The organism is Mycobacterium sp. E2327, assembly GCF_001672675.1.
Lineage (GTDB): Bacteria > Actinomycetota > Actinomycetes > Mycobacteriales > Mycobacteriaceae > Mycobacterium.
The window spans coordinates 1-54,474 of sequence record NZ_LZKE01000141.1 but is presented as its reverse complement, the minus strand read 5'-3'; the positions used below and the strand labels follow the sequence as shown (position 1 = coordinate 54,474).

The following is a 54,474-nucleotide window of genomic DNA, read 5'->3' as shown; positions in this document are numbered from 1 at the left end:
TCATCCAGGCCGGCGACCAGGTCTACATCGCCGCTATCTCCGGCCGCGCCGCCGAGGCGGTGGCCATTGCGGCGCTGCCGCCCAGTGAGGACCTCGAGGCGGGAGCCGTCAAGTGAAAGTAGCCGTCGCCGGGGCGGGCGCGGTCGGCCGGTCGGTCACTCGCGAGCTGGTCGAGAACGACCACGACGTCACCCTGATCGAACGCAACCCCGACCACGTCGACGTCGACGCCATCCCGGCCGCGCACTGGCGCCTGGGCGACACCTGCGAGCTGAGCCTGCTGCAGTCGATACACCTGGAGGATTTCGACGTCGTCGTCGCCGCGACCGGGGACGACAAGGTCAACGTGGTGCTCAGCCTGTTGGCCAAGACGGAATTCGCCGTGCCGCGGGTGGTGGCCCGGGTCAACGATCCGCGCAACGAATGGCTGTTCACCGACGCGTGGGGCGTGGACGTGGCGGTGTCCACGCCGCGGATGCTGGCCTCGCTGATCGAGGAGGCCGTTGCCGTCGGTGATCTGGTGCGGCTCATGGAATTCCGCCGCGGGCAGGCCAACCTGGTCGAGATCACCCTCCCCGACGACACGCCCTGGGGCGGCAAGCCGGTGCGCCGGCTGCAGCTGCCGCGGGACGTCGCGCTGGTGACGATCCTGCGCGGTCCGCGGGTGATCGTGCCGGAGGCCGACGAGCCGCTCGAGGGCGGCGACGAACTGCTTTTCGTCGCGGTCACCGAGGCCGAGGAGGAGCTGCAGAAGCTCCTGCTGCCGGAGGCGGAGCCCGCAGGCTAGTCGGCCGCGGTCTCTGCGGCGCCGGCTTCGTCGGGGGCCGGCAGGGCGCGCTGCACGGCCCTGATCGCCGCGTACGTCGCCACCGCGGCCAGCACGGTCAGCGGCCAACCCATCGCGATCCGCGCCACCCCGAGCCACCCGGTCTGATCGGCGTCGTAGAGCAGCCGCTGGACCACGAATCGCGCGGCGAAGACCACGGTCCAGCACAGCGTGGCGATGTCGAACGCGTACACGGCCCGCGACACGGCGCGCCAGCCGCGGTCACGGCCGGTGGCCCAGCTCCAGGCGTAGCCGACCAGCGGCCGACGGATCAGCACCGAGACCGCGAAGACCACCGCCCACAACAGCGACATCCAGATCCCAAGCAGGAAATAGCCCTTCGACTGCCCCACGACGTAGGCGATCAGCGCGCAGACGGCGACGCCGATGAAACCCGAAAACGCCGGCTGGGTGGATTCGCGGCGAACGAGCCGCCATACCAACACCAGTGCCGCCACGCCGAGCGCGGACGCGATGGCGGCCACCAAACCGGACAGGCTGGACACCGCGACGAAGACGACCACCGGCAGCGACGAGTAGATCAGGCCGCTCACCCCGCCCACCTGGGTCAGCAGCCGCTCCGGGGCAACACGATTAGTAGTCACGGTTCCCCGATCGCCGGGGACGGTCACCGTTGAATTTCGTAGTGCGGGTTGTAGATCGCCTTGGTCCCGTTCTCGAGCTTGCCGAGCCGCCCCCGCACCCGAAGCGTGCGGCCGGAGTCGATGCCGGGGATTCGGCGCTGACCCAGCCACACCAGCGCGACCGTGTCGGTGCCGTCGAACAGTTCCGCGCGGACCCCGCCGGAACAACCCTTGCCGTTCGTTTCCACGCTGCGCAGGGTGCCGATCATGGTGACCTCCTGGCCACGCTCACAATCGATCGCACGCTGCGCGCCGGCGCTGTCGACTTCGTCCGACAGCTCTTCGGAATCGCGTTGCTCCGGGTCCTCCGTCAATCGACGGGTGAGCCGGCGCAGATACCCTTGGGCCCCCATGGCCCCTCCTGACACTGGTGATAAAGCTTCGGCGCTTTCTCTATGCCAACGGACACCGTAGACCTCTTGGTTCCCCGGTGCCAACAGAACGAAACGTGATGTTGGACGCTCCGCAAGGGCCGGGCAATATCAAAGGGTGACTGTCGATCTGCGCGGTGTCGCGACGGTGTTATTGGCCGGAACCGGCTCCGACGACGACTACGTCCACCGGGCGTTTTCTCGCCCGTTGCGCGATGTCGGCGCCACGTTGGTCGCCCCGTCGCCGCGGCCGGATCGGTTGATCGACGGGTACCTGTCGGCGTTGGACGACGCGGCGCGCGACGGGCCGATCGGCGTCGGCGGGGTGTCGATCGGCGCGGCCGTGGCGGCCGCGTGGGCGCTGGCCCATCCCGAGCGCACGGTCGCCGTCCTGGCCGCGCTGCCCGCGTGGGCCGGCGCCCCGCACGACGCGCCGGCCGCACTGGCGGCGCGACACTCGGCCGCGCAGCTGCGCGCCGACGGGTTGGCGGCCACGACGACGCAGATGCGGGCGTCCAGCCCGCCGTGGTTGGCCGACGAGCTGACCCGGTCCTGGCGCGCCCAATGGCCGCTGTTGCCCGACGCGATGGACGAGGCGGCGGCCTACGTCGCGCCCAGTTGCGCCGACCTGGCCCGGCTGGCCGCGCCGCTGGCGGTGGCCGCGGCGGTCGACGACCCCATCCACCCGCTGCAGGTGGCCGTCGACTGGGTCGCCGCCGCCCCGCGGGCGGCGCTGCGGACCGTGACACTGGATCAGATGGGCACCGACACCGCCGCGCTGGGCGCCGCCTGTCTGGCCGCGCTGGCCGAGCTGTAGCCGGGACTACCCGCCCGTCGTCGTGCGCAGCTGCTGCATCGCCGATCCCTCGGCGCTGCGGCGGGCCGCCGGCTCGTCGGGCGGCTGCTCCTGGGCCTGCTGCTGCTGGGCGGCCGCGGCCGCCCGCAATTGTTCGGCCATCGGCTCGGGCAGCTGCACGGGCAACGGCGTGCGCACGGGCAGCGGTGTGTCGCCACGGCGAACCACGGTGTCCGCCAACGCCGTTCGCGCCTCACGCTCCAGCGCTTCCATGGTCTCGTGCGACCCGTTGACGACGCAGCGGATCATCCAGCGGTAGCCGTCGACCCCGATGAAGCGCACCACGCCCTGGGCGGTCCCGACCACCTCCCGGCCCCACGGGCCGTCCTTGATGCTGACCTTCGCCGAGTCCTTGCGCAGCGACTCGGCGAGTTCCCCGGCCACCTCGCGCCACAGGCCGCCCGTCTTGGGGGCCGCGTAGGCGGCGATGGTGAACCGGCCGTTGGCCGTGACCACCCACACCGCGCTGGGCACGCCGGTCTCGGTCAGCTCGACCTGCAGCTGGCCGGCCTCCGGCATGGGGATGAGCACCGAACCCAGGTCGAGGCGGGCCAGTTCGGCGACCGCCGGGTCGTCGAAGTCGTCGATGTCGAACGGGCCCTCGAGCTCGTCCTCGAACTCTTCGTCGACCGGATCCGCGGGGGCTTCCGTCTCGACCGCGTCGTCGCTGTCGTCTTTGCCTGATCTACCAAGTGCCATCACAAACTCGCATGTCCGCCGGAGGAACCGTGACCACCGTCGCCACGGGATGTTTCGGCCAGCCCGGCCTCGTCGAACGACGACACCTCGACCAGCTCGACCAATTCGACCCGCTGCACCAGCAATTGGGCGATCCGGTCACCGCGGTGCACCACGATCGGCTCCGCCGGGTCGAGGTTGATCAGCGAGACCTTGATTTCGCCGCGATACCCGGCGTCGATGGTGCCCGGGCTGTTGACGATCGAAAGCCCTACCCGCGCAGCCAATCCCGAGCGGGGATGCACCAACCCCACCATCCCGAACGGAATGGCGACCGCGACGCCCGTTCGCACCAGAGCCCGCTGCCCCGGATCTAGCTTGACGTCTTCCGCGCTGTACAGGTCGACCCCGGCGTCGCCGTGGTGGGCGCGACTGGGCAGCGGAAGCTCGGGGTCGAGGCGCACAACTTTCATTTCAAAGCCAGACTGGTCGACACGGGGCCACAGACTACCCTTGACCGCGTGTCTGCTACCCGCGTCGCGCCGCACAATGTGCGATATCGCGAACGCCTTTGGGTGCCGTGGTGGTGGTGGCCATTGGCTTTCGGGCTGGCGGCGCTGATCGCGTTCGAAGTCAACCTCGGTGTTCGTTCCCTGCCCGACTGGCTGCCGTACGCAACGCTGTTCGTGGTGGCCGCCGGGACGCTGCTGTGGCTGGGCCGCGTCGAGATCCGCGTCACCGCGGACCCGGCCGCCCCGGGCGGGGTGGAACTGTGGGCCGGCGAGGCACACCTGCCGGTCACTGTCATCGCCCGTTCCGCCGAGATCGCCCCCACCGCGAAGTCGGCGGCACTCGGCCGGCAGCTCGACCCGGCCGCCTACGTCCTGCACCGGGCATGGGTCGGCCCAATGGTTCTGGTAGTCCTCGATGACCCAGACGACCCCACGCCGTACTGGCTGGTGAGCTGCCGCCACCCGGAGCGGGTGCTGTCGGCATTGCGCAGCTGACCGTTCAGGCTGCGCAGTCGGTACAGATCATCACGCCGTTCTTCTCGCTGGCGAGACGACTGCGGTGTTGAACCAGAAAGCAGCTCGAGCAGGTGAACTCGTCAGCCTGCTTCGGGATGACGCGAACGGACAGCTCCTCGCCGGACAGGTCGGCGCCAGGCAGTTCGAAATTCTCGGCGGATTCAGATTCGTCCACGTCGACCACGGCCGAGGCCGCCTCGTTCCGCCGTGCTTTGAGCTCCTCCAGCGAGTCTTCCGAGACGTCGTCCGTCTCGGTGCGCCTCGGAGCGTCATAGTCGGTAGGCATATCAATCCCGCCCTATCCCCTCAACAGGCCTCGTTAACCTCAAGCAACGCTTTGTACCAGCGTCGAACGCATCCACCAAATGATTCGTGCCCGTATCCCCCACCATTAAGGTGTGATTTACGTCACATCCCCGAATTGACCCTTGTCTTGAGTCTCAAACGGTGCAGTTAGAGTTCCCCTGTGGTCGCGCAAATCACCGAGGGTACCGCTTTTGACAAGCATGGACGCCCCTTTAGGCGCCGCAACCCCCGGCCCGCCATCGTCGTCGTGGCGCTGCTGGTGGTGGCGACCGCGGTGGTGTGGACGGTGGCGCTGACGCGTCCGGCGAAGGTGCACGAGGCCGTGGTGTGCAACCCGCCGCCGCAGCCGCCCGGCTCGGCCGCGCCGCAACTCGGTGAGCAGGTGTCCCGCAGCGCCATGGCCGACGTCAACCCGGCCAAACTCGCCGACACCAAGGTCCGCGTCCTCAACGCCAGCGGCCGCGGCGGGCAGGCCGGCGACGTCGCCGGCGCGATGAAGGACCTGGGCTTCGCCCAGCCGACCGCCGCCAACGACCCCCTCTACGCCGGCACCCGGCTGAACTGCGTGGGCCAGATCCGCTTCGGCACCGCCGGGCAGGCGACCGCGGCGTCGGTATGGCTCGTGGCGCCGTGCGCGGAGCTGTACAACGACAACCGCGCCGACGACTCCGTCGACCTGTCCCTCGGCACGGAGTTCGGCTCCTTGGCCCACAACGACAACATCGACGCGGTGCTGGCCAGCCTGCGACCCGGTGCCACCGAAGCGTCGGATCCCGCACTGCTGCAAAAGATTCACGCCAGCAGCTGCTGACCCCTCATTCCGGCAGCGGCCCCAGGCCGTCGAACCGTTGCAGGGCGGCCAGCAGCTCGTCGGCGATTCCGGGGGCGGCGGCCACCACCAACCCTTCGCTGCCCACCGGGCCGTTCGGCTCGGGCACCAGGACGCGGGCGCCCGCCTCTGCCGCGATCAGCGCGCCGGCCGCGCGGTCCCACACCTGCAGCCCGTGCTCGTAGAAGGCGTCCAACCGGCCCGCCGCGACCATGCACAGGTCCAGCGCCGCGGAACCGATGCGGCGCACGTCGCGCACCGCCGGCAGGATGTGCGCCAACAGCGCCGCCTGACTCGCCCGGCGCCGCCGTGAATACCCAAACCCGGTGCCCAGCAACGCCATCGACAAATCGTCGACGGCGGCGCAGCGCAGCGGCCGCGTCCCGCGATCGTCGGTGACGTGCGCGCCGAGGCCCGTCGCCGCCGAGTAGACGCGCCCGGCGACGACGTCGGCGACCGCCCCCGCCACCGACAGGCCGTCGATCTGCGCGCCCACCGACACCGCGTAGGCGGGGATGCCGTAGACGAAATTCACTGTGCCGTCGATGGGATCGAGCACCCAGGTGATCGCGCCGGACTGCGCGTCGGCGGGCCCGCCGCCCTCCTCTCCGAGAATCGGGTCGCCGGGCCGCAGTTGGGCCAACCGGTCCCGCAACAGCCGCTCGGTCTCGGTGTCGACGACGGTCACCGGGTCGGTCGGGGTGGTCTTCGACCGCACCGCGCCATCGGCCGCGACCGACGCCGTCGGGCCGAACACCTCGGCGCGCCGGCGAAGCACGAACTCGGCGGCCTCGGCGGCCAAGCTTTCGGCCACCGAACGCAGTTGCGCGGGCTCGTTATCAGGTCGCGTCACCGGTCCATCGCATCACAGACGCCACGGCCGCGCAGACCCCCAGCCGGGGTACCGGTGGAGCTAAGGTGATCGGACAGGCCAAGTCTCGCCGAGGAGTTTCGATGACCAGCACCGACTCGATCACGGGCGCGCCGCCCGACGCGGCCACCGGCAAGCCGCAGCGCCGGGGGTTCGGCGTCGACGTCGGCGGCAGCGGCATCAAGGGCGGCATCGTCGACATGGACACCGGGCTGCTGATCGGCGAGCGCATCAAGGTGCTGACCCCACAACCGGCCACGCCGAAGGCGGTCGCCAAGGCCATCGCCGAGGTCGTCAATGGGTTCGGGTGGACCGGGCCCCTGGGGGTGACCTACCCCGGCGTCGTCACCCACGGCGTCGTGCAGACGGCGGCCAACGTCGACAAGGCGTGGATCGGAACCAACGCGCGGGACGTGATCAGCGCCGAACTCAACGGCCAGGACGTCACGATCCTGAACGACGCCGACGCGGCCGGGCTCGCCGAGGAGCGCTACGGCGCGGGCCGCGAACAATCGGGCCTGGTCGTGCTGCTCACGTTCGGCACCGGGATCGGGTCCGCGGTCATCCACAACGGGACCCTGATTCCCAACACCGAATTCGGCCACCTCGAGGTCGGCGGCAAGGAGGCCGAGCAGCGCGCGGCGTCGTCGGTCAAAGAACGCAACGGCTGGAGCTACGAAAAGTGGACCCAGCAGGTCACACGGGTGCTGGTGGCCATCGAAAACGCGATCTGGCCGGATTTGTTCATCGCGGGCGGCGGCATCAGCCGCAAGGCCGACAAATGGCTGCCGCTGCTGGAAAATCGCACCCCGGTGGTGGCCGCCGCCCTGCAAAACACCGCCGGCATCGTCGGCGCGGCGATGGCCGCCACCTCGGACGTGACGCACTGAATTTTGCCCGGTAGGCCGGTAGGAGCGCGCGCTGTCGTTACAATGGTCCTCGGCGACCGCCCGACTGAAAGCGTGCGAGCACTCACGCTGATCTCCAACGCCGACATTCGACATAGCAGACACTTTCGGTTAACCATGCCCAAACCCACCGAAAGTGCGTCCGACCGAAGGGGTGTAAGTGGCAGCGACCAAGGCAAGCCCGGCGACCGATGAGCCGGTGAAACGCACCGCCACGAAGTCTCCATCGTCCCCCGCCAAGCGCTCGCCGGCGAAGGCCGCCAATGGCGCCGCCGCCCCGGCGAAACGGGCCGCCAAGGCCGCGCCGCGGGCCGCCAAGTCCGCCCGGGGACCCGAGGCCGCAGCGCCCGACGAGGCCCCGAAGAAAGCCCGCTCCGCGGCCAAGGGCGCCAAGGCGCCGTCCGGCCGCGGCACGAAGGCGGCCAAAGGCGCGAAGGACGGCGAGGCCGACCTCGAGCTCGAAGCCGACGCCCAGGTCGAGGTCGAGGATCTCGACGCCGAGCCGGACCTCGAGGTCGAGCCCGTCGAGGACCTGGACATCGACGCCGACGACCTCAACCTCGACGACCTCGAAGTCGACGTGGCCGCCGACGGCGAAGAGGCCGACCTCGAGGCGGACGACGCCGAGGACGGCGAGGAGGAGGCTGCGGCCGCGCCCGCCGCGAAGACCAAGACCGCCGCCGCCGCCGAGGAAGAGGAAATCGCGGAGCCCTCCGAAAAGGACAAGGCTTCCGGCGATTTCGTCTGGGACGAAGACGAATCCGAGGCGCTGCGCCAGGCCCGCAAGGACGCCGAACTCACCGCGTCCGCGGACTCGGTTCGCGCCTACCTCAAGCAGATCGGCAAGGTGGCGCTGCTCAACGCCGAGGAAGAGGTCGAGCTCGCCAAGCGCATCGAGGCCGGCCTGTACGCCACGCAGCTGATGGCCGAGCACGCCGAGCGCGGCGACAAACTGCCCGCCGCCCAGCGCCGCGACATGATGTGGATCTGCCGCGACGGCGACCGCGCGAAAAACCATCTGCTGGAAGCGAACCTGCGCCTCGTGGTGTCGCTGGCCAAGCGCTACACCGGCCGCGGGATGGCCTTCCTCGACCTCATCCAGGAAGGCAACCTGGGCCTCATCCGCGCGGTCGAAAAGTTCGACTACACAAAGGGATACAAGTTCTCCACCTACGCCACGTGGTGGATCCGCCAGGCCATCACCCGGGCGATGGCCGACCAGGCGCGCACCATCCGCATCCCGGTCCACATGGTCGAGGTGATCAACAAGCTGGGCCGCATCCAGCGCGAGCTGCTTCAGGATTTGGGCCGCGAGCCCACGCCCGAAGAGCTGGCCAAGGAGATGGACATCACGCCCGAGAAGGTGCTCGAGATCCAGCAATACGCGCGCGAGCCGATCTCGCTGGACCAGACCATCGGCGACGAGGGCGACAGCCAGCTCGGCGACTTCATCGAGGACAGCGAGGCCGTGGTGGCCGTCGACGCGGTGTCGTTCACGCTGCTGCAGGACCAATTGCAGTCGGTGCTGGAGACGCTGTCCGAGCGCGAAGCCGGCGTAGTACGGCTGCGCTTCGGCCTCACCGACGGCCAGCCGCGCACCCTGGACGAGATCGGGCAGGTTTACGGCGTGACCCGCGAGCGCATCCGCCAGATCGAGTCCAAGACCATGTCAAAGTTGCGCCACCCCAGCCGTTCTCAGGTTCTGCGCGACTACCTCGACTAGTTCACCGCACCCCGGGTCACCGACGGCCCGGGGGCCGCGCGATGCCGCGACAGCAGGCGCGCCGCTTGACCCGGCGCACCGAGCTGCAGCATCGCCGCCAACGCCGTTTCGAGAATTACTTCTTGCTGCACGCGGCTGCCGCCGATGGATCCGAGCCCGGGCAGCGATTCGATGAGATAGTCGAGCGCGGCGCGCGGCTCGCCCTCGGTCAACGCGATCAGGCCCTCGCCGATGAGGCGCAACGTCGACGCCTGCGCGTCGGTGGCGCCGGGAACATCGATCGCGCGGATCGCGGCCGGGTCGTTCGCGGCGGCCAGCACCAACAGCGCGTGAAACGCGATGAACGGCGTCTGCGGCGTGTACGCGAGCGAGCCGGCCTCGACGAGCACCGCCATCGGGTCGGGCGGGGTGACCCAGTCGGGATGTAGTCGCGCGCGCCATGCCAGCGACCCGGCGTCGACCAGACAACGAACGTCCTTCGAGTGCGGCGGCGCGAGGAACGCGGCGTACCGGCGCGCCGCGGCGGCCGCGTCGCCCATCGCGAGCTCGTGCAGCGCGGCGTGCCACTGAAAGTGCGGGACGTAGCGCTGGGTGCTGCCGTCGCCCGCGATCCAGTCCGTCAGCCACTTCAGCCCCGCGCCGTGCGCATCGGTCTCGTAGTGCACGTGCGCCAGCGCGTGCGCGGCATTGCCGTTGCCCGGATCGAGTTCGAGCGCGGCGTCGGCCAGGTCGGCCGCGTCGTACCACAGGCCCTGCTCCGTGCGGCCGTAGGCGCGCAAGCCGAGATACCACGGCGCCTCGCCGTGCACGCCGGTGAACCGCTCGACGTACTGCCACGCGTCCGGCAACGCGTCACCGGCCCCCGCGAACGCGATCGACGGCGCCAGCACCAGCAACGCGACCGCGTCGTCCGGCACGCGCTCGAGGTGGTCGATGAGCGCGTCGGTGCCCGCCGCGTTTCCCTTCTCGCACCACGTCGCGATGGCCTCGACGTGGCTGCGGTCCTCGTCGCTCCCCCGGGCAAGCGCCGCCCGCGCCCGCGCGAGGTGGCCGGTGACGGCGTCGGGGCCGCCGGCGCGGTCGGGCCGTTCCGTGGCGATCATGGCGAGCGCGACGTGCGCCCGCGCGTGGTGCGGATCGTCGGCGACCGCCTCTGCGAAGGCGACCGACGCGCCGTCCTGAACCGCGAGCAGGCGACGCACGCCCTCGGCGTACGCCGCGGCCGCACCCGTGGATCGCGGCCCGGTCGCGACCAGACGGGGCACCCGTGCCGGGCGTTCGCGCGTGTCGGTGGCGAGCAGCTCGGCGATCGCGGCCGCCTGCGCGCGGATCTCCGGGATCGCGGTGGTCTCCCACTCCTCGCCCTGGCGGATCGAGCCCAGACACACGACGCCGGGGACCGTGCCGCCGGTCGCGTCGATGAGATAGCCGTCCGTATCGAGCCGCACCCCCACGCCGCACCGGTGCAGCGACGCGACGCCCGTGTCGAGCAGGTTCGCCCAGAGCTTGGAGCGTTGCAGGGACCGCCGATCCCACACGGCGCCGGTGGCGACGACGACGGCGTCCGCGCGCCGGCGCATGGATCGCCAGCTCGTCGTGACCACCAGCTCGACGCCGTCGCCGCGCAGCGACACGTCGGCGACCTCACCCGCCTCGATGCTCAGCTGGCCACCGTTGATCGCGTGATAGACCGCATCGGCGATCGTGGGCGGCATGCGGTGCCGAAGCACCTCCCACTGCCGCAGGTCTTCGCGCAGAAACCGGCGTTGGTCTTCCCACCCCATCGACCGCCACAGCCGCGGGGTGCGCGGGCGGAGCGCGTCGATGACTTGTCGCCAGTCCCAACCGTTTTCGCGCGCGTGCGCGAGGTCCGCGGTGAGCGCGGTGCGTAATGCGTCGAGCGAGACGTCGTCGGCGAGGGCGTCGACGTTGGGCAATTCGGCCGGTGCGCCGGTGGCGCGGAACCGGCGCGGGAGCGTGCCGTGCCGCGAAAGCAGGGTGACCGCGGCGCCGCGCGCCATGAGATGCAGCGCGACGTCGACGCCCGTGAGTCCCGAGCCGATCACCAGGACGCTGCCGGGCCGGCGCGCGGCCAGGGCGGCAAGCGCGCCCGGCGCCCAGGGGTCCACCACGACCTTGCCGTCGGTGGCCGAGTCCGCGTTCAAGGCCAACACCGGGGCGAAGGCGCGCTCCAGCGATTCGGGCATGCCGCCCGCGGGCCGCCCGGACGCGAGCACGACGGCGTCCGCCGACAGCGAACGTCCGTCGTTCAGGGTCAGGCGCGCCGGCGCGCCGGGCACCAACGCGACGACCTCCGCCCGCTCGATCCGCACGTCGGCGGTGGCGAGTTGTTCCCGCAGGTAGCGGCCGTATGCGAGGCGCGGCGCGAAGCTCTCGACCGGGGTGACGGCCCGCTCGTCGAGCCAGCGGCAAAAGTGATCGGGGTCGTCGGGCCACGCGGACATGCGCGCGGCGGGAACGTTCAACAGGTGGGTCGGGTCGTCGGTTCCGTAGGCCGCGCCGGTGCCGGGACGTCCGGACGCGTCGATCAGCGTGATCTGCGCCTGCGGTTGGCGCCGGCGCAGCTGGACCGCGGCCAGCAGGCCCGCGGCACCGCCGCCCACGATCGCGACGCGCATCATGGCGGAATGCTATATCGGCCGTCGCCGGTTAATTCCGGTTCGACGGATCGAGTTGCTCCAGCGCTCCGCTGGGGTCGTAGTACAGCTCCTGGCGGGCGATCCGGCCGTCGCGGTAGCGGTAGACCACCACGTACGTCGAGCGCAGGCGTTGGCCGCCCTGGTCCCAGTCGAATTCCACGCGCACGAACGCCGTGTCGGCGCCGGGCGTGATGGCGTAATCGACTGCCTCGTAGCGGATCTCCGCGCAGCCGCGGATGGTCAGCGCGATGAACTCGAGCGTGCGCTCGACGCCCTCGATCGGAGACGGCCAGTCGAAGAGGCGCACCGTCGGGCTCACGTACACCACGTCGGGCTGATAGAGGTCCCGCACGGTCGACACGTCGCCCGCCGCGAACGCCCGCGCGAAAAGCGCCTCCTGCGCGGCGAGCGCGTCGGCCGAGATGCCGGGCGTCATCGCGCCACCCCGACGAGCACGAAAACGCCTTGGGCCGTGCGGATTCCGAGGTTCGGTGTGCCGATGTTGACCCGCGTCACGGCCAACGCGGCTGCTTTACCCACACAGCACTCCTACCACCGGTGGCCGCGCGCGTAAAGCCTTTGGTGGCCAAGCCAATCGCGCGTACCGTGACCGCATGTCAACCAACCGCACACTGGTGTCGTCCGGCTCCGACTTCGAATCGGCGGTGGGCTATTCGCGGGCGGTGCGGGTCGGCCCGCACGTGGCGGTGGCCGGGACGACCGGCGCCGGACCCGCCGGTGACGTCGCCGCCCAGGCCCGAGAGGCGTTGCGCCGCATCGCTTTTTCGCTCGAGCAGGCGGGTGCCGGGCTCACCGACGTGGTGCGCACCCGCATTTACGTGACCGACATTTCGCGCTGGCGTGAGGTCGCCGCGGTGCACGCCGAGTTCTTCGGCGAGATCCGTCCGGTCGCGACCATGGTCGAGGTGTCGGCACTGATCGCTCCCGAGCTGCTGGTGGAGATCGAGGCCGACGCCTACGTCGGCTCCTGAGGCGCGGCCGGCGGGAAGGTGCCGTCCGCCGCAGGCGGGTAAGCGGTGACCCCGATCACAGCGCCCACCGGCAGCGGGCCGTACAGATGCGGGAACCGCATGGACTGCGGGTCCGTTGCCACCCCGGGCTCCCAGCGCACTGGCGAGTCCAGCAGTGCCGGGTCGATGTGCAGCAAGACCAGGTCGTCGCGGCCGCGGTAGAGGCGGTTGGCGGGCAGATGCACCTGCTCGGGCGTCGACAGGTGAATGAACCGGGAGCCGTCGGGCCCCGGCGCGTCGGGCGAAATCCCGCCCCGATCGCGGGCGCGGGACCACTCCTCGCGCCCGCACAGGTGCACCAGAACCGTCACGGTCGCTCAGCCTAAAACCCGTGAGAAACGACACACCCGATAACGATCGGGGAACAAGGCGAAAACGCCACACGTCTGAGACAGTGAATGAACGAGAACGGAGAAGCCATGCACGCAACTCTGACCAGTCCCGAGCTCACCAGAGCGGACCGCTGCGATCGCTGCGGTGCCGCCGCTCGAGTCCGCGCCAAGCTGCCTTCCGGACTTGAGCTTCTCTTCTGCCAGCACCACGCGAACCAGCACCAGTCGAAGCTGACCGAGCAGGACGCCGTGCTGGAGGTCAGCGAAAGCTAGTCCAGCCGAACTCACCCCTGGCCAATGTGGGCTGCGCGGGCGGTCATCGGCAATGCTGGACGGGTATGAGCGTCCAAGCCGCGCGGCCGTCCCGCCACCACATCCGGCGAATCAGTCTTCGGACCCTTGCCAAGAGCTGGGACGACTCCATTTTCTCCGAGTCGGCCCAGGCGGGATTCTGGTCGGCGCTTTCCACCCCGCCGCTGCTGTTGGGAATGCTGGGCAGCTTGGCCTACGTGGCGCCGCTGTTCGGCAAGGACACGCTGTCCTCGATCGAGAAGAGCATCATCTCGACCGCGCACAGCTTCTTCTCGCCGAGCGTCGTCAACGAGATCATCGAGCCCACCATCCGCGACATCACCGCCAACGCGCGCGGTGAAGTCGTCTCGCTCGGTTTCTTGATCTCGCTGTGGGCGGGATCGTCGGCGATCTCGTCGTTCGTCGACGCCGTGGTCGAGGCCCACGACCAGAGCCCGCTGCGACACCCGGTGCGACAGCGGTTCTTCTCGCTGTTCCTGTACGTGGTGATGCTGGTCTTCGTGGTGATCGCCGCGCCGGTGATGGTGGTGGGACCGCGCAAGGTGAGCGAACACATCCCGGTCGGACTGGCCAACGTGCTGCGCTACGGCTACTACCCGGCGCTGATCCTCGGGCTGATGATCGGGATCATGCTGCTGTACCGGGTGGCGCTGCCGGTGCCGCTGCCCAGCCACCGGCTGGTGCTGGGCGCCATCCTGGCCACGGCGGTGTTCCTGATCGCCACGCTGGGCCTGCGCTTCTACCTGCGGTGGATCACCAGCACCGGTTACACGTACGGCGCGCTGTCGACGCCGATCGCGTTCCTGTTGTTCGCGTTCTTCGGCGGCTTCGCGATCATGCTCGGCGCCGAGCTGAACGCCTCCATCCAGGAGGAATTCCCCGCGCCGAGGACACATGCCCACCGGCTGCGCAACTGGCTGCTGACGCGCCGGACCGCCCCCAAGCGGGTAGTCGACTTGCCCGCGGCGCCGTCCGACGTCGCGACGGCCGAGCCGCCGGCCTGATCAGCCCTTCTTGAGCCGCTCGTAGATCCGCTTGCACTCCGGGCAGACCGGGGAGCCGGGCTTGGCCGCCCGGGTGACGGGAAACACCTCGCCGCACAGCGCGACGACGTGGTTGCCCATCACGGCGCTCTCGGCGATCTTGTCCTTCTTGACGTAGTGGAAGTATTTCGGGGTATCGCTGCCGGTCCCGTCGTCGACGCGTTCGTCGGCCTCGGTGCGTTCGATCGTCTGGGTCTGCATGCCTCACATTGTGCCCCCTGACTCGCCGGTACCGGAATCGTTTGGTTGTGGGACAGTGGAGGTATGAAGCGCGGCGAAGAGCCAGGGTTCGACGGCTTCGACGACACCGGCCGTCCCGTCCTGATCACCTCCGCCGCGCCCTCTTACGAGGAGGAGCATCGCGCCCGGGTGCGGAAGTACCTGACGCTGATGGCGTTTCGGATCCCGGCGCTCATCCTGGCCGCCGTCGCCTACGGCGCCTGGCACAACGGCCTGATCTCACTGCTCATCGTGGCGGCCTCGGTGCCGTTGCCGTGGATGGCCGTGCTGATCGCCAACGACCGGCCACCGCGCCGCTCCGACGAGCCCAGGCGGTTCGACCAGACGCGGCGGCGCACTCCCCTGTTCCCCACCGCCGAGCGCCCGGCGCTCGAACCGCGGCGACCGCACCAGGACGGTTCCGGCTAGCCGCCACGGGCCGCACTTCTCAGGACATTCTCAGGTCGTCGGCACATCTGTGCACGTCAAGGCGTGTGAGATCACGCGCGGGCGGGAACTCCCAGGGCGGATCCATCGTTAGACGTGTTGACAGTGCAAAGCCGAACGGGAGGTCGCTATGGCGAACGCCAGCACAAGCAGGATCGACGGCGATCTGGATGCTCAAAGCCCCGCCGCGGACCTGGTGCGCGTTTATCTCAACGGCATCGGCAAGACGGCGTTGCTCAACGCGGCGGGTGAGGTAGAGCTGGCCAAGCGGATCGAAGCCGGCCTGTACGCCGAGCATCTGCTGGAAACGCGTAAGCGCCTCGGAGAGAACCGCAAACGCGACCTGGAGGCCGTCGCGCGCGATGGCCAGGCGGCGCGCCGCCACCTGCTGGAAGCGAACCTGCGGCTGGTGGTTTCGCTGGCGAAGCGCTACACGGGTCGGGGCATGCCGCTGCTGGACCTCATCCAGGAGGGCAACCTCGGTCTGATCCGCGCGATGGAGAAGTTCGACTACACAAAGGGATTCAAGTTCTCCACCTACGCGACCTGGTGGATCCGCCAGGCTATCACCCGCGGCATGGCCGACCAGAGCCGCACCATCCGGCTGCCGGTCCACCTCGTCGAGCAGGTCAACAAGCTGGCACGGATCAAGCGGGAGATGCACCAGAACCTCGGGCGCGAAGCCACCGACGAGGAACTCGCCGCCGAATCCGGCATCCCGGTCGAGAAGATCAACGACCTGTTGGAGCACAGCCGCGACCCGGTGAGCCTGGACATGCCCGTCGGCTCCGAGGAGGAGGCGCCGCTCGGTGACTTCATCGAGGACGCCGAGGCGATGTCGGCCGAGAACGCCGTGATCGCCGAGCTGCTGCACACCGACATCCGCAGTGTGCTGGCCACTCTCGACGAGCGCGAGCACCAGGTCATCCGGTTGCGCTTCGGCCTGGACGACGGCCAGCCGCGCACGCTCGATCAGATCGGCAAGCTGTTCGGGCTGTCCCGCGAGCGAGTCCGTCAGATAGAGCGCGACGTGATGTCCAAGCTGCGCAACGGCGAGCGGGCCGATCGGTTGCGCTCCTACGCCAGCTGATCGCTTCAGAGCCTGTAGCAAGTCGGTATGCCCGTCGCGCGAGCGGCGGGCATACTGCTTGCCGGGGACATCCGCAAGAGGCGTTGGGCCCATTCTTGCAGCTGGCCAAGTAGACTCAGCGTCAATGGAGGGTGCTGGATGAACGAGCTGGTTGATACCACCGAGATGTACCTGCGGACCATCTACGACCTCGAAGAAGAGGGCGTGACGCCGCTGCGTGCCCGGATCGCCGAACGCCTCGAACAGAGCGGGCCGACCGTCAGCCAGACCGTGTCCCGCATGGAGCGGGACGGCCTGCTCCACGTCGCCGGGGACCGCCATCTGGAGCTCACCGACAAGGGCCGCGCGCTGGCCATCTCCGTGATGCGCAAGCACCGCCTGGCGGAACGACTGCTCGTCGACGTCATCGGGGTGCCGTGGGAGGAAGTGCACGCCGAGGCATGTCGGTGGGAGCACGTGATGAGCGAGGAAGTCGAACGCCGGCTGGTGAAGGTGCTCAACAACCCGACCACCTCCCCGTTCGGCAACCCCATCCCGGGCCTGTTGGACCTCGGTGTGGGTCCCGATTCCGGCGCCGACGGCATCAACCTCGTCCGGTTGACCGAGCTGCCCGCCGGATCGCCGGTCGCCGTGGTCGTGCGCCAGCTCACCGAACACGTCCAGGGCGACATCGATCTGATCACCCGCCTCAAGGACGCCGGCGTCGTTCCCAATGCCCGGGTCACCGTCGAGACCAGCCCGTCCGGCGGCGGGGTCACGATCCTCATTCCCGGCCACGAAAACGTGACGCTGCCGCACGAGATGGCGCACGCCGTCAAAGTCGAGAAGGTCTGAGCGACCAGCACCGATCGCCACCGCTATCCCGCCCGGCGCCCGAACGCCCGCCGCGGCGGCAGCCGCACCCCCAGCCGCTTGGCCAGCCGGTAGCCGGTGGCCGCCAGCTTCCGGATGTCATCGGGCTTCATGCCGGACTGCAACGCCTGATCCAGCATTCCCGCCATCCGGTGGTCGGGGTCACCACGCAGCGCGGCGTCCAGCGACACCCCGGCGAGCGGGCCGTCGCCACGGGCGTACGCGCTGAACGCGAGCAGCACCAGCGCCTCGACCCGCCAGGGCGGCGGCAGGCGGCGCGCCAGCAGCGCCCACAGCGACTCGGCCTCCCCCGCCCGGTCGCCGACCGCCAGGGCGTACAGCGTGTCGCGCACCTCGACGTCGCTCAGCGCGCAGCCCAACCCGGCAAGCTCGGCCGCGGACAGCGTTTCGCCGCCGGCGACGCGGGAAGCGGCGGCCATCGCGTCTTGCACGTCGCGGCGCGCGCACCCGGTGGGATCGGCGCGATGGGCCACGTCGCGCCGCGCCGCCTGGCGCCGGACCGCGTCGGCCAACTCGGCGGCGCCCGCCGGGTCGTCGACCGCGATGACGGCCTGCAGGTCGGCGCGCCGGCGGTAGAGCCGCCGGCCGTCGAGCACCGCCGCCGCGGCCAACGGCGACGCCGACGGGTCGTCGACGAAGCCGCCGGAGCCGCAGCCGTCCACGCAATGCCAGCGCCCGCCGCGGGCCACCCGATCCACCACGTGCGCCGCATAGAGTTGAATTCCCCGCTGCGACAACGCCTCTGCCAGCTCGTCGCACAGCAGCCGGTACTCCTCGTTGCACCCCGGGCAGTGCGCGCAGTTCGCGTCGACGATCACCGCGATCGCCGCTTCCGGCCGGGCGGCGGCGGCGACTTCGGCCAGATGCCCGACGCGGTCGACGAGTTGCTCGGAGAGGTCGACCCGCATCACGGCCCCCAGTTCGCCGTGTTCCAGGGACACCAGGACCAATGAATTCTCCGGAACGAAGCCGAGAACGGCCGGTAGCGCCGCGATCAGCGCGCCGGGGCGATTGAGCTTGAAATCAGGTTGATGCGTCGTCATGGGCACCAACGCTGACGGGCGGCACCGTCGGGCCGTGCCCCCGCGACGCGATCGGGCCGCTCGTCTGTGGAGAAAGTCTGGACTGTGGGCCTTATCGTCTATGCATGGGTTCGATGCAGGAGTACGACATCGTCGTGATCGGTTCGGGACCGGGCGGCCAGAAGGCCGCCATCGCCTCGGCCAAACTAGGCAAATCCGTCGCCATCATCGAACGGGGCCGAATGCTTGGCGGTGTCTGCGTAAACACGGGCACGATCCCGTCAAAGACGTTGCGCGAGGCGGTGCTTTACCTCACCGGGATGAACCAGCGCGAGCTCTACGGGGCCAGCTACCGCGTCAAGGACCGGATCACCCCGGCCGACCTGCTGGCGCGGACCCAGCACGTGATCGGCAAGGAAGTCGACGTGGTGCGCAACCAGCTGATGCGCAATCGGATCGACCTGCTGATCGGTCACGGCCGCTTCGTCGACCCGCACACCGTCGTCGTGGAAGACCCGGGCCGCCGCGAAATGACCACTGTCAGCGGCGAATACATCGTCATCGCCACCGGCACCCGGCCGGCGCGGCCGTCCGGCGTCGAGTTCGACGAGGAGCGGGTGCTCGATTCCGACGGCATCCTCGACCTCAAGACGCTGCCGGGCTCGATGGTCGTCGTCGGCGCCGGCGTGATCGGCATCGAGTACGCGTCCATGTTCGCCGCCCTGGGCACCAAGGTCACCGTCGTCGAAAAGCGCGACGACATGCTGGATTTCTGCGACCCCGAGGTGGTCGAGGCGCTCAAATTCCACCTGCGCGACCTGGCGGTGACGTTCCGGTTCGGCGAGGAGGTCACCGCCGTCGACGTCGGGGCCGCGGGCACCGTCACCACGCTGGCCAGCGGCAAGCAGATTCCCGCCGAGACCGTCATGTACTCCGCCGGCCGCCAGGGCCAGACCGATCACCTCGACCTGCAAAACGCCGGCCTCGAGGTAGAGGGCCGCGGGCGGATCTGGGTCGACGACAAGTTCCGGACCAAGGTCGAGCACATCTACGCCGTCGGCGACGTCATCGGGTTCCCCGCCCTGGCCGCGACCTCGATGGAACAGGGCCGGCTGGCCGCCTACCACGCGTTCGGGGAAGCGTGCGACGGCATCACCGACCTGCAGCCGATCGGCATCTATTCGATTCCCGAGATCTCCTACGTCGGGTCCACCGAGGTGGAGCTGACCAAGAACGCGATCCCCTACGAGGTCGGGGTGGCGCGGTACAAGGAGCTGGCCCGCGGCCAGATCGCCGGCGACTCCTACGGCATGCTCAAGCTGCTGGTGTCGACCGACGACCGCAAGTTGCTCGGGGTGCACATCTTCGGGACCAGCGCCACCGAGATGGTGCACATCGGTCAGGCCGTGATGGGCTGCGGCGGGACGGTCGACTACCTGGTCGACGCGGTGTTCAACTATCCGACGTTCTCGGAGGCCTACAAGGTGGCCGCGCTGGACGTGACCAACAAGATGCGGGCGCTGTCGCAGTTCCGCCGCTGAGCTAGCAGCTGTCGTCGAGGTCGCCCAGCACCCGGTCGCCGGGGCCGCCGGCCTCGGCGCGGGCCAGCAGCTGCGCGGTTTGGGCGTCGAAGGGCGCCGAGTAGGACACGTTCGCGGCGCACCCGCCGCGCTCGAAACCGCCGATCAGACCGGTGAGCGTGGTGCCGCTCACCCACGGCGCCCCGCTGGTGCCGTCCACCAGGCCCTCGCAGGCCAGCGAGGGAAACCCGCTGTCGTTGACCGAGGTGCTGGCCTGGCAGCCGATCGGCGAGCCGCCCACCCCGGCCGCATACCCCAGCACGGTGACGTGGCTGCCCGGGGGCGGCGCGACGCCCAGCGTCAGCGCCAGGCCGACGTACGACTCGACCGACCCGCCGGCGTCGTTGCTGACCCGGGCGATCGCGTAGTCCGCGTGCGGATCCTTGCCCGAGATCCAGCGCGGATCCAGGTAGACGGCGTCGGCCTTCCACACGTCGGCGGGCGCGGGCGCGGCGTCACCGGCCAGACCGGGGACGAAGGTCATCTTGGCCGCACCGGCCAGGCAGTGCGCCGCGGTGATCATGAGATTCCCGGTCGCCGAATGGATTACGGAACCCGTGCAGACGTGCAGCGGGCCGTCGTTGATGAAGATCGCGCCGACGCGCCGGTCCGGGTCCACCGGGCCCGCGACCGCCTTCTGCTGGGGCTGGCTGAGCCGCTGCACGAGCGGCCCCGTCGCCACGGGGACGGACACCACCGGGCGCGCCGCAGGCTCGGCCGGCCGGGTGCACGACGTCAACAACGTCAGCAGGCCGACCCCCGAGCACAGCAGCAGCGTCCGTATGCGCATTTCGTGTCCCATCATGCCTGACCACGGCGTGTCGGGCAGACCACATCCCCTCCCCGCGCGCCGCCGCGTTTGCTGGCCGACATGCGGATTACGTTCGCGGGTTGGGGCGTTTCGACGGTGAAGACTGCAGGGTGTTAGCTGTTCCATTGTTGGTGCCCGCTGGTTCGGGGGACACTGGTCAAGGCACCCTGGAGCAACCCCCGAAAGGAGGAGACCCGATGGCCCACGATCAAAACCAAGGCGACGAGTACGACCAGCCAGGACAGTCCGGCATGTACGAGCTGGAGTTCCCGGCGCCCCAGTTGTCGACGGCCGACGGCCGCGGCCCGGTTTTGGTGCACGCCTTGGAGGGCTTCTCCGACGCCGGCCACGCGATACGGCTGGCCGCCACCCACCTGAAGGCCGCGCTGGACACCGAGCTGGTCGCGTCGTTCGCGATCGACGAATTGCTGGATTACCGCTCGCGGCGGCCGCTGATGACGTTCAAGACCGACCACTTCACCAACTACGACGATCCGGAGCTGAGCCTGTACGCCCTGCGCGACAGCGTCGGCACGCCGTTTCTGCTGCTGGCCGGCATGGAACCCGACCTGAAGTGGGAGCGTTTCATCACCGCGGTGCGCCTGCTGGCCGAGCGGCTGGGTGTGCGGCGCACGATCGGCCTGGGCACCGTCCCGATGGCGGTCCCGCACACCCGCCCGATCACGCTGACCGCCCATTCCAACGACAAGGAACTGATCGCCGACTTCCAGCCCTGGATCTCGGAGATCCAGGTCCCCGGCAGCGCGTCCAACCTGCTGGAATACCGGATGGCCCAGCACGGTCACGAGGTCGTCGGGTTCACCGTGCACGTCCCGCACTACCTGACCCAGACCGACTACCCGGCGGCCGCGCAGGCGCTGCTGGAGCAGGTGGCCAAGAGCGGATCGCTGGAGCTGCCGCTGTCGGCGCTGACCGAAGCCGCGGCGGAGATTCGCGCCAAGATCGACGAGCAGGTGCAGGCGAGCGCGGAGGTGGCTCAAGTGGTGGCCGCGCTCGAGCGCCAGTACGATGCGTTCATCGACGCTCAGGAGAACAGGTCGTTACTAACTCACGACGAGGATCTCCCCAGCGGCGACGAGCTTGGCGCAGAGTTCGAGCGATTCCTTGCCCAACAGGCAGAGAAGAAGAAGAACGACGACGACCAGGCGTGAGGACTCAAAACGCCCATAGCCCGGGCCGACACCAAGGTTGGCGGAGATGACCGAGCGGAAGCGCAAGAGCAACCTTCGCCCAGTGCGTGAAGTCACGGCGCCCACGCTCGAGTACCGCACCATTCACGGCTACCGGCGGGCCTACCGCATCGCCGGTTCCGGGCCGGCGATTCTGCTGCTCCACGGCATCGGCGACAACTCCACCACCTGGAATGCCGTGCAGGCCAAGCTCGCCCAGCGGTTCACCGTCATCGCCCCCGACCTGCTGGGCCACGGGAAATCCGACAAGCCGCGCGCCGACTACTCCGCGGCCGCCTACGCGAACGGCATGCGCGACCTGCTGTCCGTCCTCGACATCGAGCGCGTGACAATTATCGGCCACTCGTTGGGCGGCGGCGTGGCCATGCAATTCGCCTACCAGTTCCCGCATTTGGTCGACCGGCTCATCCTGGTCGCCGCGGGCGGCGTCACCAAGGACGTCAACGTCGTGTTCCGGCTGGCCTCGTTGCCGTTGGGCAGCGAGGCGCTGGCGCTGCTGCGGCTGCCCCTCGTGCTGCCGGCGGTTCAGCTGGCGGGCAAGCTGGCCGGGCTGGCGATCGGGTCGACCGCGCTGGGCCACGACCTGCCCAACGTGCTGCGCATCCTTGACGACCTGCCGGAGCCGACGGCGTCGGCGGCGTTCAGCCGCACGCTGCGGGCGGTCGTGGACTGGCGGGGGCAGATCGTGACGATGCTGGACCGATGTTATTTGACCGAGGCCATCCCCGTGCAGATCGTCTGGGGCACCAAGGATGTGGTGGTTCCGGTCCGGCACGCCTGGATGGCGCACGCCGCGATGCCCGGCTCGCGTCTCGAGATCTTCGAGGGTTCGGGCCACTTCCCCTTCCACGACGACCCGGCCCGCTTCATCGACGTCGTCCAGCGCTTCATCGACAGCACCGCGCCCGCCGAATACGACCAGGCCGCCCTCCGGGCGCTGCTGCGCAGCGGGGGCGGCGAGAAGACGGTCACGGGCCCGGCCGACACCCGCGTCGCCGTCCTGAACGCCATGGGCTCCGACGAGCGCAGCGCCACCTGATAAACCCGTTGACCCGCGCCGTACAGTCGGGTCATGGGCATCGACGTCACGGTGTTGCGGGTTTTCACCGACGCGGACGGCAATTTCGGTAATCGCCTCGGTGTGGTTGACGCCGCCGCGGTACCGCCCCCGGACCGGCAGCGGCTGGCGGCCCAATTGGGCTACGCCGAAACGGTTTTCATCGATATTCCGGCCGCCGGCTCGGCCACCGCGCACGCGCGGATTTACACCCCCCGCGTCGAACTTCCGTTCGCCGGGCACCCGACCGTCGGCGCGTCGTGGTGGCTGCGCGACAACGGTACGCCGATCAAGACGCTGCACGTGGCGGCCGGCCTCGTGCAGGTGAGCTATCAGGGCGACCTGACCGGCGTCAGCGCCCGCTCGGAGTGGGCACCGGAGGTGGCCATCCACGAATTCGATTCGGCCGACGACGTTCTCGCCGCCGACCCGGCCGACTTCCCGGACGACACCGCGCACTACCTGTGGGCCTGGATCGACCGGGACGCCGGGACTCTGCGCACCCGCGGGTTTTTCGCGAACCTCGGGGTGCCGGAGGACGAGGCAACCGGCTCGGCGGCGATGCGGCTCACCGACTACCTCGGCCGCGACCTGCGCATCACCCAGGGCAAGGGCTCGTTCATCGAAACCGCGTGGAACGCCGAGGGCTGGGTCGGGGTGGCCGGGCGCGTCGTCAACGACGGTGTCCGACGGGTCGACTGAGGTCAGCCCTGCCGGTGCAGGACGGCCACGAGGTGGTCCTGCAGGGGTTGCCCCACGCCGCCCATGCGCAGCGTGTAGGACAGCTCGTCGCCGTGGATGCGCAGCGAACGGCCAAGGGCGGTAACCTCTTTGGCGCTCGGCGCCAGCCCGATCGCCGTGCTCGACAGCGCTATCTCGATGAGGCCGTCGGTCACGGCGTAGGTCCCGGTTTCGATCTCGGTGATGCCGTTCGGGTGGGCGACGATCAGCTCGACGCTGCCCGGGCTGGGCACGCGAAAATACCCCGTTTCGCCGTGTAGGGGCCTGCCGTCGGCCACCGCCTTGGTCTTTTGCCCGTAGGTCAGGAACGGCTTGCCGACGTGGGAGAAGACGACTTCCTCGAGATACTCGAACGGCTGGATCGTCGGGTAGAAGCCCGAGCCGCGCCCGGCCCACGTCCCCAGCAGGGGTGCCAGCGCCTCCAGATCGGGATGCAGGTCGGGCGGCATGGACGCCAGCCTAGCGAGTGGCCGGCTCCGGATCCGTCGGCGCGTTGCGGTGCGCGCGCAGCGCCTCGATCTCGCGCTCGAAGTCCTCGGCGGACGAAAACGACCGGTACACCGAGGCGAACCGCAGGTAAGCCACCTCGTCGAGGTCGCGCAGCGGCCCGAGGATGGCCAGGCCGACCTCGTGGCTGGGCACCTCCGGCGACCCGGCGGCGCGAACGGTGTCTTCGACTTGCTGGGCAAGCAGATTCAGCGCGTCGTCGTCGACCTGGCGGCCCTGGCAGGCCCGCCGGACGCCGCTGATGACCTTCTCCCTGCTGAAGGGCTCGGTGACGCCGCTGCGTTTGACCACCGCCAGCACCGCGGTTTCGACGGTGGTGAAGCGCCGCCCGCATTCGGGGCAGGAGCGTCGGCGCCGAATCGCCTGGCCTTCATCGGTCTCCCGCGAGTCGATCACCCGGGAATCCGGATGGCGGCAGAACGGACAGTGCATGACCGCTCCTTCGCCGTGCTCACCTGCGGGGCCGCAGAACACCCCGAGCGTACCGCGACGCTGGTGTCAGCCGACCGGCGCGATCAGCGTCTGGCCGGCGGCCAGCGCCGGCGAGTTCAGGTCGTTGAGCTCGCGGATCCGATCGGCGACCTGGCGGGCCGGCGCTTCCGGCGCCACCCGGTGGGCGACGTCCTGCAGGGACTCGCCGGGCTCAACCCGCACGACGGCCAGCCGATCCGGCACGGCGGCGGCCGATCCCCCGGAGTCGCCGTTGACCGCCTGCCCGAAGTTGGCGACCAGCCCCAGCCACAGGGTGATGACCCCGGCGACCAGCGCCAGCCCCAGCGTCGTGGCCAGCGTGACGGGACGCCTGCGATGCGGGGCGACGGACATCGCGACGCCGGTGCCGTGGTAGCGCAGCGGCGTGCCGGCCGGCCTGGACGGGCCGGGCCGGCGCGAGCCGGTCAGCCCGTCCCGCCCTGGGTAGAGCCCCGGCACCGGCCCGTTGACCGGGCGGCGAACGCTGCTGGTACGCGGCGAGACGGTGTAGGTGATTGTCATCTTGCGTTCCTCCGGTCAGTTGTTCTCGCTCGTGTGTTCGACTATATCGCTCGTATGTTCGATGACCGAACATTTGAGCGAAGCGTGTCGAGCAAGCAAAACGCTAGACCGCACCACCGACAGATCCGGAAGCGCGACCTCTGACATGCAGCACAGGTACCCGATCCCCGCAAAAGTTACACACATGTGATTCAGCAGCTATAGGGTCTTGACGCCCCGGCCCAAGGGCCTTTGGGCCCCGGCGACACGCCAGTCGAACACATGTTTGATTCTTGGCCGCCCTCCCGCTACATTCAACCCATGAGCGACAGCAACGACACTCCCTCGATCAGCTCATCCGTCGATTCATCGCTGACCGAACGGCAGCGCACCATCCTGAACGTCATCCGCGAGTCGGTCACCACCCGCGGCTATCCCCCGAGCATCAGGGAAATCGGCGACGCCGTCGGCCTGACGTCGACGTCGTCGGTGGCCCACCAGCTACGCACGCTGGAGCGCAAGGGCTACCTGCGCCGCGACCCGAACCGGCCGCGGGCCGTGGACGTCCGCGGCAGCGAGGAAACCACCGAGGCGGCGCCCGTCACCGACGTCGCCGGCTCGGACGCGCTGCCGGAACCCAGCTACGTGCCGGTGCTCGGGCGCATCGCCGCCGGCGGACCGATCCTCGCCGAGGAGGCCGTCGAGGACGTCTTCCCGCTGCCTCGCGAGCTGGTCGGCGAGGGCACCCTGTTCCTGCTCAAGGTCGTGGGCGACTCGATGGTCGAGGCGGCGATCTGCGACGGCGACTGGGTGGTGGTGCGCCAGCAGCACGTCGCCGACAACGGCGACATCGTCGCCGCCATGATCGACGGCGAGGCCACCGTCAAAACCTTCAAGCGCGCCGGCGGTCAGGTGTGGCTGATGCCGCACAACCCGGCATTCGACCCCATACCGGGCAACGACGCGACCGTGCTCGGCAAGGTCGTCACCGTGATCCGCAAGGTGTAGCGGCCGGCTCAGTCGGCTTTGATGAAGCCGTTGGCCTGCGCGACTTCCTCACTGGCCAACCAGATTTCGGCCAGCGTGTCGTGGTAGAGCTCGCTGCCCGGGGTGTAGTACAGCCCGAAGCGGGCGCTGGCCTTGATCGGGTAGCCGTCGGGCGCCTGGTAGGGATCCTCCAGTGGCAGGTGGATCGTCGGGCGCCCACCGGCGGCCGGGGCGGCGTTGGTCGCAGCGGCCGCCGATTCCGGCACGTCTTCCTCGTCCGTGGCCGCGTGGCGCCCGGTTCGGGGCTCCGTCGCCCCTAGCGCCCCCGCGGCGGCCGCGGCGTCGGCGACGGCGTCGGTGGCGCCGTCCGGGGGTTCCGGCTCGGGATAGTCGGCGTCCGGTTCCTCGGCAACCGGCACCTCACCCACGTAGGCGGCTTCCGGCGGGGTGCGGGGAACCGCGACGTCCGGGTAGCCGGGATCGGCGTACTCGTCGTCTTCGTAGCCGGGCAGGTATTCGGTGCCCGTGTAGTCGACGTCCTCGGCGGCGACCTCGGGGTATCCGGCCTCCGCCTCGGGGACGTCGTCGTAGCCGGCCTCCGCCAGCGTCGCCCCAGAGGCGAGCGGGATGGAATCGGTGTCCACCGCGTCGGGGTCTTCGTCCGCGTCGGCGGCCCCGGCGTCGGCCCCGCGGGTCCAACTGACTCGCGGCGCCGGCCCGGCATCGTCCGGAAGCTGATGCTCCGGCTGCTCCAGGCCGAACGGGGCGTAGTCGGTGGCCGCCTCCGCGTCGTCGTGGCCCCAGTGGCCGTTGCCCGGAGCGTCGTAGCCGGCGGCGGCCAGGTCGCGCTCGGGCTCGTAGGCCCCGGTGTCGCCGGCGCCGCGCCGACGCCGGCGGCGGCGCCAGGTGAACGCCAGCAGCACCGCGAGCAGGATCAGCAGCAGAATCGGGATCGCGGCCAGCAGCCACCACCATTGCCAGGTGAACTTCTTGGCGTGCGAGGGCATCGCCGCGGTGCTCGGCTGGTTCTGCCCGGACACCTGCAGGCCCGACAGCAACGGAGCCAGGTTGGACGGGTCGGTGCTGAACGAGTTCTTCGCCCGGTTCCAGGAGATCTTGCCGCCGGTGAACTGCTGCGACACCACGTCGCCGTCCACGGCCTGGTCGCCAACCGGGGCGCCCAGCTTGCCGCTCGGACCGCGCAGCTTGTCCCACGCGGCCTTCATCGCGCCGCGCACGACGAACGCGCCGTGGTCGGAGGTCCAGAAGATGACCGGCTTGTCGGCCGCGGCGAACGTGGCGATCCGGCTGGCCGGGCCGATGCCGCCGTCGGCCTCGTTGGCGGTGGGGAAACCCAGGTCGCTGCCGGCCGGGCCGCCCAGCGACTCGTACTTGGCGAGGATGTCGGTCTCGAGGGCGTTGGCCCCGGTGGCCGGGCTGAAGAACACCTTCCCGTTGGCGAAGTTCTGCGCGACCCCGTCGCCGCCGATGGGATACGACCCGCCCTGCTTGGCGCCCAACGGGCCGCCGGCGCCGCCGGCCGCGCGCCAGGCCATGTTGATGGCCGCGTTCGGATCGATGGCTACCTGCAGGCCCTTGAGCTGGTCGGCCAGCGTCGCCGGGTTGGTGGTGAACTCCTTGGTTTTCCTGTTCCAGGAGATCTCGCCGCCGCTGAACTTCTGGGAGGTGACTTCACCGGCGTAGGTCTCGTCGCCGACCGGCGCGCCGAGCACGCCACCCGAGCTGCCGAGTTTGTCCCAGGCGGCGTTCAACGCGCCGCGCACCACGAACGCGCCGTGGTCGGACGTCCAGAAGATCACCGGCTTGTCGCCGGCGGAGAAGGTGGCCACGCGGCTGTCGGGTCCGGCCAGGCCGGGCACCTCGTTGATGGTGGGGAAGCCGAGATCGCTGCCGGCCGGGCCGCCGAGCGACTCGTATTTGTCCAGGATCGGCCCGTAGACGAACTTGGCGCCGGTGTCGGTGGTGTAGAACATCTTGCCGCCGTCGAAGTCCAGCGCGAACCCGTCGCCGGCGGGGTACACGTCGCCCTTGCGGGCGCCGAGCGGTGAGGTGTCGCCGCCGGCCTTCTCCCAGGCGGCCATCATGGCGGCCTCCGCATCGCCGATCGGGGACGCCGAGGCGGCGGGGGCCAGCAGCGCGGCCGCCATCGCCGCGGTCGCCATGCAGACCAGCGCGCGCCCGATCAGCCTGTGCATTCGACCTCTCTGCCCGTTCACCAAGCCGCCCAGGCCCGTATACCTGGCCATGCCGCACCCGCAGACCCGTTACGAACCGTGATATCGCCGGGCTCGCATAACTTTGCCCTTGCCGGGGAGAAATGCGAAGTCAAATCACGAAAATTGCGAAAACGGAGACCGCGCCGATGTCGAAATGATGCCGGAGCATGCCCGAACCGCGACCAACCACGGCTTCCGGCGCCCCGATCGCCCGTTTGCCGAAGTGCCACTCTGCACTCGGTATACGAGAAACGCATGTGCCGACGGTACGTGAAGCCATTAGCTGGCCGTCAATCTAGGGGGCCAATAGACCAATTGGGCCTTTCATCATCGGGGCCCGTCGAACGGCCGCGCCTGGTGTCCTTGCGCGGCAACCACATTGCTCAGACGCCCAGGCTGCGGCCGATGATCTCCTTCATGATCTCGGTCGTGCCGCCGTAGATCGTCTGCACCCGCGCGTCCAGATAGGCTCGGGCGACGGGGTATTCGCGCATGTAGCCGTAGCCGCCGTGCAGCTGCAGGCAGCGGTCGATCAGGTGCACCTGCTTCTCGGTGGCATACCACTTGGCCATCGCGGCCTGCTCCGCCGTCAGCTTCCCGTCCAGGTGCAAGCGGACGAACTCGTCGACCATGATGCGCACCACGGTGGCCTCGGTCGCCAGCTCGGCGAGCAGGAATCGGCTGTTCTGGAAGCTGCCGATGGGCTTGCCAAAGGCCTTGCGCTCCTTGGTGTATTGCAGCGTCTGCTCCAGCACGCCTTCCATCGCCGCGGCCGCCATGACCGCGATGTTGATCCGCTCCTGCGGCAGGTTCTGCATGAGGTAGATGAACCCCATGCCCTCCTCACCGAGCAGGTTTTCGGCCGGCACCTTGACGTCGCTGAACGACAGCTCGGCGGTGTCCTGGGCGTCCAGGCCGATCTTGTCCAGGTGGCGGCCCCGTTCGAAGCCCTCCATGCCGCGCTCGACGACCAGCAGACTGAAGCCCTGCGCGCCCTTTTCGGGGTCGGTCTGGGCGACCACGATCACCAGGTCGGAGTTGATTCCGTTGGTAATGAACGTCTTTGACCCGTTCAGCACGTAGTGGTCGCCCTGCTTGACCGCGCGGGTCTTGATGCCCTGCAGGTCGCTGCCGGTTCCGGGCTCGGTCATCGCGATCGCGGTGATCATCTCCCCGGTGCAGAACTTGGGCAGCCAGCGCTGCTTCTGTTCCTCGTTGGCCAGTTTCAGCAGGTACGGCGCGATGATGTCGTTGTGCAACCCGAAGCCGATGCCGCTGTAGCGCCCGAGGGTCGTCTCCTCGGTGATGATCGTGTTGTAGCGGAAGTCGGGGTTGCCTCCCCCGCCGTACTCCTCGGGCACCGCCATGCCCAGGAAGCCCTGCTTGCCGGCCTCCAGCCACACGCCGCGGTCGACGATCTTCGCCTTCTCCCATTCGTCGTGGTAGGGCGCCACGTGGCGATCGAGGAAGCCGCGGTAGGACTCGCGGAACAAATCGTGCTCGGGCTCGAAAAGGGTGCGCTCGTACTTGATGGCACTGCCCATGGATGACCTCCGCTGACCTCCGGGCGAATGGGACTCTGCCGCCAAGATATACCAACCAGCCGGTTGGTCGGCGGCCGGCGGGGTCGCGGCGCCGCCGAGAACCGCTAGGGCGCGGCGAACTCGCGCAGGCTGGCGGCCAGCGCGACGGGAACGCGGGCGCGGATGCGGGTGCCGTCGGCGTTGTGCTCCTCCTGCTGCACGCGCCCGCCGGCGTGCAGCCGCGCCACCAGGTCGCCGCGGTCGTAGGGGATCACGACGTCGACGGCAGTGTCGGTGGGGGCGGCGAGCTCGGTCATCCGCCGCCGCAACGCGTCGATGCCCTCGCCGGTGTGGGCGGACACGAACACCGCTCCGGGCAGCCCGTGCCGAAGCTTGGCCAGCGCGAGGTCGCTCGCGGCGTCCACCTTGTTGACCACCAGCAGCTCGGGCGGCGCGTCGCCGTGATGGTCGGCAACGACCTCAGCAATCACCTGGCGGACCGCGTTGATCTGGGCGATCGGGTTGACGTCGGACCCGTCGACCACGTGCACCAGCAGGTCGGCGTCGACGACCTCCTCCAGGGTGGAGCGGAACGCCTCGACCAGCTGGGTGGGCAGGTGGCGCACGAAGCCGACGGTGTCGGTGAGCACGGCGGGGCGCCCGTCGGCCAACTCCGCGCGCCGGGTGGTGGGCTCGAGGGTGGCGAACAGCGCGTCCTGCACCAGCACCCCGGCCCCGGTCAGCGCGTTGAGCAGGCTGGATTTGCCGGCGTTGGTGTAGCCGACGATCGCGATGGACGGGACGTCGCTCGCCAGCCGGCGGCTGCGCTGGGTGTCGCGGGCCTGCTTCATGTCCTTGATCTCGCGGCGCAGCTTGCTCATCCGTTCGCGGATGCGGCGCCGGTCGGTCTCGATCTTGGTCTCACCGGGACCGCGCAGCCCCACGCCGCCGCCGCTGCCGCCGGCGCGGCCGCCGGCCTGCCGGGACATCGACTCGCCCCAGCCGCGCAGCCGCGGCAGCATGTACTCCATCTGGGCCAGCGACACCTGGGCCTTGCCCTCCCGACTGGTGGCGTGCTGGGCGAAGATGTCCAGGATCAGCGCGGTGCGGTCGATGACCTTGACCTTGACCGCCTTTTCCAGCGCGGTCAGCTGCGCCGGGGACAGCTCGCCGTCGCAGATGACGGTGTCGGCGCCGGTGGCCAGGACCACCTCGCGCAGCTCGGCGGCCTTGCCGGAGCCGATGTAGGTCGACGGGTCGGGCCGGTCGCGGCGCTGGATGAGGCCCTCGAGCACCTGCGAGCCGGCGGTTTCGGCCAGGGCCGCCAGCTCGGCCATGCTGGCCTGGTTGTCGGCGGCGCTGCCCTCGGTCCACACGCCCACCAACACCACGCGCTCGAGGCGCAGCTGGCGGTACTCGACCTCGGAGACGTCGGCGAGTTCGGTGGACAGCCCCGCGACCCGGCGCAGCGCCGATCGGTCCTCGAGGGCGAGTTCGCCCGCACTGGGCTCTAGATCCGGTTGATCGGGAAAGGGAGTTTCAGGATTCGTCATAGGCAATTAGCAATAGTGCACGCTAAATCGGTGCAGCGCACCTGATTTAACGCTCCTGGGCGCGCCACCATTCCTCGCTGATCTCGCCGCGTGCCACCAGCACCGACGGTCCGCGCAAGTAGCTGGTGGCGTCGGTGACGGTGACGACGACGTCGCCGCCGGGCACCCGCACGGTGAGCGTCCCGGTGTCCGCGCCCCCGTCGGCCAGCGCGGCGACGGCGGCCGCGACCGTCCCGGTGCCGCACGAGCGGGTCTCGCCCACCCCGCGCTCGTGCACGCGCATCCGCACCATCCCGTCGACCGGCGACGTGAGCACCTCGACGTTGACCCCCTCGGGGAACTGGTCGTGGTCGAACTGCACCGGCGCGCCGACGTCGAGGGCCGCCAGCCCGTCGGCGTCGAGCTGCGGGTCCACGCAGGCCAGGTGCGGGTTGCCGACGTCGACCGCCAGCCCGGCAAACCGCCTGCCGCCGACTACCGCCTCCCCCGCCCCGAGCCGGTTCGCCTTGCCCATGTCGACGGTGACGTCGGCGTCGGTGTCGCCGGCGTGGTGCAGGGTGACCGGGCGCGCGCCGGCCAGCGACCCGACGACGAACTCGTCGCGGGATTCCAGGCCGGCGGCCCGCAGGTAGTGCGCGAACACCCGCACGCCGTTGCCGCACATCTGCGCGGTCGACCCGTCGGCGTTGCGGTAGTCCATGTACCAGTCGCCGGCGCCGACGCCGTCCGGCAGGCGCTCGAGCACGCCGGCCGCCGCGGCGGCGCCGGCGGTGGTGATCCGCAGCACCCCGTCGGCGCCCAGCCCCCGGCGCCGGTCGCAGAGCGCGGCCACCCGGTCGGCGGTCAGCGCCAGCGCGGCGTCGAGGTCGGGCAGCAGCACGAAGTCGTTCTGCGTGCCGTGGCCCTTGGCGAAGATCACCAGTTCAGGGTACTTGTCGCCACGCCCGCAACGCGGCGTCGACGAGCCCGGTGGCATTGGCGTCTAGCCAGTGCACGCGGTGGTCCCGGCGAAACCACGACCGCTGCCGTCGCACGTAGCGCCGGGTGCCCACGAAGGTCTGCTCGCGCGCATCGCGCAGCCCGTCTTCCGAGCCACCGGCGTCGAGGGCCGCCAGCACCTGCGCGTAGCCCAGGGCGCGCGAGGCGGTGACCCCGTCGCGCAGGCCGTCGCCCAGCAGGCCGCGGACCTCGTCGACCAGGCCCTGCTCGAACATGGCGTCGGTGCGGCGGGCTAATCTCTCGTCGAGAAGCGTTGTGTCACAATCTAATCCGATGATGATGGTGTCCCAGCGCGGGGCGCCGATGTGCGGCGCGGAGGCGGCGAAGGGCTGCCCGGTGAGCTCGACGACCTCCAAAGCGCGCACCGTGCGCCGACCGTCGGTGGGCAGGATCGCCGCGGCCGCCACCGGGTCCCGGCGGGCCAGCTCGGCGTGCAGCTCCCCCACCCCCACCTCGGCGAGCCGCCGTTCCCAGCGGGCCCGCACCGCGGGGTCGGTCGCCGGGAACGACCAGTCGTCCAGCAGGGACTGGACGTAGAGCATCGAGCCGCCCACGATCACCGGCACGGCGCCGCGGGCGGCGATCGCCTCAATGTCGGCGGCGGCGGCCGCCTGATAGCGGGCGACGGTGGCGGTCTCGGTGACGTGCAGGACGTCGAGCTGATGATGCGGGATGCCGCGGCGCTCCTCGACGGGCAGCTTGGCGGTGCCGATGTCCATGCCGCGGTAGAGCTGCATGGCATCGGCATTGACGACCTCCGCGCCGACCTCCGCGCCGAGCCGCTCGGCAACATCCAGCGCCAGCTGCGACTTGCCGGTGCCGGTGGGCCCAATGATCGCGAGCGGTCGGTTCATGGCTGCCAGAAGCCGGCGAAGTAGCCCACGCCGTAGGGCGCACCCCGGTAGAGCTCCTTGGCCGACCGCGGCCCCGGCTCGGCGAGGCCGGCCAACACCCCGAACGCAACCCGCCCCAGGATCTGCGGCGGCAACTGGGCCAGGACGGCGGCGTCGCCGTCGGCCAGCGCGTCGTCCAACGCCAGCTGCGCCTCGACGTCTCCCGGGTGATGGCCGCCGGGGGCCGCCGGGGTGAGGGTGTTCGCGCCGTCGGCCACCACCAGCGCGCCGACGGGATCGGGCACCCGGTCGATCTCCGCGCGCAGACGCCGGCCGTGGGCCAGCGCCGTGCCGGCGTCGTGGTCGCCGCGGTAGACGTGGACCCGCACGCTGGCTTCGGGGCGGGCCAGGCCGCGCACCCACCCGGCCAGCAGCGCGCACACCGGGAGTTCGGCGGCCCGGGCGGCCTGCGGCGACAGCCGCACCGGCACGTCGACGCCGAAACCGGCGAACGTGCCGCTGCAGTCGGGCCCAACGACCTCGTCGGTCGGGCCCGTCCCGATCGCCACCCAGCGCGACGGCAACAGGGCGGCCGCGGCCAGCGCCGCCGCGGTCAGGTCGGCCACCTCGGCGGCGGCCGCCCCGGCCAGCTCGGGAACGAGCACCGGCGCGGCGGGAACGATCGCGATGGCGCTCAGCACGCAACCACACTAACCAGGCGCTAGGTGATCGTCGGGCTGCTCTCCGCCGTTGGCGGTGGGACCGGGGGGGCATCGTGCGCGGTCAACGCCTCGCGCGCCTCCACGACGTCTCGGCCCACCTCCGCCGCGATCGAGGCGGCCTCGCCGCGCGCCAGCGCGACCGTCGCGATGATCACCAGGGCCACCGCCGAAACCAGCACGAACGCGGCGGGACCCTTGGTGTAGAGCGTCTCGCCGAGCACCGTGACCCCGAGCACGCCCGCCACCACCGGCTTGGCCACCGTCATCGTCGGCAACGACGCGGTCAGCGCGCCCGCGCGGAAGGCGGACTGCTGAAAAACCATTCCGCACAGCGCGACCGCCAGCCAGGGGTAGAACTCGGGCGCGGTCAACACGGCGCCGGGCCCCTCCTCGGCCACCTCGACGACGCCCTTGGTCAGCACGGCGAACAGCGCCAGCGAGGAACCGGCGACCACGGCCAGCAGCACCGCCGCGACCGGCCGCCCCTTCCAGACCCGCGCCGCCAGCACGCACAGCACCAGCGTGGGACCCATCACCACGGCCACGATGAGCCACGTCTCTAGCGGCGCCCGCTGGTTGCCGGCCGTCGGGTCGCCGACGATGATCACTACGGCCAACGCCGCCGCCAGCACCACCGCCCAGACCCACTCCCAGCGGGTCACCCGTTGCCTGGTCAGGCGCGCATAGATCGGCAACGCGAACAGCAGCGCGGTCACCTGCAGCGACGTCACGAGCACCACCGACCCCCACGCCAGCGCACCGGCCTGCAGGCTGTAGTTGGTGATCGCGGCCAGGCCGCCAATCCACCATCGCTTGTCGCGCAACGACATGCGGAACAGCTCGAGGTGGCCGACTTCCTTGTCGGTGATCTCGTGCGCGGACCGCTGCCGGATCACGTCGCCGACCGCGGAGGCCAGCGCGGCGCACAAGGCGATCAGCGCGGCGACGTCAACTTTCGACATGGGGACCCCTCACCAGCGTTCCGTCCGAAAGCTGTATGTACACGTGCCGTTACCTAACAGTTCAACGACCACTGTAATGGGGCGCGCCGGGGTCTCGACCCCAGCGAACCCCGGTGATCCGTCGACGAACCGGGCCGCACCTGCGAAAAACCCCCGGGAAATTGCGCGATTCGGCCATCGCGATCACCCCCTCGGAAGCCACTGCGAGAAAACGACCATCGGCCTGTGCCACCGTACCGGGCCGGGCGCCGCCGCCAAATGGTCGGAGCGACGGTGGAATCGAACCGTTATCCCGGCGCGCCGGGTCCCGCCCAGGGCGAAGTGTGGGTCCGGTCCGGCGTTTGCGAAGCTAGCCGACGCGGGCGAAGGCCGGGCGCGGCAAAACAGTAGGCGCGCTTCGCCCGCCAAGCTGCTTGAATACTGTTGGAAACGGTCAAAGAGCGTTAAGGGAGCCGCCACGCGCGGCAGGCGCGCGGAACACCACCGCGCGAAGTTGCAGAAGGGTTGGTGACGAGCGCATGACGTCCGACGAGCCCGGCAGCAACGCCCCACCCAAGCCGGTGCCGCGCCCGGGCCCGCGCCCCGGACCCCGGCCCGTGAGCCCGGGGCCGCGACCCGTCCCGGTGGTCGCCCATCCGTCCAGCGATCCGCACCGGTTCGGCCGCGTCGACGACGACGGCACCGTCTGGCTGATCAGCTCGGCCGGCGAACGCGTCGTCGGTTCCTGGCAGGCCGGCGACCGCGAGGCCGCCTTCGCCCACTTCGGCCGGCGCTTCGACGACCTGAGCACCGAGGTCACCCTCATGGAGGAGCGGCTGGCGTCGGGCACCGGGGACGCCCGCAAGATCAGGACGCACGCGTCGGCGCTGTCCGAGACGTTGCCGACCGCGAGCGTCCTCGGTGACGTCGACGCGCTCGCGGCCCGGTTGGCCGGCCTGCTCGAGCGCGCCGACGCGGCCATCGCCGAGGGCCGCTCGAAGCGCGAGGAGCATCGGGCCGCCCAGACCGCCCGCAAGGAGGCCCTGGCCGCCGAGGCCGAAGACCTCGCCGCCAACGCGACTCAGTGGAAGGCCGCCGGCGACCGGTTGCGCGCGATCCTCGACGAGTGGAAGACGATCAGCGGCCTGGACCGCAAGGTCGACGACGCGCTGTGGAAGCGCTATTCGGCCGCGCGGGACACCTTCAACCGGCGGCGGGGTTCCCATTTCGCCGAGCTGGACCGGGAGCGGTCGGGGGTCCGGCAGTCCAAGGAACGGCTCTGCGAGCGCGCCGAGGAACTGTCCGATTCGACGGACTGGACCGCCACCAGCGCCGAGTTCCGCAAGCTGCTCACCGAATGGAAGGCGGCCGGGCGTGCGACCAGGGAGGTCGACGACGCCCTCTGGAAGCGCTTCAAGGCGGCCCAGGATTGCTTCTTCACCGCCCGCAACGCGGCGGCGGCGGAAAAGGACGCCGAGTTTCGCGCCAACGCCACCGCCAAGGAGGCGCTGCTGGCCGAGGCGGAAAAGATCGATACCAGCAATCTCGACGCGGCGCGGGCGGCCTTGCGGTCCATCGCCGACAAGTGGGATGCCATCGGGAAGGTGCCGCGGGAACGCTCCGGCGAGCTGGAGCGCCGGCTGCGCGCGGTCGAGAAGAAGGTGCGCGACGCCGGCGACGCCGATTGGTCCGACCCGCAGGCGCAGGCCCGCGCCGAACAGTTCCGCACCCGCGCCGAGCAGTACGAACAGCAGGCGCTAAAGGCCGCGGCGGCCGGCCGGACCAAGGAGGCCGACGAGGCCAGGGCCAACGCCGAACAGTGGCGGCAGTGGGCCGACGCGGCCGCCGAGGCGCTGACGCGCCGGTCCTAGCCTTTCGGTGGGGCCTCGGGGTCGTCCGGTTTGTCGAGGGTGTCCAGCAGGGTCATCGACTGCCGCGCTGCGGCGATCCGGCGCCGCTCCTCCTCGGCGGCCAGATGCACGACGGTGCGCGCCCAGACCAGGCGGGCCCAGTGAAACGTCAGCACCATCACGGTGATCCACGCGACGATCAGCCCCACACCCGGCCCGGGATGCCCGGCGGCCACGGTCTGGCGCGACCAGATCGCCAGCAGGCCCGCGCCGCACGCGATCGCCGAGCCCGCCAGCGCCACCCAGGCCAGCGCCCAGCGCCGGGTCATCAGCGCGAGCATCGAAAAGCCCACGCCGAACACCAGTGCCAGCCAGGCGAACACACGCGACGGGAGGGACACCGCGGCGGCGCCGGCGCCATGGCTGGAGAACAGCACGTCCCAGCCGCGCACGTGCCCGGTGTGCGGCAGGATGAACGACGCCAGCAGCACGAACACCAGGATCGCGACCACCAAAGCCCTTGGGCCGGGCTCGATTTCGCCGGCCACCCGGCGTTCGGCGGCGTCGATTTCGGTCCGCAGCGCGTCGATGTCGGTGTGTTCTTTTTTCATCTTGCACATCCCAGGGGTTCGAGCGGATCGGTGGCCGGCCCGACGGCCGGCATGCCCAGGCCGATCGTGCGCGGGCGCCGCCCGGCGGCGTGGGCGTCGCCCGCCCGGGTGCGGCGGTGGCGCAGGATGCCGGCATCGGCGATGAGATGGTGCGGCGCGGCCCCGGTGACCTCGGCGGTGACGATGTCGCCGGGCCGCACTTGGTCGTTCGAGGCTTCGGAACAGGAGAAGTGCACCAGCCGGCCGTCGCGCGCGCGTCCGGTCATGCGCGCCGTGCGGGCGTCCTTGCGCCCTTCGCCGGTGGCGACCAGCAATTCGACGGTCTGCCCGACCAGCGCGCGGTTGCCCTCCAGCGAGATCTGCTCCTGCAGCTCGACCAGCCGCTCGTAGCGTTCCTGCACAACGGCTTTCGGTAGCTGGCCGTCGAAGTCTGCCGCGGGGGTGCCGGGCCGCTTGGAGTACTGGAAGGTGAACGCCGCCGCGAAGCGGGCCTGGCGCACGACGTCGAGGGTGGCGGCGAAATCCTCTTCGGTCTCGCCGGGAAATCCGACGATCAGGTCCGTGGTGATCGCCGCGTGCGGCATGACCGCCCTCACGCGCTCGATGATGCCCAGGTAGCGCTCGGCGCGGTAGGAGCGGCGCATCGCGCGCAGCACCCGGTCGGACCCGGACTGCAGCGGCATGTGCAGGGCCGGGCAGACGTTGGGTGTCTGCGCCATCGCCTCGATGACGTCGTCGGTGAACTCGGCCGGGTGCGGCGAGGTGAACCGCACCCGTTCCAGCCCGTCGATGCGCCCGCACGCCCGCAGCAACTCGGCGAAGGCGCCGCGATCGCGGGGCTGCGCCGGGTCGGCGAAGGAGACGCCGTAGGCGTTGACGTTCTGGCCCAGCAGGGTGATTTCGAGCACGCCGTCGTCGACCAGCGATTGGACCTCGGCGAGGATGTCGGCCGGGCTGCGGTCGACCTCCTTGCCGCGCAGCGACGGCACGATGCAGAACGTGCAGGTGTTGTTGCACCCGACGGAGATGGAAACCCAAGCGGCGTAGGCGGATTCGCGTGCGCTGGGCAGCGACGACGGGAACTGCTGCAACGCCTCGGCGATCTCCACCTGGGCGACCCTGTTGTGCCGGGCGCGGTCGAGCAGCGTCGGCAGCGACCCGATGTTGTGCGTGCCGAACACGACGTCGACCCACGGCGCCTTGCGCAGCAACGCGTCGCGGTCCTTTTGGGCCAGGCAGCCCCCGACGGCGATCTGCATGTCGGGGTTGCCGCGCTTGCGCGGGGCCAGGTGGCTGAGGTTGCCGTACAGCTTGTTGTCGGCGTTCTCCCGCACGGCGCAGGTGTTGAAGACCACCACGTCGGCGTCGGTCCCGTCGTCCGCGCGCCGGTAGCCGGCCGCCTCCAGCAGGCCCGCCAACCGCTCCGAGTCGTGGACGTTCATCTGGCAGCCGTAGGTACGCACCTGGTAGGTACGCGCTCCCGAAACGTCTCGGGCCACCATCGAAGTCACGGGGCCATGGTACGGCGACCGGGGTCGGCCGAATGAACCCGCAGCTTAGACCCGGCGGCGCTCGCGTTCGGCGGCCAGCTCGGCGAGCACCACCTCGCACGCCAGGTTCTGGCCGTAGCCGCGGCGCGCCAGCATCCCCACCAGCCGGCGACTCAGCCGCGCGTCGTCGTCGCTGAGCGTCTCGCGCCGCAGCTTGGCCCGCACCAGCTCTTCGGCCCGGTCCCGCTCGGCGGCGGCGTCGATCCCGGCCAGCGCGGCGCCGATCAGCTCTTTGCCGACGCCCTTGGTCCGCAGCTCGGCGGCCAACGCGCGCCGGCTCTTTCCCGCCTTGGCCCGCCGGGACTCGACCCACTGTTCGGCGAACTCGGCGTCGTTCACCAGGCCGACGGCGGCCAGCCGGTCGAGCACCCGCTCGGCGACGTCGTCGGGGTATCCGCGTTTGGACAGCTGGGCGGACAGCTCGGCCCGGGTGCGCGATCTCGCGGTGAGCAGGCGCAGGCACAGCGCCCGCGCCTGCTCCTCGCGGGAGGGCTCAGAAGTCGACGGGGGCGGGGAGGACGTCTTCATCGGTCACGACCGCGCCAATGCCGAGCTTTTCCTTGATCTTCTTCTCGATCTCGTTGGCGATGTCGGCGTTTTCCATCAGGAAGGTGCGCACGTTCTCCTTGCCCTGGCCGAGTTGTTCGCCCTCGTAGGTGAACCACGAACCGGACTTGCGGATGAAGCCCTGGTCCACCCCCATGTCGATAAGCGAGCCCTCGCGGCTGATGCCCCTGCCGTAGAGGATGTCGAATTCGGCCTGCTTGAACGGCGGCGACACCTTGTTCTTGACGACCTTGACCCGGGTGCGGTTGCCGACCGCGTTGGTGCCGTCCTTGAGCGTCTCGATCCGGCGCACGTCCATGCGCACCGACGCGTAGAACTTCAAAGCCTTTCCGCCCGTTGTCGTTTCGGGCGAGTTATGCACCATCACTCCGTCAACGAAGTAATTGTGATTGCCCTCGACCTCGATATCGAACCGATTCATCGACCGGGTGTGCGGTTTGACATGCACATCGAGAACGCGGGCCGGTACCAACTGCTGCGTGGGTTCGGCGAACTGTGGCGTCACCGTCCCCTGACCGCGGAAGCGCGGCAACAGCTTGTACTCCATGGACGGCGCCATGTACGGCGCCACCAGCTTCTGAAACTTCGCGGTTGCCGCGGTGGAGAACACCAGCACCGCCTTACCGGCTGAACCAGCCTGACGCAGACGCACATCCAAGCCGTACGTATCACACAGGTAGTCACGCAACCGCGCACGGGTGCCTTCGCTCATGGCTTCGACGCAAATCTCGATGCGCCCGCTGCCACCTGCCGTACGCTCCTGCAATCCCTTGGAACGCAAGGTGAATGAGCCGTCATCCATGTACCAAATAGCCAGAGCCAGGGGCGTGAGCACCTTGAGATACTCCTCGGACAAGAACTTCTTGCCGTCCCCGAGATAGACCGCGCGCTGTAATTCAGCGAGCTCGGGCAGTGGGGTGAAGTCGACAAAGCTCGCGCCCTTTGCGTTCTCTCGCACCGAATGCCGAATGTTGCCCATTAATGCGGTCTTCCACTGCAGGTAATCCAACTGCTTGGCGCCGTGTCCCAGACGGAAACGGACCCCATTGCGATCGCGTCGGTTGGATGAGAGGTTCCCGTCACCCATCAGCGATCCCAATACCACCTGGAACTGCTGATCGCTGAGCAGATGGGGTTCGGTGGCCAGCACCCGGTCGCCTGCGATGAGATCACCGGCTTCTGTCCAGCCGCCCGGCGTGCGAATGAGGTGGTTGGGCGTCGCGGCGAATTGCGACTTGCCGTTACCGCTGGACTTCTCGACGGTGAACTGGAGGAACTGTTCCGCCGGCCCGTTGTTGAACCAGCTCACAACCTTGCGAGGCACAACCTGGTCCGTCTTCGGGTCGTAGGACAGCACCTCGACGTCCATCTTGCTGTTGACTATCTTGCCGATCTTTTCGGTGGTGCCATCTGCAAGAGTCACTCGGGTCGAATAGTTCATGCACCCAAACATCACGCCGATCTTTTCCCGGAGCTGGTTGATGAAGATCGCCGTGGTGCCCGAGTTGTTGAGCGCGCCGGTCATCTTCCGCAGCGCCTGACTCATCAGCCGGGCCTGCAGCCCGACGTGGCTGTCGCCCATCTCGCCCTCGAGCTCCGCGCGCGGCACCAGGGCCGCCACCGAGTCGATGACCAGGATGTCCAGGGCGCCGGAACGGATCAGCATGTCGGCGATCTCCAGCGCCTGCTCACCGGTGTCCGGCTGGCTGACCAGCAGCGAGTCGGTGTCGACGCCGAGCTTCTTGGCGTAATCCGGGTCCAGGGCGTGCTCGGCGTCGATGAACGCCGCGACGCCGCCGGCGGCCTGGGCGTTGGCCACCGCGTGCAGCGCGACGGTGGTCTTACCCGAGGACTCCGGGCCGTAGATCTCCACGACCCGGCCACGTGGCAGGCCGCCGATGCCCAATGCCACGTCCAGTGCGATGGATCCGGTCGGGATGACCGAGATCGGTTGGCGCATCTCGTCGCCGAGACGCATCACCGAGCCTTTGCCGTAGCTCTTCTCGATCTGGGCCATCGCCAGCTCGAGGGCCTTCTCGCGGTCGGGGGCTTGCGTCATGATGCCTCTTCCTATCGTCGTTGTGTTCTTCTGACCGGTATCGGTCGGTTGGCGGTGACCCTAGGCGCGGGGTCCGACAAGTCCCCGAACGCTCACCACAGTAGCCGAACACCTGTTCGATTCAAGGTGACACGCCGGGCGCCCGACGGCGTGTGGCAACATTTGCTACCGACAAGGCGCTGACGGGGCTGACAACCTGAGGAAACCGGTGCGAATCCGGTGCGGTCCCGCCACTGTGATCGGGGACGGACACGTCCCGACCCGAGAGCCAGATACTCACCGTCAGCGCTTCCTCACGAGAACTGGGGCGGATTTCCCCTTAAGAGGGTTGGTTGCGCATGGACATTTCTGCCGAGCTGGCCGAAATATCTTCCTACAAGAGGTTTTTCACGTTCACCGTGGGCGGCGACGCGGCGGGGTGGCATCCGGTCGGGCAGTCATACGCCGACGGGTTCGCCGACCTGATCGAGGCCACCGCGCGGCGCTATCACACGTCGGACCTGCGGATCGCCGCCTCGCTGGTTCACCTCGGCCACGCCACGCGGTTGTGGTCGCCGGTGCTGGCGTGTGCGCTGGGCCATGGCGTGATCCCCGATCTCAAATGCCTGCAGCGCGCCGACGACGGGGCGCAGCTGCGCATCCCCGAGCCCGTCGGGCAGGCCGTCGACCGGCCGTCGGCGAAGTTGCTGTACCGCCTCGTCGTCCGGGGCCACATGAAACCGTTCGCCGCCGGCCTGCGCGTCAAGCTGGCGCCCGCCCTGCTGGCGGGCAACATCGCGTCCGCGCTGGTCGGGGCGTCCCGGGCGCTGCTCGTCGCGCGCCCCGACCTGCGGCCCGCGATCATCGAGATGACCGAGTCCCTGCTGGAAACCGGCATGCTGGCCGGTTCCGGCATGATCACCGGCTCACACCTGGGCTTCCGGCGTCGCAGCTGTTGTCTGTTCTATCGCGTGCCCGGGCGATCGGTCTGCGGCGACTGCGTGTTTCGCCGTGAGCGTCCGGGCCGCTGAGTGTGCACCCAGGGCGCCAACACTCGCACACTCACCACTGATCGCGCGGCACGTCGAAATCGGCGCACAGGGCGCGCCAGACGTCGCGGGGGTCCACCCCGTCCTCGATCGCCTGGGCGGCGGTGCGGCCGCCGAACCCGGTCAGCACGTGATCCACCAGCACCGACGCGCCGTAGGTGGAACCGAACCGCAACACAACCCGCTCGTTGAACTCCGTCAGCCGCACGCACGCCAACATACCCACCGAGCTACCCCGCTAAAGCCAGCGCTTCGCGGCACACCCACACCGGGTCGGCGACGTCGGCAATGCCGGCGGCGGCCTGGCGCGCGGCGTCGCGGTAGCCGGGCGACGACAGCACGTCGCCCACCGCGGCCACCAGCGCGTCGGCGGTCAGCGGCCGGATCAGCCGTCCGCTCCCCTGGCGCACCACCCGGTTGGCCATCTCCCACTGGTCCCCGCCGCCGGGGACCACGACCAGCGGCACGCCGGCCAACAGCGTCTTGCTCACGATCCCGTGGCCGCCGCCGCAGATCATCAGGTCGGCGTGCGCCAGCAGCTCGGACTGGCGCCCGAGGCCGGCCACCGCGTACGGCGGCAGCGTCAGCTCCGCCCCGCCCAGCCGCGAGACCACCAGGCGCGAGCCCGCCGGCAGCGTCTCCCCGGGTATCAGGCACTGCAGCGCGGCCTCGGCCAGGCCCGACGTGCCGGTCGACGCGGTCGACGGCGCGACCACCACCACCGGCCCGGGGCCGGGCGGCACCTCGAGCACCCGATCGGTCGGCTCGAAGTGCAGCGGCCCGACGACGACGGCCTCCGCCGGCCAGTCCGGGCGCGGCACCTCGAGGGCGGGCAGCGTGGCGATGAGGCGGCGCAGCGGCCCCGGGTCGACGGCGGGCAGCCCGATCTCGAGCCGGGCGGCCGCGCGCTGCTTGATGCCGGCGCGCCAGGATCGCCCCGTCAGCGCCCGCATGCCGGCGTCGCGCAGCCGGCCGCGAAAGCCGGTGCCCGGCGCCAGCCCGCTGCCGATCGGCGGCAGCCCCTTCGACGGCAAATACAGCGGATGCGGGTTGAGCTCGATCCACGGGATCCCCAGCAGCTCGGCGGCCATCCCGCCGCCCGCGGTGATGACGTCTGAGACCACCAGGTCGGGCGCCAGGTCGCGCAGCGCCGGGACGTTGAGCACGGCCATCCGCGCGGCGCGGCGATGGATCCGGGCCCCGGCGTCGATGTCCTCGTCGGTGGCGGCCAGCCCGTCCAACTCGGCGGCGTCGATGCCGACCGCGCGGGCGGCGCCGGTCCATTCCGCGCCGGTGAAGAGGGTGGGCCGATCGCCCGCCTCGACGAAGCGCTGGCACAGCGCGATCGCGGGGAACGAGTGCCCGGGATCCGGCCCGGCGACCACGGCGACACGCATCGACCCCACCCTGCCACAGCGCCGCGCCGCCACGCACAACCCCGGTCGAATAGGCTGGCGGCCATGACCGAGCTGACTGACACAGGCGTCGCGAACACCCGCACGGTCGAGGGTTTCCTGAACGCGCTTCAAGATTCGGACCTCGAGGCCGCCGAGGCCGCGCTGGACGACAACCTCGTCTACGAGAACGTCGGCCTGCCCACGATCCGCGGCCGCGCCCGGGCGATCAAGCTGTTCCGCGCGATGGAGGGCCGCGGGGCGTTCGAGGTGAAGATCCACCGCATCGCCGCCGACGGCGCCGCGGTGCTCACCGAGCGCACCGACGCGCTGATCGTCGGCCCGCTGCGGCTGCAGTTCTGGGTCTGCGGCGTGTTCGAGGTGCACAACGGCCGAATCACGCTGTGGCGGGACTACTTTGACTTCTTCGACATGTTCAAGGCGACCCTGCGCGGCCTGGCGGCCCTGGTCGTGCCGTCGCTGAAGGCTTCGTTCTAGGCGTTCTAGGCCTTCGGCAACCCGCCCAGCTCGTCGAACGCCTGCGCCCAACCCAGCAGGCGGTCGGTCGCGCCGACCAGCTCGTCGCGGTAGCGCTGCCGCGCCGCGCCGGCCCCGTCGCCGTTCGCCGACGACACCAATTGCGCTGCGGCGGTGACCATTTCGTTGTACTGACGCACGCCGGCGCTCAACTGCGCGGTGAACGCGTTGATCGTGGGCACCAGATACGACCGCGACGACTCCGCGTACTGGGCCGCCCGCTCCATCGACACCACCTCGGCGGCGGTGGCCGCCATCGCCGAAGAGCTCTTGCCGGCCGCCGCACTCAAATCACGGATCTCGTCCGCCGGCAGCATGGCGCCACGCTCGATTACGCCCAACAGCGAGGAGAAGCCGCGCTCGGAGGCGCCCAGCGCGTACATCGCGGGCCGGGCGGCGGAGCCCGGCGGCGGCAGCCGACGCGTGTTGGCGGTCCGCCGCGCCGGCAGCGGCTCGGCGCGCAGCCAGCGATACCGCAGCAGCAACAGCGTCGCCGGGATCGCCAGCACGACCGCGATGGCGCCGGTGACCTCCAGCAGCAGCGCGAACCAGCCCCACGCCGCCAGCACGCCGGTCACCACGATCCAAAACAGGCAGCCGACGCCGAAGATCACACCCCACCGCAGCGCCCGGCGGCGGCGGCGCAGCAACCGCGCCCGCGGATCGACGGCGGCACTGATCTTTTGGGCCACGAAGCCGGAAAGGTCAGCGGCGGTGTCCAATCCGCGTTGCAACACCGCCCGCCATGGCGAGCGCTGAGCCGCCTTCACCGCCATCGCGAACCGTCCGCGGCGTTACTGACCAAAGGGCTTCTCGGCGACCTGACCGCCGGCGCTCTCCGCGGGCGCCGGAGTGGCCCCGGCGGCGGGCGTCCCACCCGCCGGCAGGGCGTCGCCGCGCATCGACGCGCGGATCTGCTCGAGCCGGGAGTGGCCCGCCATCTGGATGCCGGCCTGCTCGACCTCGAGCATCCGGCCCTGAACGGAGCCCTGGGCGAGTTCGGCCGACCCGATCGCGTTGGCGTAGCGGCGTTCGATCTTCTCGCGAACCTCGTCGAGGTTCGGGGTGGTGCCCGGGGCGGCGATCTCGCTCATCGACCGCAGCGACGCGCTGACCTGTTCCTGCATCTTCGCCTGCTCCAGCTGGCTGAGCAGCTTGGTGCGCTCGGCGATCTTCTGCTGCAGCACCATCGAGTTCTGTTCGACGGCCTTCTTGGCCTGGGCCGCTGCGGACAGCGCCTGGTCGTGCAGCGTCTTGAGGTCTTCGACGCTCTGCTCGGCGGTGACCAGCTGCGCCGCGAACGCCTCGGCGGCGTTGTTGTACTCGGCGGCTTTGGCGGCGTCGCCCGCGCCGGTGGCCTGGTCGGCCAGCGTCAGCGCCTGGCGCACGTTGACCTGGAGCTTTTCGATGTCGGCCAGCTGGCGGTTGAGCCGCATCTCGAGTTGGCGTTGGTTGCCGATCACCTGCGCCGCCTGCTGGGTCAGCGCCTGGTGCTGGCGCTGCGCCTCCTCGATCGCCTGCTGAATCTGCACTTTGGGGTCGGCGTGCTCGTCAATCTTGGCGTTGAACAGCGCCATGAGGTATTTCCACGCCTTGACGAACGGATTGGCCATCAGTCAGCTCCACCTTCGCTTCTCGTATGCCGGGCAGGCGCCCTGCCGCTCAATTTAGTGGGTCGGCGACGATCGCCCCACCCCTGACGCGGGATCGCCGGACCGGGCTAGGCCACGGCGAGCGAGGCCACCGGCGGAATGACGACCTTGGTGCTGGCATCGATGGTGCTGCTCGCCCCGGCGGTCGCGGCGCTGTGGGCCGCGTGTTCCGCACTGGCCATCCGCTCCCCGGCGCCGGTGAGGACCGCCGACAGCGGCACCTGCAGCGCGTCGCAGATCGCGTTGAGCAGCTCGCTGGACGGCTCCTTGCGGCCGCGCTCCACCTCCGACAGATATCCGAGGCTCACCCGTGCCGAATCCGAGACCTCCCGCAGCGTCCGGCCCTGTGACGTCCTGGCCCGACGCAACACGTCGCCGATGACCTCGCGCATCAATGGCGGCATCCCGCCCTCCTTCGTCCAGTCAGCCCTGCTCAGCACGAAAAAACAGACCCCATTCAGCAGGCACTCATAAGGGTCAACGCCGCCGAGGGCGGCCTGGTTCCCGTTCAGCCGGTCGTCTGGCGAACTCGCCTGACGGTCCTGATCGTCCCGGCGACGTAGTCGATGCCGGTGACCACCGTGAGCACGATCGCGATGCCCATCACCACCGCCGCCACCACCCGGAACGGTCCGGTCAGCGGGAGCACGAACAGGCCGATCGCCAGCGCCTGAACCACCGTCTTGAGCTTGCCGCCCCAGCTCGCCGGGATGACACCGCGGCGGATCACGGCCAGCCGCAGCAGCGTGACCACGACTTCGCGGGCCATGATCACCACGGTGACCCACCACGCCAGGTCCCCCAGCATCGACAGGCCGATCAGCGCCGACCCGATCAGCGCCTTGTCCGCGATCGGATCGACGAACGCGCCGAATTCGGTGGCCATTCCGTAGTTGCGGGCCAGCAAACCGTCGAACCGGTCGGTCAGGCAGGCGACGGCGAAAATCACGAAAGCGACTGTGCGCCCGACGATTTGGTGACCGTCGCCGGTGAACAACGCGAACAGGAAGATGGGGACCAGCACCAGCCGCAGCAGTGTCAGGACGTTGGCGAGGTTGGCGATGCGGGCACGGCCAGCCATTCCGGACGTTTCAGGCTGTGCCGACACGGCATCAGAATAACCGTTGACCAGCGCTCCCTTCGCCGTTGCCGATACTGTTACCCGTGACCGAAAGCTCACGCGACCGCTCGCCCGTGGTCCGGCGCGCGCGAACGTCGGACGTTCCCGCGATCAAACACCTCGTCGACACCTACGCCGGGCGCATCCTGCTGGAAAAGAACCTGGTGACGCTGTACGAGGCCGTCCAGGAGTTCTGGGTGGCCGAGGACGCCGACGGAAAGGTGGTCGGCTGCGGGGCGCTGCACGTGCTGTGGTCGGACCTCGGCGAGATCCGCACCGTCGCCGTCGACCCGTCGGTGACCGGGCAGGGCATCGGCCACGCGATCGTCAACCGGCTGCTGGAGGTCGCGCGCGAGCTGCAGCTGCAGCGGCTGTTCGTGCTGACCTTCGAGACCGAGTTCTTCGGCCGGCACGGGTTCACCGAGATCGAGGGCACGCCCGTCACCGCCGAGGTGTACGAGGAGATGTGCCGCTCCTACGACATCGGTGTCGCCGAGTTCCTGGACCTGAGCTACGTCAAACCCAACATCCTGGGGAACTCCCGGATGCTTTTGGTGCTCTAGTCCTGCGAACAGACAGAGAATCGCACAAAATGCATGCTTCCAGTGCGATTCTGCGTCTGCTCGGCGCTATTCCGGAGCGTCCCCGTCGGAGCCGCCGTCCAGGCCCCGGATCGCGGCCAGCGTCGCGGCCAGCTCGTCGGGCTTGACCAGCACGTCGCGCGCCTTGGAGCCCTCGGACGGCCCGACGATGCCTCGGGTCTCCATCAGGTCCATCAGCCGGCCGGCCTTGGCGAAGCCGACCCGCAGCTTGCGCTGCAGCATCGAGGTCGAGCCGAACTGGCTGGACACCACCAGCTCGACGGCCTGCAGGAACACGTCCATGTCGTCGCCGATGTCGGGGTCGACGTCGGTGCGCTCGCTGGTCGTCTTGGCGGTGGTGACACCCTCGGTGTATTCGGGTTCGGCCTGGTCCTTGCACGCGTTGACGACGGCGTGGATCTCGTCGTCGGTGATGAAGGCGCCCTGCAGCCGGACCGTCTTGCTGGCGCCCATGGGCAGGAACAGGGCGTCGCCCATGCCGATCAGCTTCTCCGCGCCGGCCTGGTCCAGGATCACCCGGCTGTCCGTGAGCGACGACGTCGCGAACGCCAGCCGGGACGGCACGTTGGTCTTGATCAGGCCGGTGACGACGTCGACCGACGGGCGCTGGGTGGCCAGCACCAGGTGGATGCCCGCGGCGCGGGCCTTCTGGGTGATCCGCACGATGGCGTCCTCGACGTCGCGCGGCGCGGTCATCATCAGGTCGGCCAGCTCGTCGACGATCGCCACCACGTACGGGTAGGGCCGGTATTCGCGCTGGCTGCCCAGCGGCGCGGTGATCGCGCCGGAGCGCACCTTGGCGTTGAAGTCGTCGATGTGGCGCACCCGGGAGGCCTGCATGTCCTGGTAGCGCTGCTCCATCTCCTCGACCAGCCAGGCCAGCGCGGCCGCCGCCTTCTTCGGCTGGGTGATGATCGGGGTGATCAGGTGCGGAATGCCTTCGTACGGCGTGAGTTCCACCATCTTCGGGTCGATCAGGATCATCCTGACCTCCTCGGGGGTGGCCCGCGTCAGCAGTGACACCAGCATCGAGTTCACGAAGCTGGACTTGCCGGATCCGGTGGAGCCGGCGACCAGCAGGTGCGGCATCTTGGCCAGGTTCGCCGAGATGAAGTCGCCCTCGATGTCCTTGCCCAGCCCGATCACCAGCGGGTGGTGGTCGCGGCGGGTCGACGGCGCGGTGAGCACGTCGGCCAGGCGCACCATCTCCCGGTCGGTGTTGGGCACCTCGATGCCGACGGCGGACTTGCCGGGGATCGGGGCCAGCATCCGCACGCTCTCGGTTGCCACCGCGTAGGCGATGTTCTTCTGCAGCGCGGTGATCTTCTCCACCTTCACGCCGGGGCCCAGCTCGACCTCGTAGCGGGTGACGGTGGGTCCGCGGGTGCAGCCGGTGACGGCGGCGTCGACCTTGAACTGGTTGAGCACCTCGCTGATGGCGTCGGCCATGACATTGTTGGCGGCGCTGCGCTTCTTGGGCGGATCGCCGGCGATCAGCAGGCTCAGCGCCGGCAGCGTGTAGGGTCCCTCGACCACCCGGTCCACCACCAGCGGTTCCGGCTTCTTGGTGCGACGGCGGCTTCGCCCGGGTTCGGGGATGGTGGGCGTGTCGTCGGCGATCGGTTCGTCGGGACTGGCCGCCGCGGCGGCGGCCGACGGCCACGCCTGCGGTTCCGGTTCCGGGGACTCGTCGTAGTAGCCGTCGGAGAAGTCGTCGCGGGGCTGATCGTCGTCGTCGAACTCGTCCGCGTAGTCGTAGGCGATGTCGTCGTCGCCGAGCAGCCGGCCGCCGAACATGGAACGCACCACGTCGGGCACCTCGCGAATGGTGGTCCCGGTGAGCAGCAGCAGCCCGAACATGAAGCCGATGAACAACAGCGGCGCGGCGATCCACGGCGTCAACCCGTCCGACAGCGGCCCGCCGATGGCGAAACCGATGAATCCCGCTGCGCGGCGGCGCAATTCGGGATCCTCCGGCGAGCCGGACCACAGGTGGCGCAGGCCGAGGGCCGACAGGGCGATCAGGCTGCCGCCCAGGATGAGCCGCGGGCGCGCATCGGGATTTGGCTCGGTCCGCATCAGCGTGACCGCCACCGCGGCGGCGACCACAGGCAGCGCCAGGACGCCCGAGCCGATGAAGGTCCGCAGCAGCGTGTCGACCCACGCGCCGACGGGGCGGGCGGCGTCGAACCACGAGCTCGCGGCGACCACGACGGCGACGCCGAGCAGCACCAGCGCGATCCCGTCGCGGCGGTGCCCGGGATCGATGTCGCGGGCCCGCCCGATGGAGCGCGCGGCGCCGCCGGTGCCGCGGGCGGCCATCAGCCAGGTGGCGCGCATAGCGCGGCCGCAGGTCAGCCCCGTGGCGACCAGCAGCGAGGAGTTCCGGCGCTTGGCGGGCCTGCCCGCCTTCTTGCGGGGCGCCGCCGGGCGCGCGCTTCGTGACCTCCCCCGCGACGGTGCCTTTGACCTGCTCGTTCGGGCTCCGGAGCGGGCGGCGGTCTTACTTGGCATGACGCTCAGAGTAGTCGCAAAAGCCTCATCTACACCACCCGCCACACTGGTAACCATCGCCGGGCGGGCGAGGCCGCCAATCAGGCCTGGGTAGGGTGGCTAGCGGTGATCTACGTCATGCCGTCACCCACCCCTCTCACCCCCAGGAGGCCCTGAGCATGCCCGTCGTCGTCGTCGCCACCATGACCGTCAAACCCGAATCGGTCGACACCGTCCGCGACATCCTGACCACCGCGGTATCGGAAGTGCACGAGGAGCCCGGCTGCCAGCTGTATTCGCTGCACCAGACCGGCGAGACCTTCGTCTTCGTCGAGCAGTGGGCCGACGAGGAAGCACTCAAGGTGCACAGCACCGCCCCGGCGATCACCAAGCTGTTCACGGCGGCCGGCGAGCACCTGGCCGGCGCGCCGGACATCAAGATGCTGCAGCCGGTTCCCGCCGGCGACCCGGACAAGGGGCAGCTGCGCGCGTGAGTGGTAACGCCCCGCTGCACGGAAAAGTCGCGCTAATCACCGGGGCCGCCCGCGGCCAGGGCCGCGCGCACGCCGTGCGGCTGGCCACCGACGGCGCGAACATCATCGCGGTCGACCTGTGCGAGCAGATCGCCAGCGTCCCCTATCCCCTGGCCACCCCGGAGGACCTGGCGGCCACCGTCAAGCTCGTCGAGGACACCGGCGCCCGCATCGTCGCCAAGCAGGCCGACGTCCGCGACCGCGAATCGCTTGCCGCCGCGGTGCGGGCCGGCCTCGACGAATTCGGCCGGCTGGACATCGTGGTCGCCAACGCCGGCATCGCCCCGATGGCGTCCGGTGACGACGGCTGGCGCGACGTCATCGACGTCAACCTCACCGGCGTCTACAACACGATCAAGGTCGCGATATCGCCCATGGTCAAGCAGGGCAGCGGCGGGTCGATCGTGCTGATCAGTTCGGCCGCCGGGCTGGCCGGGGTGGGCAGTCCCGACGCCGGCTCCGTCGGCTACGCGGCCGCCAAGCACGGCGTGGTAGGGCTGATGCGGGTATACGCGAATCTGCTTGCGGGCCAAAACATCCGGGTCAACTCGATCCATCCGACGGGCGTCGAAACCCCGATGATCAACAACGAGTTCACTCGGGAGTGGCTCGCCAAGATGGCGTCGCAGACCGACCAGCCGCGCAGCCTGGGCAACGCGCTACCGGTGGAAGTGCTGCAGGCCGAGGACATCGCCAACGCGGTGGCGTGGCTGGTCTCCGACCAGGCCCGCTACATCACCGGTGTCACCCTGCCCGTCGATGCGGGCTTCTTGAACAAGTAGTCGCCCATGGCGCGAAATCCCGCGGCGCAGACGGCGTTCGGCCCGATGGTGTTGGCCGCCGTCGAACACAACGAGCCGGCCGGGCGCCGACTGGTGGACGACGACCTCGCGGAACTGTTCCTGCCGCGCCCGCTGCGATTGCTCGCCGGCGCGACGCGCTGGGGCCCGGCCCGCCGCCTGATGATCCGCGGCTCGGAGTTCACCGGCCCCGGGCTGTGGGCGAATCTGGCCTGCCGCAAGCGCTTCATCGACGACAAGATCGCGGCGGCGCTGGGCGACGCCGACGCCGTCGTCATCCTCGGGGCGGGCCTGGACACGCTGGCCTATCGGCTGACCCGGCGGGCCCGCATCCCGGTCTTCGAGGTGGACCTGCCGGTCAACATCGCGCGCAAGGCGAAGACGGTGCGCCGGGTGCTCGGTGAGCCGCCGCTGTCGGTTCGGTTGGTGGCGCTGGACTTCGAGCGCGACGACCTGCTCACCTCGCTGGCCGAGCACGGCTATCGCCCCGACTACCGGGCGTTCTTAGTGTGGGAAGGGGTCACCCAGTACCTGACCGAGGACGGCGTCCGGCGCACCCTCGAGGGACTGCGCGCGGCCGCGCCCGGCAGCCGGATCGTATTCACCTACGTCCGACGGGATTTCATCGACGGCAGCCATCGGTACGGCACCCGCACGCTGTACCGCAACGTCCGCGAGCGTCACCAGCTGTGGCACTTCGGCCTGAACCCCGACGAGGTCGCCGGGTTCATCGGCGAATACGGCTGGCGGCTGGTGGAGCAGGCCGGCCCCCACGAGCTCGTGGCACGCTACGTGCGGCCCGCCGGCCGCAAACTCGGTGCCTCGCAACTGGAATGGTCGGCGTACGCCGAGAAGAGCTAGACCTCGATGACGGTCGGCACGATCATCGGCTGCCGGCGGTAGGTTTCGCCCACCCACTTGCCGACCGTGCGGCGCACGCCCTGGGCGATGCGGACGGGATCGGTCACGTTGTCGGCGGCCAGCTGCTCCAGCTCCGCCTCGACCTTGCGCACGGCCGGCTCGAGCGCCTTGGGGTCTTCGGAGAAGCCGCGCGAAATCAGTTGCGGCGCGGCGGCCGGACGCCCGGTGCCGCGCTGCACCACCACGATCGCCGCGATGAAGCCCGACGACAGGATGAGCCGCTCGCCCAGGGTGATGTCGCCGACGTCGCCGGTGATCAGCCCGTCGACGAACATCTTGCCCACCGGCACGGCCCCGGCGATCGTGGCCTTGCCGGCCATCAGGTCGACGCTGACCCCGTTCTCCGCCAACAGGATTGAGTCCTGCGGCACCCCGGCGCGCGCCGCCAGCTTGGCGTTGGCGCGCAGCATCCGCCAGGTGCCGTGCACCGGCATCACGTTGCGCGGCCGCACGCCGTTGTAGAGGAAGAGCAGCTCGCCCGCGTACGCGTGGCCGGAAACGTGAACGCGCACTTGCTGGTTGGTGACGACGCGGGCGCCGATCTTGGCCAGCTCGTCGATGACGCCGTACACCGCCTCCTCGTTGCCGGGGATCAGCGACGACGACAGGATCACCAGGTCCTCGGACGTCAGCGTGATGCTGCGGTGCTCACCGCGCGACATCCGCGACAGCGCCGACATCGGTTCGCCCTGGGTGCCGGTGGTGATCAGCACGACCCGCTCGGGCGCCATCATCTCGGCGGCGGAGATGTCGATCAGGTCGGAGTCGTCGACGCGCAGGAAACCCAGCTCCCGCGCGATGCCCATGTTTCGCACCATGGAGCGCCCGACGAACGATACGCGCCGCCCCAAAGCCACTGCGGCGTCGATGATCTGCTGCACCCGGTCCACGTTGGAGGCAAAACACGCCACGATCACGCGGCCGTCGGCGCCCCGGATCAGCCGGTGCAGCGTCGGGCCGACTTCGCTTTCCGACGGGCCGACGCCCGGGATCTCCGAATTCGTCGAGTCGCACAAGAACAGGTCCACACCCGCGTCGCCGAGCCGGGACATGCCGGGCAGGTCGGTGGGCCGGCCGTCGAGCGGCAGCTGGTCGAGCTTGATGTCGCCGGTGTGCAGCACGGTCCCGGCGCCGGTGTGCACGGCGATCGCCAGGGCGTCGGGGATGGAGTGGTTGACGGCGAAGTACTGGCACTGGAATACGCCGTGCGTGCTGCGCTGCCCCTCGGTGACCTCGACGAAGACCGGCTTGATGCGGTGCTCGCGGCATTTGGCGGCGACCAGCGCGAGTGTGAACTTCGAACCGACGACCGGGATGTCGGGGCGCAGCTTGAGCAGGAACGGGATCGCCCCGATGTGGTCCTCGTGCGCGTGGGTGAGCACCAGCGCCTCGATGTCCTCGAGGCGGTCCTCGATGTGGCGCAGGTCCGGCAGGATCAGGTCGACGCCGGGCTCGTCGTGGGTGGGGAACATCACCCCGCAGTCGATGATCAGCAGCCGGCCCAGGTGCTCGAAAACCGTCATGTTGCGGCCGATTTCGCTGATGCCGCCCAGCGCGGTGACCCGCAACCCGCCCGGAGCCAGGGGACCCGGTGGGGCGAGTTCCTCGTTCACGCTCGACTCACCTGAGAACCGAGGCCGCGCGCATGTCGGCGGCCAGCGCCTCGATCTGCTCCGGCGTCGCCGGCATCTGCGGCAACCGGGGGTCGCCGACATCGATGCCCTGCAGGCGCAGACCCGCCTTCGACATGGTCACCCCGCCGAGCCTGCCCATGGCGTTGCACAGCGGGGCGACCGCGACGTTGATCTTGCGGGCGGTCGCCATGTCGCCGGAGGCGAAGGCGGACAACAACTCCCGCAGCTGGCCCGCGGCGACGTGCGAGATCACGCTGATGAAGCCGGTGGCGCCCATGGCGAGCCACGGCAGGTTCAGCGCGTCGTCGCCGGAGTAGTAGGCCAGTCCGGTTTCGGCGATGATCTGGCCGCCGCTGTGCAGGTCGCCCTTGGCGTCCTTG

At 69.9% G+C, this 54,474-nt stretch carries 60 protein-coding genes and 1 riboswitch (1 of these 61 only partly in view); of the genes, 25 read left to right on the top strand and 35 right to left on the bottom strand.

Features of this window, described 5'->3' with window-relative positions:
• Together A5712_RS16915 and A5712_RS16910 are read left to right on the top strand one after the other, a co-directional pair.
• Window positions 1–116 carry the 3' end of a TrkA family potassium uptake protein gene (locus tag A5712_RS16915; protein WP_068107328.1) on the top strand. It extends 568 nt beyond the left edge of the window, so only the last 116 of its 684 coding nucleotides appear in the window; its start codon lies beyond the left edge, outside the window; its stop codon occupies window positions 114–116.
• Window positions 113–787: a TrkA family potassium uptake protein gene (locus A5712_RS16910; RefSeq protein WP_067152164.1), complete on the top strand. Its 675-nt coding sequence runs from the start codon at window positions 113–115 to the stop codon at window positions 785–787. The genes A5712_RS16915 and A5712_RS16910 overlap by 4 nt, the downstream gene beginning before the upstream one ends.
• Here the strand turns inward: A5712_RS16910 and A5712_RS16905 are convergent.
• Together A5712_RS16905 and A5712_RS16900 are read right to left on the bottom strand one after the other, a co-directional pair.
• A complete protein-coding gene (locus tag A5712_RS16905; protein WP_068107326.1) occupies window positions 784–1,431 on the bottom strand; it encodes a DUF3159 domain-containing protein in 648 nt (215 codons plus the stop codon). The genes A5712_RS16910 and A5712_RS16905 overlap by 4 nt on opposite strands.
• A gap of 23 nt (window positions 1,432–1,454) precedes the next feature.
• The gene (locus A5712_RS16900; RefSeq protein WP_066935066.1) at window positions 1,455–1,823 is read right to left on the bottom strand and encodes an OB-fold nucleic acid binding domain-containing protein; all 369 of its coding nucleotides are present in this window, start codon (window positions 1,821–1,823) and stop codon (window positions 1,455–1,457) included.
• A 136-nt stretch (window positions 1,824–1,959) separates the two neighbouring features.
• Here A5712_RS16900 and A5712_RS16895 point away from each other — a divergent pair, with 136 nt between their 5' ends.
• The gene (locus A5712_RS16895; RefSeq protein WP_068107294.1) at window positions 1,960–2,658 is read left to right on the top strand and encodes a hypothetical protein; all 699 of its coding nucleotides are present in this window, start codon (window positions 1,960–1,962) and stop codon (window positions 2,656–2,658) included.
• Window positions 2,659–2,664: 6 nt separating this feature from the next.
• On the opposite strand, the gene A5712_RS16890 is transcribed toward A5712_RS16895, so the two are convergent.
• Together A5712_RS16890 and dut are read right to left on the bottom strand one after the other, a co-directional pair.
• Window positions 2,665–3,396: a DUF3710 domain-containing protein gene (locus A5712_RS16890; protein WP_369830402.1), complete on the bottom strand. Its 732-nt coding sequence runs from the start codon at window positions 3,394–3,396 to the stop codon at window positions 2,665–2,667.
• Window positions 3,396–3,848 carry a dUTP diphosphatase gene (dut, locus tag A5712_RS16885; RefSeq protein WP_068107290.1) on the bottom strand — a complete coding sequence of 151 codons (453 nt, stop codon included), beginning with the start codon at window positions 3,846–3,848 and terminating at the stop codon, window positions 3,396–3,398. Before dut ends, A5712_RS16890 begins: the two co-directional genes overlap by 1 nt.
• Window positions 3,849–3,896: 48 nt before the next feature.
• Between dut and A5712_RS16880 the strand changes: the two genes are divergently transcribed.
• The gene (locus A5712_RS16880; protein ID WP_068107288.1) at window positions 3,897–4,382 is read left to right on the top strand and encodes a DUF3093 domain-containing protein; all 486 of its coding nucleotides are present in this window, start codon (window positions 3,897–3,899) and stop codon (window positions 4,380–4,382) included.
• Between the two features lie 4 nt (window positions 4,383–4,386).
• Here A5712_RS16880 and A5712_RS16875 read toward each other — a convergent pair whose 3' ends face one another.
• Entirely contained in the window at window positions 4,387–4,689 is a 303-nt protein-coding gene (locus tag A5712_RS16875; protein WP_036468275.1) for a DUF4193 domain-containing protein, read from the bottom strand.
• 180 nt (window positions 4,690–4,869) lie between these two features.
• Between A5712_RS16875 and cei the strand changes: the two genes are divergently transcribed.
• A complete protein-coding gene (gene cei, locus A5712_RS16870; RefSeq protein ID WP_068107286.1) occupies window positions 4,870–5,520 on the top strand; it encodes an envelope integrity protein Cei in 651 nt (216 codons plus the stop codon).
• 4 nt (window positions 5,521–5,524) lie between these two features.
• Here the strand turns inward: cei and A5712_RS16865 are convergent, their stop codons facing one another.
• Window positions 5,525–6,391: an inositol monophosphatase family protein gene (locus A5712_RS16865; protein WP_068107285.1), complete on the bottom strand. Its 867-nt coding sequence runs from the start codon at window positions 6,389–6,391 to the stop codon at window positions 5,525–5,527.
• Window positions 6,392–6,492: 101 nt separating this feature from the next.
• Between A5712_RS16865 and ppgK the strand changes: the two genes are divergently transcribed.
• Both ppgK and A5712_RS16855 read left to right on the top strand, forming a co-directional pair.
• Entirely contained in the window at window positions 6,493–7,299 is an 807-nt protein-coding gene (gene ppgK / locus A5712_RS16860; RefSeq protein ID WP_068107283.1) for a polyphosphate--glucose phosphotransferase, read from the top strand.
• Between the two features lie 178 nt (window positions 7,300–7,477).
• A complete protein-coding gene (locus tag A5712_RS16855) occupies window positions 7,478–9,040 on the top strand; it encodes an RNA polymerase sigma factor (protein ID WP_082973490.1) in 1,563 nt (520 codons plus the stop codon).
• Here the strand turns inward: A5712_RS16855 and A5712_RS16850 are convergent.
• Entirely contained in the window at window positions 9,037–11,682 is a 2,646-nt protein-coding gene (locus tag A5712_RS16850) for an FAD/NAD(P)-binding protein (protein WP_068107281.1), read from the bottom strand. The genes A5712_RS16855 and A5712_RS16850 overlap by 4 nt on opposite strands.
• A gap of 28 nt (window positions 11,683–11,710) precedes the next feature.
• Window positions 11,711–12,136, bottom strand: coding sequence for a nuclear transport factor 2 family protein (locus tag A5712_RS16845; RefSeq protein WP_068107279.1), 426 nt, complete (start codon window positions 12,134–12,136; stop codon window positions 11,711–11,713).
• Window positions 12,137–12,314: 178 nt separating this feature from the next.
• On the opposite strand from A5712_RS16845, the gene A5712_RS16840 reads away from it, so the two are divergent.
• Entirely contained in the window at window positions 12,315–12,692 is a 378-nt protein-coding gene (locus A5712_RS16840; RefSeq protein ID WP_068107278.1) for a RidA family protein, read from the top strand.
• Here A5712_RS16840 and A5712_RS16835 read toward each other — a convergent pair.
• On the bottom strand, window positions 12,677–13,042 hold the full coding sequence (locus A5712_RS16835) for a DUF952 domain-containing protein (RefSeq protein WP_068107276.1): 366 nt from the start codon (window positions 13,040–13,042) through the stop codon (window positions 12,677–12,679). The two genes, A5712_RS16840 and A5712_RS16835, sit on opposite strands and share 16 nt — an antisense overlap.
• Before the next feature lie 108 nt (window positions 13,043–13,150).
• Between A5712_RS16835 and A5712_RS16830 the strand changes: the two genes are divergently transcribed.
• The gene (locus tag A5712_RS16830) at window positions 13,151–13,336 is read left to right on the top strand and encodes a hypothetical protein (protein WP_067006660.1); all 186 of its coding nucleotides are present in this window, start codon (window positions 13,151–13,153) and stop codon (window positions 13,334–13,336) included.
• Between the two features lie 65 nt (window positions 13,337–13,401).
• The gene (locus A5712_RS16825) at window positions 13,402–14,379 is read left to right on the top strand and encodes a YihY/virulence factor BrkB family protein (RefSeq protein ID WP_068107274.1); all 978 of its coding nucleotides are present in this window, start codon (window positions 13,402–13,404) and stop codon (window positions 14,377–14,379) included.
• On the opposite strand, the gene A5712_RS16820 is transcribed toward A5712_RS16825, so the two are convergent.
• Complete coding sequence (locus A5712_RS16820) at window positions 14,380–14,619, bottom strand: DUF3039 domain-containing protein (RefSeq protein ID WP_068107272.1); 240 nt, start codon at window positions 14,617–14,619, stop codon at window positions 14,380–14,382.
• A gap of 45 nt (window positions 14,620–14,664) precedes the next feature.
• On the opposite strand from A5712_RS16820, the gene A5712_RS16815 reads away from it, so the two are divergent.
• The 3 genes from A5712_RS16815 (at window position 14,665) to A5712_RS16805 (ending at window position 17,008) form a co-directional block, all read left to right on the top strand.
• Window positions 14,665–15,066 carry a DUF3099 domain-containing protein gene (locus A5712_RS16815; RefSeq protein WP_082973489.1) on the top strand — a complete coding sequence of 134 codons (402 nt, stop codon included), beginning with the start codon at window positions 14,665–14,667 and terminating at the stop codon, window positions 15,064–15,066.
• A gap of 148 nt (window positions 15,067–15,214) precedes the next feature.
• Complete coding sequence (gene sigB / locus A5712_RS16810; protein WP_067006623.1) at window positions 15,215–16,174, top strand: sigma-70 family RNA polymerase sigma factor SigB; 960 nt, start codon at window positions 15,215–15,217, stop codon at window positions 16,172–16,174.
• Window positions 16,175–16,312: 138 nt separating this feature from the next.
• Entirely contained in the window at window positions 16,313–17,008 is a 696-nt protein-coding gene (locus A5712_RS16805) for a metal-dependent transcriptional regulator (protein ID WP_068107269.1), read from the top strand.
• A 23-nt stretch (window positions 17,009–17,031) separates the two neighbouring features.
• Here A5712_RS16805 and A5712_RS16800 read toward each other — a convergent pair whose 3' ends face one another.
• The gene (locus A5712_RS16800; protein ID WP_068107267.1) at window positions 17,032–18,090 is read right to left on the bottom strand and encodes a DUF4192 domain-containing protein; all 1,059 of its coding nucleotides are present in this window, start codon (window positions 18,088–18,090) and stop codon (window positions 17,032–17,034) included.
• A 113-nt stretch (window positions 18,091–18,203) separates the two neighbouring features.
• Here A5712_RS16800 and sthA point away from each other — a divergent pair, with 113 nt between their 5' ends.
• Window positions 18,204–19,610: a Si-specific NAD(P)(+) transhydrogenase gene (gene sthA / locus A5712_RS16795; RefSeq protein WP_142282052.1), complete on the top strand. Its 1,407-nt coding sequence runs from the start codon at window positions 18,204–18,206 to the stop codon at window positions 19,608–19,610.
• A gap of 1 nt (window position 19,611) precedes the next feature.
• Here the strand turns inward: sthA and A5712_RS16790 are convergent, their stop codons facing one another.
• The gene (locus tag A5712_RS16790) at window positions 19,612–20,439 is read right to left on the bottom strand and encodes a serine protease (RefSeq protein WP_369830401.1); all 828 of its coding nucleotides are present in this window, start codon (window positions 20,437–20,439) and stop codon (window positions 19,612–19,614) included.
• A gap of 218 nt (window positions 20,440–20,657) precedes the next feature.
• On the opposite strand from A5712_RS16790, the gene A5712_RS16785 reads away from it, so the two are divergent.
• The 3 genes from A5712_RS16785 to A5712_RS16775 are packed head-to-tail and all read left to right on the top strand — an operon-like array spanning window position 20,658 to window position 23,430.
• Window positions 20,658–21,632, top strand: a complete 975-nt coding sequence (locus A5712_RS16785; RefSeq protein ID WP_068107262.1) for a proteasome assembly chaperone family protein — start codon at window positions 20,658–20,660, stop codon at window positions 21,630–21,632.
• Window positions 21,633–21,678: 46 nt separating this feature from the next.
• The gene (locus A5712_RS16780; protein WP_068107260.1) at window positions 21,679–22,710 is read left to right on the top strand and encodes an alpha/beta fold hydrolase; all 1,032 of its coding nucleotides are present in this window, start codon (window positions 21,679–21,681) and stop codon (window positions 22,708–22,710) included.
• Window positions 22,711–22,743: 33 nt separating this feature from the next.
• On the top strand, window positions 22,744–23,430 hold the full coding sequence (locus tag A5712_RS16775) for a PhzF family phenazine biosynthesis protein (RefSeq protein WP_068107258.1): 687 nt from the start codon (window positions 22,744–22,746) through the stop codon (window positions 23,428–23,430).
• A 2-nt stretch (window positions 23,431–23,432) separates the two neighbouring features.
• Here A5712_RS16775 and A5712_RS16770 read toward each other — a convergent pair whose 3' ends face one another.
• The 3 genes from A5712_RS16770 to A5712_RS16760 all read right to left on the bottom strand — a co-directional run bounded on the left by A5712_RS16770 (window position 23,433) and on the right by A5712_RS16760 (window position 24,969).
• Entirely contained in the window at window positions 23,433–23,918 is a 486-nt protein-coding gene (locus A5712_RS16770; RefSeq protein ID WP_068107254.1) for a peroxynitrite isomerase, read from the bottom strand.
• A 10-nt stretch (window positions 23,919–23,928) separates the two neighbouring features.
• Complete coding sequence (nrdR, locus tag A5712_RS16765; protein WP_068107252.1) at window positions 23,929–24,408, bottom strand: transcriptional regulator NrdR; 480 nt, start codon at window positions 24,406–24,408, stop codon at window positions 23,929–23,931.
• A 66-nt stretch (window positions 24,409–24,474) separates the two neighbouring features.
• Window positions 24,475–24,969, bottom strand: a complete 495-nt coding sequence (locus A5712_RS16760) for a LysM peptidoglycan-binding domain-containing protein (protein ID WP_068107250.1) — start codon at window positions 24,967–24,969, stop codon at window positions 24,475–24,477.
• Between the two features lie 300 nt (window positions 24,970–25,269).
• On the opposite strand from A5712_RS16760, the gene lexA reads away from it, so the two are divergent.
• On the top strand, window positions 25,270–25,956 hold the full coding sequence (lexA, locus tag A5712_RS16755; RefSeq protein WP_068107248.1) for a transcriptional repressor LexA: 687 nt from the start codon (window positions 25,270–25,272) through the stop codon (window positions 25,954–25,956).
• An 8-nt stretch (window positions 25,957–25,964) separates the two neighbouring features.
• On the opposite strand, the gene A5712_RS16750 is transcribed toward lexA, so the two are convergent.
• The 7 genes from A5712_RS16750 to A5712_RS16720 form a co-directional block, all read right to left on the bottom strand.
• Window positions 25,965–28,151 carry an LGFP repeat-containing protein gene (locus tag A5712_RS16750; protein ID WP_068107246.1) on the bottom strand — a complete coding sequence of 729 codons (2,187 nt, stop codon included), beginning with the start codon at window positions 28,149–28,151 and terminating at the stop codon, window positions 25,965–25,967.
• Between the two features lie 404 nt (window positions 28,152–28,555).
• Entirely contained in the window at window positions 28,556–29,716 is a 1,161-nt protein-coding gene (locus A5712_RS16745; RefSeq protein WP_068107245.1) for an acyl-CoA dehydrogenase family protein, read from the bottom strand.
• A 104-nt stretch (window positions 29,717–29,820) separates the two neighbouring features.
• Entirely contained in the window at window positions 29,821–31,248 is a 1,428-nt protein-coding gene (gene hflX / locus A5712_RS16740) for a GTPase HflX (protein ID WP_068107243.1), read from the bottom strand.
• A 46-nt stretch (window positions 31,249–31,294) separates the two neighbouring features.
• Entirely contained in the window at window positions 31,295–32,167 is an 873-nt protein-coding gene (gene dapF, locus A5712_RS16735) for a diaminopimelate epimerase (protein ID WP_068107319.1), read from the bottom strand.
• Window positions 32,168–32,171: 4 nt separating this feature from the next.
• Window positions 32,172–33,101 carry a tRNA (adenosine(37)-N6)-dimethylallyltransferase MiaA gene (gene miaA / locus A5712_RS16730; protein ID WP_068107241.1) on the bottom strand — a complete coding sequence of 310 codons (930 nt, stop codon included), beginning with the start codon at window positions 33,099–33,101 and terminating at the stop codon, window positions 32,172–32,174.
• Window positions 33,098–33,781, bottom strand: coding sequence for a hypothetical protein (locus A5712_RS16725; protein WP_068107239.1), 684 nt, complete (start codon window positions 33,779–33,781; stop codon window positions 33,098–33,100). The genes miaA and A5712_RS16725 overlap by 4 nt, the downstream gene beginning before the upstream one ends.
• 20 nt (window positions 33,782–33,801) lie before the next feature.
• A complete protein-coding gene (locus A5712_RS16720; RefSeq protein WP_068107237.1) occupies window positions 33,802–34,764 on the bottom strand; it encodes a DMT family transporter in 963 nt (320 codons plus the stop codon).
• A gap of 518 nt (window positions 34,765–35,282) precedes the next feature.
• Between A5712_RS16720 and A5712_RS16715 the strand changes: the two genes are divergently transcribed.
• Complete coding sequence (locus A5712_RS16715; RefSeq protein ID WP_068107235.1) at window positions 35,283–36,614, top strand: DUF349 domain-containing protein; 1,332 nt, start codon at window positions 35,283–35,285, stop codon at window positions 36,612–36,614.
• On the opposite strand, the gene A5712_RS16710 is transcribed toward A5712_RS16715, so the two are convergent.
• From A5712_RS16710 to recA, 4 genes are read right to left on the bottom strand one after another with little or no spacing between them, the layout of a single operon-like run.
• The gene (locus A5712_RS16710) at window positions 36,611–37,213 is read right to left on the bottom strand and encodes a hypothetical protein (protein WP_068107233.1); all 603 of its coding nucleotides are present in this window, start codon (window positions 37,211–37,213) and stop codon (window positions 36,611–36,613) included. The genes A5712_RS16715 and A5712_RS16710 overlap by 4 nt on opposite strands.
• Complete coding sequence (gene miaB, locus A5712_RS16705; protein ID WP_068107318.1) at window positions 37,201–38,706, bottom strand: tRNA (N6-isopentenyl adenosine(37)-C2)-methylthiotransferase MiaB; 1,506 nt, start codon at window positions 38,704–38,706, stop codon at window positions 37,201–37,203. The genes A5712_RS16710 and miaB overlap by 13 nt, the downstream gene beginning before the upstream one ends.
• A 54-nt stretch (window positions 38,707–38,760) precedes the next feature.
• The gene (recX, locus tag A5712_RS16700) at window positions 38,761–39,282 is read right to left on the bottom strand and encodes a recombination regulator RecX (protein ID WP_068107231.1); all 522 of its coding nucleotides are present in this window, start codon (window positions 39,280–39,282) and stop codon (window positions 38,761–38,763) included.
• Window positions 39,248–41,380, bottom strand: coding sequence for an intein-containing recombinase RecA (gene recA, locus A5712_RS16695; protein WP_068107230.1), 2,133 nt, complete (start codon window positions 41,378–41,380; stop codon window positions 39,248–39,250). Before recA ends, recX begins: the two co-directional genes overlap by 35 nt.
• Window positions 41,381–41,546: 166 nt before the next feature.
• A riboswitch (cobalamin riboswitch) is annotated at window positions 41,547–41,679 on the top strand.
• A gap of 39 nt (window positions 41,680–41,718) precedes the next feature.
• Here recA and A5712_RS16690 point away from each other — a divergent pair.
• Window positions 41,719–42,390 carry a (2Fe-2S)-binding protein gene (locus A5712_RS16690; protein ID WP_068107228.1) on the top strand — a complete coding sequence of 224 codons (672 nt, stop codon included), beginning with the start codon at window positions 41,719–41,721 and terminating at the stop codon, window positions 42,388–42,390.
• A gap of 31 nt (window positions 42,391–42,421) precedes the next feature.
• Here A5712_RS16690 and A5712_RS16685 read toward each other — a convergent pair whose 3' ends face one another.
• Window positions 42,422–42,628, bottom strand: coding sequence for a DUF3046 domain-containing protein (locus tag A5712_RS16685; RefSeq protein ID WP_068107226.1), 207 nt, complete (start codon window positions 42,626–42,628; stop codon window positions 42,422–42,424).
• A gap of 10 nt (window positions 42,629–42,638) precedes the next feature.
• Window positions 42,639–43,805, bottom strand: a complete 1,167-nt coding sequence (locus tag A5712_RS16680) for a glycosyltransferase (protein ID WP_068107316.1) — start codon at window positions 43,803–43,805, stop codon at window positions 42,639–42,641.
• 63 nt (window positions 43,806–43,868) lie between these two features.
• Between A5712_RS16680 and A5712_RS16675 the strand changes: the two genes are divergently transcribed.
• Complete coding sequence (locus A5712_RS16675; RefSeq protein ID WP_068107224.1) at window positions 43,869–44,300, top strand: limonene-1,2-epoxide hydrolase; 432 nt, start codon at window positions 43,869–43,871, stop codon at window positions 44,298–44,300.
• 5 nt (window positions 44,301–44,305) lie between these two features.
• Here the strand turns inward: A5712_RS16675 and A5712_RS16670 are convergent, their stop codons facing one another.
• From A5712_RS16670 to pgsA, 4 genes are all read right to left on the bottom strand, one after another.
• On the bottom strand, window positions 44,306–45,115 hold the full coding sequence (locus A5712_RS16670) for a hypothetical protein (protein ID WP_068107222.1): 810 nt from the start codon (window positions 45,113–45,115) through the stop codon (window positions 44,306–44,308).
• An 18-nt stretch (window positions 45,116–45,133) separates the two neighbouring features.
• Window positions 45,134–45,952, bottom strand: a complete 819-nt coding sequence (gene pspA, locus A5712_RS16665) for a phage shock protein PspA (protein ID WP_068107220.1) — start codon at window positions 45,950–45,952, stop codon at window positions 45,134–45,136.
• 107 nt (window positions 45,953–46,059) lie between these two features.
• Complete coding sequence (gene clgR, locus A5712_RS16660; protein WP_068107218.1) at window positions 46,060–46,395, bottom strand: transcriptional regulator ClgR; 336 nt, start codon at window positions 46,393–46,395, stop codon at window positions 46,060–46,062.
• Window positions 46,396–46,499: 104 nt separating this feature from the next.
• Entirely contained in the window at window positions 46,500–47,072 is a 573-nt protein-coding gene (gene pgsA, locus A5712_RS16655; protein ID WP_068107216.1) for a CDP-diacylglycerol--glycerol-3-phosphate 3-phosphatidyltransferase, read from the bottom strand.
• A gap of 83 nt (window positions 47,073–47,155) precedes the next feature.
• Between pgsA and A5712_RS16650 the strand changes: the two genes are divergently transcribed.
• On the top strand, window positions 47,156–47,674 hold the full coding sequence (locus tag A5712_RS16650; RefSeq protein ID WP_156766600.1) for an amino-acid N-acetyltransferase: 519 nt from the start codon (window positions 47,156–47,158) through the stop codon (window positions 47,672–47,674).
• 66 nt (window positions 47,675–47,740) lie between these two features.
• Here the strand turns inward: A5712_RS16650 and A5712_RS16645 are convergent, their stop codons facing one another.
• Window positions 47,741–50,284: a DNA translocase FtsK gene (locus tag A5712_RS16645; RefSeq protein WP_197519417.1), complete on the bottom strand. Its 2,544-nt coding sequence runs from the start codon at window positions 50,282–50,284 to the stop codon at window positions 47,741–47,743.
• A gap of 101 nt (window positions 50,285–50,385) precedes the next feature.
• Between A5712_RS16645 and A5712_RS16640 the strand changes: the two genes are divergently transcribed.
• From A5712_RS16640 to A5712_RS16630, 3 genes are read left to right on the top strand one after another with little or no spacing between them, the layout of a single operon-like run.
• A complete protein-coding gene (locus A5712_RS16640) occupies window positions 50,386–50,700 on the top strand; it encodes a putative quinol monooxygenase (RefSeq protein ID WP_068107211.1) in 315 nt (104 codons plus the stop codon).
• A complete protein-coding gene (locus A5712_RS16635) occupies window positions 50,697–51,521 on the top strand; it encodes a mycofactocin-coupled SDR family oxidoreductase (protein WP_068107210.1) in 825 nt (274 codons plus the stop codon). The genes A5712_RS16640 and A5712_RS16635 overlap by 4 nt, the downstream gene beginning before the upstream one ends.
• A 6-nt stretch (window positions 51,522–51,527) precedes the next feature.
• Complete coding sequence (locus A5712_RS16630) at window positions 51,528–52,400, top strand: SAM-dependent methyltransferase (protein ID WP_068107208.1); 873 nt, start codon at window positions 51,528–51,530, stop codon at window positions 52,398–52,400.
• Here the strand turns inward: A5712_RS16630 and A5712_RS16625 are convergent.
• Together A5712_RS16625 and A5712_RS16620 are read right to left on the bottom strand one after the other, a co-directional pair.
• The gene (locus A5712_RS16625; protein ID WP_068107206.1) at window positions 52,397–54,073 is read right to left on the bottom strand and encodes a ribonuclease J; all 1,677 of its coding nucleotides are present in this window, start codon (window positions 54,071–54,073) and stop codon (window positions 52,397–52,399) included. The two genes, A5712_RS16630 and A5712_RS16625, sit on opposite strands and share 4 nt — an antisense overlap.
• 7 nt (window positions 54,074–54,080) lie before the next feature.
• A partial coding sequence (locus tag A5712_RS16620) for a dihydrodipicolinate synthase family protein (protein ID WP_197519416.1) occupies window positions 54,081–54,474 on the bottom strand: 394 nt, incomplete at its 5' end.

Bases quoted from the DNA above. Each gene is read 5' to 3' on its own strand.
- A5712_RS16685 (WP_068107226.1), bottom strand. From the start codon at position 42,628: ATGTTGGCGTGCGTGCGGCTGACGGAGTTCAACGAGCGGGTTGTGTTG.
- A5712_RS16785 (WP_068107262.1), top strand. From the start codon at position 20,658: ATGGCCCACGATCAAAACCAAGGCGACGAGTACGACCAGCCAGGACAG.
- A5712_RS16845 (WP_068107279.1), bottom strand. From the start codon at position 12,136: ATGACGCCCGGCATCTCGGCCGACGCGCTCGCCGCGCAGGAGGCGCTT.
- A5712_RS16710 (WP_068107233.1), bottom strand. From the start codon at position 37,213: ATGTGCAAGATGAAAAAAGAACACACCGACATCGACGCGCTGCGGACC.
- recX (WP_068107231.1), bottom strand. From the start codon at position 39,282: ATGAAGACGTCCTCCCCGCCCCCGTCGACTTCTGAGCCCTCCCGCGAG.
- clgR (WP_068107218.1), bottom strand. From the start codon at position 46,395: ATGCCGCCATTGATGCGCGAGGTCATCGGCGACGTGTTGCGTCGGGCC.
- A5712_RS16645 (WP_197519417.1), bottom strand. From the start codon at position 50,284: ATGGTTACCAGTGTGGCGGGTGGTGTAGATGAGGCTTTTGCGACTACT.
- A5712_RS16675 (WP_068107224.1), top strand. From the start codon at position 43,869: ATGACCGAGCTGACTGACACAGGCGTCGCGAACACCCGCACGGTCGAG.
- A5712_RS16900 (WP_066935066.1), bottom strand. From the start codon at position 1,823: ATGGGGGCCCAAGGGTATCTGCGCCGGCTCACCCGTCGATTGACGGAG.
- A5712_RS16775 (WP_068107258.1), top strand. From the start codon at position 22,744: ATGGGCATCGACGTCACGGTGTTGCGGGTTTTCACCGACGCGGACGGC.
- recA (WP_068107230.1), bottom strand. From the start codon at position 41,380: ATGACGCAAGCCCCCGACCGCGAGAAGGCCCTCGAGCTGGCGATGGCC.
- A5712_RS16770 (WP_068107254.1), bottom strand. From the start codon at position 23,918: ATGCCGCCCGACCTGCATCCCGATCTGGAGGCGCTGGCACCCCTGCTG.
- A5712_RS16760 (WP_068107250.1), bottom strand. From the start codon at position 24,969: ATGACAATCACCTACACCGTCTCGCCGCGTACCAGCAGCGTTCGCCGC.
- A5712_RS16825 (WP_068107274.1), top strand. From the start codon at position 13,402: ATGAGCGTCCAAGCCGCGCGGCCGTCCCGCCACCACATCCGGCGAATC.
- A5712_RS16820 (WP_068107272.1), bottom strand. From the start codon at position 14,619: ATGCAGACCCAGACGATCGAACGCACCGAGGCCGACGAACGCGTCGAC.
- miaB (WP_068107318.1), bottom strand. From the start codon at position 38,706: ATGGTGGCCCGAGACGTTTCGGGAGCGCGTACCTACCAGGTGCGTACC.
- pgsA (WP_068107216.1), bottom strand. From the start codon at position 47,072: ATGGCTGGCCGTGCCCGCATCGCCAACCTCGCCAACGTCCTGACACTG.
- A5712_RS16830 (WP_067006660.1), top strand. From the start codon at position 13,151: ATGCACGCAACTCTGACCAGTCCCGAGCTCACCAGAGCGGACCGCTGC.
- lexA (WP_068107248.1), top strand. From the start codon at position 25,270: ATGAGCGACAGCAACGACACTCCCTCGATCAGCTCATCCGTCGATTCA.
- A5712_RS16805 (WP_068107269.1), top strand. From the start codon at position 16,313: ATGAACGAGCTGGTTGATACCACCGAGATGTACCTGCGGACCATCTAC.
- A5712_RS16890 (WP_369830402.1), bottom strand. From the start codon at position 3,396: ATGGCACTTGGTAGATCAGGCAAAGACGACAGCGACGACGCGGTCGAG.
- sigB (WP_067006623.1), top strand. From the start codon at position 15,215: ATGGCGAACGCCAGCACAAGCAGGATCGACGGCGATCTGGATGCTCAA.
- A5712_RS16780 (WP_068107260.1), top strand. From the start codon at position 21,679: ATGACCGAGCGGAAGCGCAAGAGCAACCTTCGCCCAGTGCGTGAAGTC.
- A5712_RS16875 (WP_036468275.1), bottom strand. From the start codon at position 4,689: ATGCCTACCGACTATGACGCTCCGAGGCGCACCGAGACGGACGACGTC.
- A5712_RS16680 (WP_068107316.1), bottom strand. From the start codon at position 43,805: ATGCGTGTCGCCGTGGTCGCCGGGCCGGATCCCGGGCACTCGTTCCCC.
- A5712_RS16840 (WP_068107278.1), top strand. From the start codon at position 12,315: ATGTCAACCAACCGCACACTGGTGTCGTCCGGCTCCGACTTCGAATCG.
- A5712_RS16715 (WP_068107235.1), top strand. From the start codon at position 35,283: ATGACGTCCGACGAGCCCGGCAGCAACGCCCCACCCAAGCCGGTGCCG.
- A5712_RS16690 (WP_068107228.1), top strand. From the start codon at position 41,719: ATGGACATTTCTGCCGAGCTGGCCGAAATATCTTCCTACAAGAGGTTT.
- A5712_RS16850 (WP_068107281.1), bottom strand. From the start codon at position 11,682: ATGATGCGCGTCGCGATCGTGGGCGGCGGTGCCGCGGGCCTGCTGGCC.
- pspA (WP_068107220.1), bottom strand. From the start codon at position 45,952: ATGGCCAATCCGTTCGTCAAGGCGTGGAAATACCTCATGGCGCTGTTC.
- ppgK (WP_068107283.1), top strand. From the start codon at position 6,493: ATGACCAGCACCGACTCGATCACGGGCGCGCCGCCCGACGCGGCCACC.
- A5712_RS16750 (WP_068107246.1), bottom strand. From the start codon at position 28,151: ATGCACAGGCTGATCGGGCGCGCGCTGGTCTGCATGGCGACCGCGGCG.
- A5712_RS16800 (WP_068107267.1), bottom strand. From the start codon at position 18,090: ATGACGACGCATCAACCTGATTTCAAGCTCAATCGCCCCGGCGCGCTG.
- A5712_RS16670 (WP_068107222.1), bottom strand. From the start codon at position 45,115: ATGGCGGTGAAGGCGGCTCAGCGCTCGCCATGGCGGGCGGTGTTGCAA.
- A5712_RS16630 (WP_068107208.1), top strand. From the start codon at position 51,528: ATGGCGCGAAATCCCGCGGCGCAGACGGCGTTCGGCCCGATGGTGTTG.
- A5712_RS16745 (WP_068107245.1), bottom strand. From the start codon at position 29,716: ATGGGCAGTGCCATCAAGTACGAGCGCACCCTTTTCGAGCCCGAGCAC.
- hflX (WP_068107243.1), bottom strand. From the start codon at position 31,248: ATGACGAATCCTGAAACTCCCTTTCCCGATCAACCGGATCTAGAGCCC.
- A5712_RS16790 (WP_369830401.1), bottom strand. From the start codon at position 20,439: ATGCGCATACGGACGCTGCTGCTGTGCTCGGGGGTCGGCCTGCTGACG.
- sthA (WP_142282052.1), top strand. From the start codon at position 18,204: ATGCAGGAGTACGACATCGTCGTGATCGGTTCGGGACCGGGCGGCCAG.
- miaA (WP_068107241.1), bottom strand. From the start codon at position 33,101: ATGAACCGACCGCTCGCGATCATTGGGCCCACCGGCACCGGCAAGTCG.
- A5712_RS16640 (WP_068107211.1), top strand. From the start codon at position 50,386: ATGCCCGTCGTCGTCGTCGCCACCATGACCGTCAAACCCGAATCGGTC.
- A5712_RS16720 (WP_068107237.1), bottom strand. From the start codon at position 34,764: ATGTCGAAAGTTGACGTCGCCGCGCTGATCGCCTTGTGCGCCGCGCTG.
- dut (WP_068107290.1), bottom strand. From the start codon at position 3,848: ATGAAAGTTGTGCGCCTCGACCCCGAGCTTCCGCTGCCCAGTCGCGCC.
- nrdR (WP_068107252.1), bottom strand. From the start codon at position 24,408: ATGCACTGTCCGTTCTGCCGCCATCCGGATTCCCGGGTGATCGACTCG.